Below are 57,671 nucleotides of genomic sequence, written 5' to 3'. Positions count from 1 at the left end.
GAGTGGTGCGCCGTTTCCTCGACGAGGCCACGGCGCGCGACCTCCTGCCGACGGCCCACGGCCTGCACGAGACGGACGGCTGGCCGCTGTTCGACGCGCTGGTGGAGGACCGCCCGGAGCGGGCGGGCGTCGCGGGCTAGCTCCAGCGGCCCGTACGGCCGAGGAGCAGCGCGGTGGCCGCCGTACCGGCCGTGGAGGTACGGAGGACGCTGCGGCCCAGTCGGTACGGCTTCGCGCCCGCCGCCTCGAAGGCCGCCAACTCCTCCGGGGAGACGCCCCCTTCGGGCCCGACGACGAGCACGATCTCGCCCTCGGCGGGGAGTTCGGCGTCGGCGAGGGCGCCGCTGGGGTGGTCCCGGTCCTCGTGCAGCACGGCGGCGAAGTCGGCGCCCGCAAGGAGCGCGGCGACCTGCTTGGTGGTCATCGCGTCGGCGACCTCGGGGAAGCGCGTACGCCGCGACTGCTTCCCGGCCTCGCGCGCGGTGGCCCGCCACTTGGCAAGGGCCTTCAGGCCGCGGTCGCCCTTCCACTGGGTGATGCAACGGGACGCGGCCCACGGCACGATCGCGTCGACGCCGGTCTCCGTCATGATCTCGACGGCCAGTTCGCCCCGGTCACCCTTGGGCAGCGCCTGGACGACGGTGATGCGGGGCGCGGGCTCGGCCTCCTCGTACGTACCCGAGACCTCGACGGTCAGCTGGTCCTTGCCCTCGGCGCCGAGCACGGTGCACTCCGCCCAGCTGCCCCGCCCGTCCGTGAGGACGAGCTCCTCCCCCGCGCGCAGCCGCTTCACGGCGACCGCGTGGCGGCCCTCGGGGCCGTCGAGGAGGAAGGTGCCGGGGCCGGGGACGGCCTCGACGACGAAGACGGGTGCGGTCATGAGGCGCTCCTGTGGGCCTGCGCGGTCAGTGCGGTGTCGAGTTCGGCGGCCAGCACCTCGACGAGCTGGCCGGCCGGGAGGTCGCGGGCGAGCCGGTGCCCCTGGCCGGCCCACAGGGCCATGCCCTGCGCGTCGCCGGCGGTGGCGGCGGCCTTGCGGAGGGGCGCGGTGAGGTGGTGGATCTCGGGGTAGGCGGCGGGGGCGTACGGCCCGTGCTCGCGCATGAAGCGATTGACGAGCCCGCGCGCGGGGCGCCCGGAGAAGGCCCGGGTGAGCTCGGTCCGGACGAAGAGGGGGTTGGTCAGGGCCTGCTTGTGCAGCGCGTGCGCGCCCGACTCGGGGCAGACCAGAAACGCGGTGCCGAGCTGGGCGGCGTCGGCCCCGGCGGCCAGGACGGCGGCGATCTGCGCGCCGCGCATGATCCCGCCGGTCGCGACGATCGGCAGCTGCACGGCCTCCCGGACCTGGGTGACGAGCGTGAGGAGCCCGGTCCCGGCGAGGGCGGCGTCGGGGTCGTCGCGGTGCGTGCCCTGGTGCCCGCCGGCCTCGACGCCCTGGACGCAGACGGCGTCGGCGCCGGCCCACTGGGCGGCCTGGGCCTCCTCGGCGGAGGTGACGGTGACGATCGTGAACGTACCGGCGCGGGCGAACGCGTCGAAGGTGTCCCGGTCCGGGCAGCCGAAGGTGAACGAGACGACGGGGACCGGGTCTTCGAGCAGGATCGCGAGCTTGGCGTCGTACGCGTCGTCGCGCCCGCTGTCGGTGTCCCCGAGCTCCGTCTCGTACCAGGTGGCCTCCCCGGCGAGCTGGTGCCGGTACACCTCGACGGCGGCGGGGTCGGCGTGCTGCCCGCCCGGCGGCATGAAGAGGTTGACGCCGAAGGGCTGCCCGGTCAGCCCGCGCACCTGCTTGATCTCCTGGTACAGCCCGCCCGCGGTCTTGTACCCCCCGGCGAGAAACCCGAGCCCGCCGGCCTCGCACACGGCCCCGACGAGCTGCGGGCAGGAGGCGCCACCGGCCATGGGGGCCTGCACGATCGGGTATCGGGAGAGATCGTTCAGCGCGGTGGACATGCGGGCATCGTTTCATACGGAAGGGCGGCATCCGCGACTGCGGATGCCGCCCCTTCCTAGGGTCCGAACCGTGCCCGATCTCGGCCTACCGCCCGATGAACGCGTCCTTCAACCGCGAGAACAGCCCCTGCTGCCCCGGCTGACTGTGTTGACCCGGGGGGCAACCCCCGGACCCCCGGCAGTCATGCGCCTACCGCCCGTTGAACGCGTCCTTGAGGCGCGAGAACAACCCCTGCTGCCCCGGCTGGAACTGACCCGTGGGCCGCTCCTCGCCGCGCAACTGCGCGAGTTCGCGCAGCAGTCGCTCCTGCTCGGGGTCGAGCTTCGACGGGGTCATCACCTCGACGTGCACGATCAGGTCGCCGCGTCCGCCGCCGCGCAGGTGCGTGATGCCGCGACCGTGCAGCGGGATCGACTGGCCGGACTGGGTGCCCGGGCGGATGTCGACCTCCTCCAGACCGTCCAGCGTCTGCAACGGCACCTTCGTGCCGAGCGCGCCCGCCGTCATCGGGATGGTGACCGTGCAGTGCAGGTCGTCGCCCCGTCGCTGGAAGGTCTCGTGCGGGGTCTCGTGGATCTCGACGTACAGGTCGCCCGCCGGGCCACCGCCCGGGCCGACCTCGCCCTCACCGGCGAGCTGGATGCGGGTGCCGTTGTCGACACCGGCCGGGATCTTGACCGTGAGCGTACGACGGGACCGGACCCGGCCGTCGCCCGCGCACTCGGGGCACGGGGTCGGGACGACGGTGCCGAAGCCCTGGCACTGCGGGCAGGGGCGGGAGGTCATGACCTGGCCCAGGAAGGACCGGGTGACCTGCGAGACCTCACCGCGACCGCGACACATGTCACAGGTCTGCGCGGAGGTACCGGGCGCGGCGCCCTCACCCGAACACGTCGTACAGACGACGGCCGTGTCGACCTGGATGTCCTTCGTCGTGCCGAAGGCGGCCTCGTTGAGGTCGATCTCCAGCCGGATCATCGCGTCCTGGCCGCGCCGGGTGCGCGAGCGCGGCCCGCGCTGCGACGCCGTACCGAAGAACGCGTCCATGATGTCCGAGAAGTTCCCGAAGCCACCCTGGCCGAAGCCGCCGGCTCCGCCCGCACCGCCGGACGCGGACAGCGGGTCGCCACCGAGGTCGTAGACCTGCTTCTTCTGCGGGTCCGACAACACCTCGTAGGCGGCGTTGATCTCCTTGAACCGCTCCTGCGTCTTCGGATCGGGATTCACATCCGGGTGCAGCTCGCGCGCGAGCCGCCGGAATGCCTTCTTGATCTCGTCCTGGGACGCGTCGCGGCGCACGCCGAGTACGGCGTAGTAGTCCGTGGCCACTTACGACTCCGCCAGGATCTGTCCGACGTAACGTGCCACTGCGCGTACCGCTCCCATCGTTCCGGGGTAGTCCATGCGGGTCGGTCCGACCACGCCGAGTTTGGCGACTGCCTCGTCGCCCGAACCGTAGCCGACCGCGACGACGGACGTGGAGGTGAGGCCCTCATGGGCGTTCTCGTGCCCGATCCGTACGGTCATGCCCGAGTCCTTGGCCTCGCCGAGCAGCTTGAGGAGCACGACCTGCTCCTCAAGGGCTTCGAGCACAGGCCTGATCGTGAGGGGGAAGTCGCCGAAGCGGGTGAGATTGGCGGTTCCGCCGATCATCAGCCGCTCCTCGTGCTCTTCCACCAGCGTTTCGAGCAGGGTCGCGAGCACCGTCGAGACCGTGCCGCGGTCCTCCGTCTCCTCGAAGGACTCCGGAAGATCCTGCACCAGCTGGGGCACGTCCGCGAAACGGCGGCCGACGACCCGGCTGTTGAGCCGGGCGCGCAGGTCGGCCAGCGAGGTCTCGCCGAACGGCGCCGGGCAGTCGATGACGCGCTGCTCGACCCGGCCGGTGTCCGTGATGAGCACGAGCATCAGCCGGGCCGGGGCCAGCGAGAGCAGTTCCACGTGCCGGACCGTCGAGCGGGTCAGCGACGGGTACTGCACGACGGCGACCTGGCGGGTCAGCTGCGCGAGCAGCCGGACCGTGCGCCCGACGACGTCGTCGAGGTCGACGGCCCCGTCGAGGAAGTTGTGGATCGCGCGCCGCTCGGGCGTCGACAGCGGCTTGACGCCGGCGAGCCGGTCGACGAAGAGCCGGTAGCCCTTGTCGGTCGGGATGCGGCCGGCGCTGGTGTGCGGCTGGGCGATGTAGCCCTCGTCCTCCAGGACGGCCATGTCGTTGCGCACGGTGGCGGGCGAGACACCGAGCTTGTGGCGCTCCGTGAGCGCCTTGGAGCCGACCGGCTCCTCCGTCCCGACATAGTCCTGGACGATGGCGCGCAGCACCTCGAGTCTGCGTTCGCTGAGCATCGCGCACACCTCCAGCTGTCGTATCGGTTGCTTCGGTTGCTCCGCTTTTGGCACTCGCCCTGCCCGAGTGCCAGGAATCCCCCGGCCAGTGTACGGCGGCGGGCATCGCTCCTGGCAAGGAGGCGGGCTGGTAGGCGCTAGCGTCGCGGTATGAATGTCGGTTGGGAAGAGCTCGGCTGGGAGCGGCTGGGGGACGGGGTGGGCAGGCGCCGCCTGCCGGTCTGGGACGCCACGGTGGGCCTGGTGGTGGGGGAAGAGGCGGTACTGCTGTACGACACGGGCTCCACGCTCCGGGAGGGGGCGGAGCTGCGGGCCCAGATCGAGGGTCTTACGGGCGGCCGAAGAGTGACACACATCGCACTGAGCCACCCGCACTTCGATCATGTCCTGGGCACGGCGGCGTTCGCGGGGGCGGAGGTGTTCGGCGCGGTGGGCGTCGACGCGTTGCTGCGCCGGGAGGGCGGCGAGCTGATGACGGACGCGGTACGGCAGGGGGTGGACGCGTTCGCGGCGGCGGAGGCGGTGGACGTGCTGGTGGCGCCGCAGCACGTGGTCTCCGGCGAGTGGACGCTCGACCTGGGCGGCCGGCAGGTCCTCCTCGCGAACGTGGGCCCGGGCCATACGGCGCACGACCTGGCGCTCCTGGTGCCGGGGCCGAGGGAGGTCGTCTTCTGCGGGGACCTGGTGGAGGAGTCGGGCGAGCCGCAGGCGGGCCCGGACGCGCTGCCTGGGCGGTGGCCGGCGGCGCTGGACCGACTGCTGGCGCTGGGAGGGGACGAGGCGACGTACGTACCGGGGCACGGGGCGGTGGTGGACGCGGCGTTCGTACGGCACCAACGCGAGGAACTGGCACGCCGCTTCGCCGTCGCATAACGTCACGCAGATGCGCAGCTACAACCCGGACCTGACGCCCCCATGGAAGCGATCCGCCCCGGTGCCGGATGTGCCGGCGGAGCTGGACCTCGTGGTGGAGGAGGTCTCGACGGGCTTCTGCGGGGCGGTGATCCGCTGCGAGGCCGGCACGGTGACGCTGGAGGACCGCTTCGGCAAGCACCGGGTGTTCCCACTGGAACCGAGGGCCTTCCTCCTGGAGGGCAAGGTGGTGACGCTTACGCGCCCTTCTGCTGGGCCGACGCGTCCGACCCGCACGGCCTCGGGCTCGATCGCGGTGCCGGGGGCGCGGGCGCGGGTGGCGCGGGCGGGCCGGATCTATGTGGAGGGCCGGCACGACGCGGAGCTGGTGGAGCGGGTCTGGGGGGACGACCTGCGGATCGAGGGCGTGGTGGTGGAGTGCCTGGAGGGCATCGACGACCTCCCGTCGATCGTCGCGGACTTCGCCCCGGCGGCGGACGCGCGCCTGGGAATCCTGGTCGACCACCTGGTCCCGGGCTCGAAGGAGTCCCGCATCGCGGCACAGGTCACGTCCCCGGACGTGCTGATCGTGGGGCACCCGTACATCGACGTCTGGGAAGCGGTGAAGCCGTCGTCGGTCGGCATCGCGGGGTGGCCGAGGATCCCCCACGGCGAGGACTGGAAGCCGGGCGTCTGCCGCGCCCTGGGCTGGCCGAAGAACACGGGAGCGGCCTGGCAGCACATCCTGTCGCGGGTCCACACGTACAAGGACCTGGAACCGGAGCTCCTGGGCCGCGTGGAAGAACTGATCGACTTCGTAACGGCACCGTAGGAACGGACCCCGTTGCGGGCAATCGTCCCCGAGTCCGGCGCCCCGGCCGGTAGGCTGGTCGGGCCCTTCGGGGTGGGCGTAGAAGAGCGCCCGCGGGAGTCAACCGCATCGTGTTCGTCGCCGGCTTGCCGGTACGGATCACGCGGCAGCGCAGCTCAGGCTGTGCCTCTGCTCCCCGAATTCCGGATCGGCCCCGAGCAACCCCGGATGGGACGCCGCGAGGCGACCACGCCGGAGCGCCCGGACCAGCCGACCGGATGCAGTCCGTACCTCCTTCGGGACGTACGGATCAAGTCTTAGTCCACCAGGTCCCTGACGACCGCGTCGGCGAGCAGCCGACCCCGCAGGGTCAGGACGGCCCGCCCCTGGGCGTACGACTCGGGGGCAAGGAGCCCGTCCGCCAGCGCCCTCCGGGACGCGGCAAGCCCCGCGGACTTGAGCAGCCCCAGCTCGACGCCCTCCCGCAGCCGAAGCTCCAAGAGCACACGCTCCACGCGGCGGTCCTCCGCCGACAGCACCTCGCGCCCCGCACCCGGCGACCTGCCGGAGGACAGCGCCGCCGCATACGCCCCCGGATGCTTCACGTTCCACCACCGCACACCCCCCACGTGCGAATGTGCCCCCGGCCCCGCCCCCCACCAGTCCGCGCCACGCCAGTACAGCTCGTTGTGCAGGCACCGCCCCGCCTCCGACGTGGCCCAGTTCGACACCTCGTACCAGTCGAAGCCGGCCTCCGCGAAGACGGAGTCGGCGATCAGGTACCGGTCCGCGTGCACGTCGTCGTCCGTCATCGGCACCTCGCCCCGGCGGATCCGCCGCGCCAGCTGCGTCCCCTCCTCCACGATCAGCGCGTACGCGCTGACGTGGTCCGGGCCCGCCCCGATCGCCGCTTCCAGGGACGCCCGCCAGTCGTCGTCGGACTCCCCCGGCGTCCCGTAGATCAGGTCCAGGTTGACGTGCTCGAACCCCGCCGCCCGCGCCTCCGCGACGCACGCCTCGGGCCGCCCCGGCGTGTGCGTACGGTCGAGGACCTTCAGGACGTGCTGCCGGGCGCTCTGCATCCCGAAGGAGATGCGGTTGAAGCCACCCGCCCGGAGCTCCTCCAGATACGCCGGGTCCACCGACTCCGGATTCGCCTCCGTCGTCACCTCGGCGTCGTCCGCGAGCCCGAACTCGTCCCGGATCGCCCCCAGCATCCGTACGAGATCCCCGGCGGCGAGCAGCGTGGGCGTACCGCCGCCGACGAAGACCGTCCGCACCGGTCGCGGGTCGTCACCGAGGACCTTCCGGGCGAGGCGTATCTCCTCGACGACCTGCCCCGCGTAGTTGTCCCGGGAGGCGAGCACGCCCCCGGCACCGCGCAGCTCGCTCGCGGTGTACGTGTTGAAGTCGCAGTAGCCGCACCGCGTGGCGCAGTACGGCACGTGCAGATAGAACCCGAGCGGCCGCTCCCCGGCCCCTTCCAGGGCGTGTGCGGGCAGCGCCCCGTCCTCGGGCATGGGCTCACCATCGGGCAGTACGGAAGGCATGAGCCCATTGTCCCGTACCGCCCGAGGTAAGCCGCCCGACCTGTGGACAACTCAGTCGGGGGACCCCGTCGGGGAACCCGAGGAACCCGGTCGAACCCCGTCGAATCCCACCGAATCCGTCGAACCCCGTCGAATCCCGAGGATCAGGCCTCCCGCGCCCCGGCGTACATCTCCTCGATCAGGTTCTTGTACGTCCGCTCCACCACCGGCCGCTTCATCTTCAGCGACGGCGTCAGCTCACCGTGCTCGACGTCCAGGTCCCGCGGCAGCAGCCGGAACTTCTTGATCGTCTGCCAGCGCTGCACGCCCTCGTTGAGCCGGTCGACGTACCCCTGGACCATCTCCTGGGTCCGCGGGGCGGCGACGACCTCCGCGTACGACTTGCCCGACAGTCCCTGCTCGGCGGCCCAGCCGAGGATGGCGGGCTCGTCGAGCGCGATGAGCGCGGAGCAGTAGTTCCGGTCGGCGCCCAGGACGACGATGTTCGAGACGAACGGGCAGACGGCCTTGAACTGGCCCTCGATCTCGGTCGGCGCGATGTACTTGCCGCCCGAGGTCTTGAACAGGTCCTTCTTGCGGTCGGTGATCCGCAGGTAGCCGTCGGCGGACAGCTCGCCGATGTCGCCGGTGTGGAACCAGCCGTCCGCCTCCAGGACCTCGGCCGTCTTCTCGGGCAGGCCGTGGTAGCCCTCCATGATGCCGGGGCCGCGCAGCAGGATCTCGCCGTCGTCGGCGATCCGGACCTCGGTGCCGGGCAGCGGCTTGCCGACCGTGCCGGTGCGGTAGGCCTCGCCCGGGTTGACGAAGGAGGCGGCGCTGGACTCCGTCAGGCCGTAGCCCTCCAGGATGTGGATGCCCGCACCGGAGAAGAAGTAGCCGATCTCGGGCGCCAGCGCGACGGAACCGGAGACGGCGGCGCGCAGCCGGCCACCGAAGGCCTCGCGGAGCTTCTTGTAGACCAGCGCGTCGGCGACCTTGTGCTTCGCCGAGAGGCCGAAGGGCGCGGAGGCGGTGCCGGTGCGGCGGAAGTTGTCCTGGGTGACCTTGGCGTACTCGCGGGCCACGCCCGCCGCCCACTGGAAGATCTTGTACTTGGCCGGCCCGCCCTCGCGCGCCTTGGCGGCGACGCCGTTGTAGACCTTCTCGAAGATCCGGGGCACGGCGGCCATGTAGGTCGGCTGGACCACCGGCAGGTTCACGATGATCTTGTCGATGCGGCCGTCGACGGCGGTGACGTGGCCGACCTCGATCTGGCCGGAGGTGAGCACCTTGCCGAAGACGTGCGCGAGCGGCAGCCAGAGGTACTGGACGTCGTCCCTGGTGACCAGGCCGGTCGCGGCGATGGCCTTGGCCATGTACGACCAGTTGTCGTGCGGGAGGCGGACGCCCTTGGGGCGGCCGGTGGTGCCGGAGGTGTAGATGAGGGTGGCGAGCTGGTCGGCGGTGATGGCCGAGACCCGCTCCTTGACGGCGTCGGCGTGCTTCTCCAGGTACGCCTTGCCGCGCGCCTCCAGCTCGGCGAGGGAGAGGACCCAGTCGTCGCTCTCGACGCCCGTGGGGTCGATGACGACGACGTGGTGGAGGCCGGGCAGGTCGGCGCGGGTCTCGCGGGCCTTGGCGACCTGCGCCGCGTCCTCCGCGATCAGCACCTTGGATGCGGAGTCGGAGAGGATGAACGCCGACTCCTCGGCGTTGGTCTGGGGGTAGATGGTGGTGACGGCGGCGCCCGCGCACATCACGCCGAGGTCGGCGAGGATCCACTCCACCCGGGTGGCGGAGGCCAGGGCGACCCGCTCCTCCGGCTGGACGCCCAGGTCGATCAGACCCGCCGCGATCCCGTAGACCCGCTCGGCGGCCTGTCCCCAGCTGAGCGACTTCCATTCGTCCGGGCCCTGACCGGCGCCGGCCGGGACCGGATAGCGGTAGGCCTCCGCGTCGGGAGTCCGCGCCACGCGCTCAAGGAAGAGGTTGGCCACCGAGGGCGGCCGGTTCACGATCTGGGTCTGTGTGTCGCTCACGACGTCCTCCGGGCGGCGGCGGTGCGTTCTGGCGGTCCTGCGATCGCGACTCGATGCTTACTAACTCACGAGTAACCTTCGAGTCGCGATCAGAGTAAGGCGCTGCGGTCCGGCGCGTAAGAGGCTGCGGGCCGCCTCTTCATACCCGGTTGATAACAGAACGAACGCCGAACGGGTCCCCGCACCGACAGTGCGGGGACCCGTTCGATGTATCTATCAGCTAAACGGCGGACAGCCGCGGGGTGACGGTCGGGGCTACTTCTTCGCCTTGCCGCCGGACTCGTCGCTCGACAGGACGGCGATGAAGGCCTCCTGCGGAACCTCCACCGAGCCGACCATCTTCATCCGCTTCTTGCCTTCCTTCTGCTTCTCCAGCAGCTTCCGCTTACGGGAGATGTCACCGCCGTAACACTTGGCGAGGACGTCCTTGCGGATGGCGCGGATGGTCTCGCGGGCGATGACCCGGGAGCCGATGGCGGCCTGGATCGGCACCTCGAAGGCCTGGCGCGGGATGAGCTCGCGCAGCTTGGCGACGAGCCGCACGCCGTACGCGTACGCGGCGTCCTTGTGGGTGACGGCCGAGAAGGCGTCGACCTTGTCGCCGTGCAGCAGGATGTCGACCTTGACCAGGCTGGAGGCCTGCTCGCCGGTGGGCTCGTAGTCGAGGGAGGCGTAACCACGCGTCTTGGACTTCAGCTGGTCGAAGAAGTCGAAGACGATCTCGGCGAGGGGGAGCGTGTAGCGGATCTCCACGCGGTCCTCGGAGAGGTAGTCCATGCCGAGGAGGGTGCCGCGACGGGTCTGGCAGAGCTCCATGATCGCGCCGATGAACTCGCTGGGGGCGAGGATCGTGGCGCGCACGACGGGCTCGAAGACGTCGTCGATCTTGCCTTCGGGGAACTCGCTCGGGTTGGTGACGGTGTGCTCGCTGCCGTCCTCCATGACCACGCGGTAGACCACGTTGGGCGCGGTGGCGATGAGATCGAGACCGAACTCGCGCTCGAGCCGCTCCCGGATCACGTCCAGGTGCAGCAGACCGAGGAAGCCGACGCGGAAGCCGAAGCCGAGGGCGGCGGAGGTCTCCGGCTCGTAGACGAGCGCGGCGTCGTTGAGCTGCAGTTTGTCCAGGGCCTCGCGGAGGTCCGGGTACTCCGAGCCGTCCAGCGGGTAGAGGCCGGAGAACACCATCGGCTTGGGGTCCTTGTAACCGCCGAGCGCCTCCGTGGCGCCCTTGGCCAGGGAGGTGATCGTGTCACCGACCTTGGACTGGCGGACGTCCTTCACACCGGTGATGAGGTAGCCGACCTCGCCGACGCCGAGACCGTCGGACGACGTCATCTCCGGGGACGAGACGCCGATCTCCAGGAGCTCGTGGGTGGCGCCGGTCGACATCATCTTGATGCGCTCGCGCTTGTTGAGCTTGCCGTCGACGACACGGACGTACGTCACGACACCGCGGTAGGAGTCGTAGACGGAGTCGAAGATCATCGCGCGGGCGGGGGCGTCGGCGACACCCACGGGGGCCGGCACGTTCGCGACGACCCGGTCGAGCAGCGCCTCGACGCCGAGACCGGTCTTGGCGGAGACCTTGAGCACGTCCTCGGGCTGGCAGCCGATGAGGTTGGCGAGCTCCTCGGAGAACTTCTCCGGCTGCGCGGCGGGCAGGTCGATCTTGTTCAGTACGGGAACGATGGTGAGGTCGTTCTCCATCGCCAGGTACAGGTTCGCGAGGGTCTGCGCCTCGATGCCCTGGGCCGCGTCGACGAGCAGGACCGTACCCTCGCAGGCCGCCAGGGACCGCGAGACCTCGTAGGTGAAGTCGACGTGCCCGGGGGTGTCGATCATGTTGAGGATGTGGGTCTTCCCCTGACCCTCGCCCTCGGTGGGCGCCCAGGGGAGACGGACGGCCTGGGACTTGATCGTGATGCCGCGCTCGCGCTCGATGTCCATCCGGTCGAGGTACTGGGCGCGCATCTGCCGCTGGTCGACCACACCGGTCAGCTGGAGCATCCGGTCGGCGAGTGTGGACTTGCCGTGGTCGATGTGCGCGATGATGCAGAAATTGCGGATCAACGCCGGGTCGGTACGGCTCGGCTCAGGCACGTGGGTAGGAGTCGCGGGCACGCAAGGTCTCGTCTCGGGGCGATGGTCGGTTGGATACGTAGGCTCCATGGTCCCACGAGTGAGCGCCTCCGCTCGGTTTGGGCGGAGGTTAGCCGCCCTGATACCGTGGACAGCTGTGTCACGTTCGCCCTCTCAGCGATGGGACACACCTCAGAAACAACACCGAACCTGAAAAGGCTCTTTTCGTGGCGAACATCAAGTCCCAGATCAAGCGGAACAAGACGAACGAGAAGGCGCGCCTGCGCAACAAGGCCGTCAAGTCCTCGCTCAAGACCGCGATCCGCAAGGCCCGCGAGGCCGTCGTCGCGGGTGACGTCGAGAAGGCCGTCGTGGCCACTCGCGCCGCCTCCCGCGCGCTCGACAAGGCTGTCTCGAAGGGCGTCATCCACAAGAACGCCGCCGCCAACAAGAAGTCGGCGCTGGCCACCAAGGTTGCCGCTCTGCAGGGCTGAGCCCCTCTGATGTAACGCCGGACGGGACCCAGCGGGCCCTCTCTCCCGCTCCCACCCGGCACCCCGGACCCGTGCGCGACACGCGTTCGCCACGCGTGCACGAGCCCACCATCCAACGCCGAAGGCCCCGGAGCCTCCTTCCCCAGGAGCCCGGGGCCTTCGCCGTACCCCCAGGCCGCTGCCGCGGGGAGACCGGAGGCCGCGGTGCGAAGCCGGCGGCACGCTGATCGACACCCTGACCACCACGGCGGGGTTCTCGGCAGGGCTCTCTGCGGCGAAGGCGCCCGCGGTGGGGCGGGCCAGGGTGGCGATGGTGCCGGGGAAGCACCCGCCTTCCGACAGGCTGGGGCGCAACCCCGGACGGGTCACCCGTCGCCCGCAGAGCAGCCCCCCGACGCACATGCGGACCCCACCCATCGCGGCCCGGGGCGAAACCCCGACACACCACGGCACGAAGCCGCCGGCACGCGGCTTAGCCACACGGCAGCGCGCAGGGCCCGCCACCCGGCGAGCCGGTGCACGGCCCCACCAGGTCACCCCACCCGGCTCCGCCCCGTCAGCACCGGCGCCTCGCCACAGTGCGGCGCGAAGCTGCCGCTCCGCGGCCGGGCCCGGGCGCGGCTTTGCGACACGGCGGCGCGAAGCTGCCGCCACCCGGCGCCCGGGGCGCAGCCCCAAACAACCTCAACCCCACCAACCCCCGGCGGGGCCACCCCACCCAACTCCGCCCCCTGACCACCGGCGCCTCGCCACAGTGCGGCGCGAAGCTGCCGCCACCCGGCAGGACCAGGGCGCAGCCCCGAGTGACCTCACCCCCCACCAGCCCCCGGCAGGGTTTCGGGAAGGGGCGGGGTGGGGGAATCAACCGGCCCCCGGCGCAACGCACCCGCACCCCGCAACCGGCCCCATGCCACCGCACCCGCACCCGCCAGGCCCAGGCGCCCCAAGGCCCAGCCCCCCGCGGCCCCCTACCGCCGCAACCTCGCCGCCCTCGCCACCGCCACAACCGCCTTCTCCAGCGCGTACTCCGGGTCGTCCCCCCCGCCCTTCACGCCCGCGTCCGCCTCCGCCACCGCGCGCAGCGCCAGGGAGACGCCGTCCGGGGTCCAGCCCCGCATCTGCTGCCGCACCCGGTCGATCTTCCACGGCGGCATCCCCAGCTCCCGCGCCAGATCCGCCGGCCGCCCGCCCCTCGCCGACGACAGCTTGCCGATCGCCCGGACGCCCTGCGCCAGCGCGCTGGTGATCAGGACCGGCGGGACGCCGGTCGAGAGCGACCAGCGCAGAGCCTCAAGCGCCTCCGCCGCCCGCCCCTCCACCGCACGGTCCGCGACGTTGAACGACGACGCCTCCGCCCGCCCCGTGTAGTACCGCCCGACGACCGCCTCGTCGATCGTCCCCTCGACGTCCGCCGTCAGCTGCGACACCGCCGCCGCCAGCTCCCGCAGGTCGCTGCCGATCGAGTCCACCAGCGCCTGGCACGCCTCGGGCGTCGCCGACCTCCCCAGCGCCCGGAACTCCTGCCGTACGAACGTCAGCCGCTCCGCCGGCTTCGTCGTCTTCGGGCAGGCCACCTCCCGCGCGCCCGCCTTCCGCGCCGCGTCGAGCAGGCCCTTGCCCTTGGCACCGCCCGCGTGGAGCAGCACGAGCGTGATCTCCTCGATGGGCGCGTCGAGGTACGCCTTGATGTCCTTGATCGTGTCCGCGGACAGGTCCTGCGCGTTCCGCACGACCAGCACCTTGCGCTCGGCGAAGAGCGACGGGCTCGTCAGCTCCGCGAGCGTCCCGGGCTGAAGCTGCTCGGAGGCGAGGTCCCGTACGTCCGTGTCGGCGTCGGCGGCCCGGGCGGCCGCCACCACCTCCTGGACGGCGCGGTCGAGGAGCAGGTCCTCCTGGCCCACGGCGAGCGTGACGGGGGCGAGGAGATCGTCGTTCGAATTCTTCCTGGTGGCCATCGTGAACCAGCATCCCACGCCCCACTGACACCCCTCCCCATGCCCGAGAATGGCGGGGTGAGCGAACGACACGTACTGGTACTGCCCGACCGCGACGCCGCCGAAGAGGTGGCCGAGGAGCTGCCCGCCCGCTTCGGGGTGGCCGAGGAGCCTCAGCTCGTACGGGACGCGCTTGCCGGCGAGGACGACGCCGAGGACGCGCAGTGGCTGGTCGTAGTGGAGGACCCGGAGGGCCGGCTCGACTCGTCGGCGTTGGACGAGCTCGCGGCGGAGTACGAGGGCTGGCTGGAAGCCCCGTAGGGAAGCGCCTCCGAACCGACAGGAACCCCTCAGACCCGCTTCGGAACGATCTGCACGTCCAGCTCGATCGTGATGCTGGACCCGACCGCCGCGATCCCCTTCGCCAGCAGCGTCTGCCACGTCAGCGTGAAGTCCTCGCGGTGCAGCTCCGTACTCGCCCGGCACGCGCAGCGCGGCTCGCCCTCAAGGGCGCTGCCGAGGCCCAGGTACTGGGTGTCGAGGGCCACCGTGCGGCTCACGCCGTGCAGGGTGAGCGCGCCGGTCACGGACCACCTGCTGCCGCCCTTGTGGACGAAGCGTTCGCTGTAGAACTCGATCGTCGGGTTCCGGCCGACGTCCAGGAAGTCGCTGGAGCGCAGGTGGTCGTCGCGCATCTGCACACCGGTGTCGATGGACGCGGCGTCGATGACCACGTGCATCGCCGACCGCTCCATGCGCTCGGCGATCCGTACCGCGCCCGCGAAACCGTTGAACCGGCCGTGGATCCGGGCCAGTCCGATGTGCGCCACGGTGAATCCGACCTGGGAGTGCGTGGGGTCGATCTCCCAGTCACCGGGCTCGGGGAGGTTCGCCTGCGGCGCGACCTGGAGCGTCACATCGCCGAGGCCCTGGTGCGCGCTCTCGGTGACGGTCGCGCCGCCGTGGTACGGCGTGTAGCCCTCGGCCGTCACCGCCAGCCGGTACGCGCCGGCCGGAACGGTCGCCAGCACCCGGCCGTACGGATCGGTCTCACCGCCCACGACCTTCCGGCCCGCGTGGTCGCTCACCACGAACTCGGCCTGCCGGACCGGCTCGTTGACCGGGTCGAGCACGCGGCAGCTCAGCACCCCGGCCGACGGCGGGACGGCGAGCCCGGCGAACGGGCCGCCTCTGGTGGCTCCGCCCGCGCGCCCGCCGAAGAGACGACTACGACTGAACATTCCTTGCACCCCCGTGCAACTGGTTTCATTAGGCAACGAAGACGCATTCGATCACTGATGTGTCGTTCGAGGCAAATAGCGCAAGTGTTACCGGGGGTCCAAATTATTCGTGCGCTAGGACTGCCGGGACGGCGAGGCCGGTGGAACGGGCGGCAGCTGGGTGAGCTCGATGCCGAACAGGTCCCGGTACGCCGTCCTCACCTCCTCGTCCCCGCCGAGCAGCCGCTCTGTGCGCTCGCCGTGCACGTGCGTGACGAGCTTGTGGCCGCTGAGGGTGACCCGGCCGTCGTCGGTGAGCCGGGTGCAGACGAGGGAGCGGGGGAAGTGCGAGTCCGGGGAGGTGCGGTGGTACCAGGCGCCCGCCGTGAAGTCGGCGAGCACGCGCGGCCGCGGCTCCAGCCGGTACTGGGGCTTGCCGTTCCGCAGGACGTCCAGGTCACCGTCCCCGGTCTCCACCACCCGGAACGTGCCGGCGGGATCGTCCTGGTCACCGCGTTCGTCCAGGGCCAGCGGGAAGTGGCTGTGCTCGCCGAACCCGATGTCCGCGAGCCACCGCCCCTCCGTCTCCGTCTCCACCACCATCGCCATGTGGTCGTACGGGATCCCCAGCCGACCGCCCTCGCCGAACACCCGTGCCTGCAGGAGCGTGACCCCGAAGCCGAGCGCGCGCAGCAGGGCGGCGAAGGTGCCGTTGATCTCAAAGCAGAACCCGCCCCGCCGCGCCCCGAGTACCTTGTCGAGCAGCGCCTTCTCCTCCAGGACGATCTCCTCGCCGAGGTGGATCGACAGGTTCTCGAAGGGGACCGCCTTCAGGTGACGCAGTTGAAGGTCACGCAGTGCGGCGGCGTCGAGGCGTTCCGGTCGCGTCGCGCCGATGCGCCGCAGATACGCCTCGACGGGCACGTCCGGGTCCTGATGGGTGTGAGTGGTCATGGAACCGAGTCTGCCGCTATGTCCTGCCGGTCGCCCATGAGTCCCTGGACCTGGGGCCATGGGTCCCTGGACCTAGGGCCGTTGGCCGAGGCGCCGGCCGCGCCTCCCGTCTACCGTGCGGGCCATGACCGATCATGAAACGCCCCGCCCCCGCACCCAGCGCAAGCAGGACGTCCTCACCCGGCTCACCCAGGAGGAGGACATCTGGGTCGCCACCGCCTCCGCCGACGGTGAACCGTGCCTAGTGCCGCTGTGGTTCCTCTGGGACGTGTCGGAGGACGTGGACCGGCCCGACGCGGGCACGTTTCTGCTGTGCACGAAGCGGACCAACCCCACGGCCCGCAACGTCACCCCGAAGGGGAACGTCAGGCTCAGTCTCGGCGACACCCGTGACGTGGTGCTGATCGACGGTACGGCCGAGGTGGTGGAGGGCGCCGACCTGCCGACCGCCTCGGCCGACGCCTTCGCGGCCAAGCTGCCCTGGGATCCGCGCGACCGGCCCGTCTGGGTCTACCTCCGCATCACCCCCACGACGGTGAGGGCCTGGCGTACGGAGAACGAGCTCGCCGCGCGCGTGCTGATGCGCGACGGCGCGTGGCGGGTCTGACGGGCGGACGGACTCAGGCCGCGGGTACGGGATCCTCGGCCGACGCGGGCAGTTCGCGCATCCGGACCGCCGGCGACGGACGCACCCACAGCACGGCGAACACGGCTCCGGACGCAGTCCGGCGACCGTGCCGAGGACTCCCGCGGCGAGCGCGTTGAGGGTGCGGAAGGCGCCCATGACCCGGGACCGGATGGCGTCGGGTACCGCTCGGTCGGAACCAGCACCACGAACAGCGTGGCGTTGCACTCCTCGAAGAGCACGGTCATCGCGCCGACCCCGAAAGCCACGGCATAGAGCTGCCCGAGCGTGAGGGCGTCGAGCAGGTACACGGCGGGGAGGGTGAGCAGCAGCGCCGCCCGCCCGAAGTCGGCGGCGATCGTGGAGCGCCGCCGACTTCGGGCCTGCCGGTCGGCCCAGACTCCGAAGGGGAGGTTGAGCAGGAGCGCGGGCAGCAGTTCGACGGCCAGCTCGTCCGGCGTGAGGTAGAGCAGGGAGTCGCCGCGAACATCTCGGCCTCCCGCCACACCTTCGGCAGCCCGTGCCGGTCCTCCACGGTGCGGAGGACCCGGTCGAAGTACCGCTCGGCGACAGCTGCGCTCAGGGCGTCCGCCGCCTCCGCGACCGAGGTGTCCTCACTCCCCGGGCCACTCCGTATACCTGGCCGTCGCCCGCCAGGGCTTCTCCCTCCGCCGCCCGCCGTGCGCCTCCTCCACGAGTCCGTACTTGGCGAGTATCCGCAGGTGGGAAGAGCAGCTGGCTTTACTAGGGCTTCTCTCCCGGGGCGCCTCTCCGGGGGCTTCTGTACGGGGTTTCTCTACGAGCTCGGCACGGCCGTCAGCCGGGGCCCTGCTCCCGTCACGGCGATCGCACCGTGCCGGTCCGTGCTCAGCACCTCCGCTCCGCCGGCCCGCAGCGCCTCGGCCGTCGTCGGCGAAGGGTGGCCGTACGGGTTGTCCCGGCCGGCCGACACCAGCGCCAGCCGTGGCCGGACCGCCCGTATCAGCCCGGGATCCTGATAGGCGGAACCGTGGTGGGCGACCTTGAGCACATCGACCGGGGCGAGCCCCGGGTGGGCTCGCAACAAGCCCTGCTGGGCAGGCGGTTCGAGGTCCCCCAGGAGCAGCAGGCTCAGCCCCTCGGCCGCCCGGACGAGCAAGGCGACACTGGCGTCGTTCGGCCCCGACTCCTCTCGCCCCGCCGCCCCGGGCAGCCCCGCGGGCCACAGCACCTGCCACTCCAAGGGCCCCAGCCGTCTCCGCTCCCCCGGCCCGGCGCGGACGACGGGCACTCCCGCCGCCTCGGCCGTGCGTCTCACGAACGCCGCCTGGGCCCGGGATTCTTCGAGCTCCGTCGTCTGGATCGCCCCGACCGCCCGCCCCCGTAGGACCCCCGGCAGCCCGGCGACATGGTCCGCGTGGAAGTGCGTAAGCAAGAGCAGGGGAATCCGGCGGACCCCGAGATCGTGCAGGCAGCGGTCCACCAGGGCCGGATCGGGACCCGCGTCCACGACGACGGCCGAGTCCCCGCCTGCCGCCAGGACCACCGCGTCGCCCTGCCCCACCTGGCACATCGCGAACGTCCAGCCCGGCGGCGGCCAGCCGCTGACCAGCCGGGTCACGGGCGTAGGCCGCACCACCGCGAGGAACAGCAGGACCACACACCCCACCGCGATCCTCCGCCGGAACGGCAGTCGCCATGCCCCGAGCACCGCCAGACCGGAGAGACCGGCGAGGAGCAGCCCGCCCCACCAGCCACCGGGCCAGCTGACCTCCGCTCCGGGCAGCGCGGCACCGGCCCGCGCCACGCCGGCGATCCACCCGGCGGGCCAGGCCGCGACCTCCGCCACCAGCTCCGCCGCCCGGAGCGAGAGCGGGGCCAGCGCGAGCGCGGCGAACCCGAGGACCGTGGCCGGGGCCACCGCCACCTCCGCGAGCAGGTTGCAGGGGATCGCGACGAGGCTCACCCGGGCGGCGAAGACCGCCACCACGGGCGCGCACACCGCCTGGGCCGCGAGGGCCGCCCCCAACGCCTCGGCGAGCCGGCCCGGCACCCCCCGTCGGCGCAGCGCGTCGCTCCAGCGCGGCGCGATCGTGAGCAGCGCCGCGGTGGCGAGGACCGACAGCAGGAAGCCGTAACTCCGCGCCAGCCACGGGTCGTAGAGCACCAGCATCAGCACCGCCCCGGCCAGTGCGGGCAGCAGCGACCTGCGACGGCCCGTACCGATGGCGAGCAGGGCGACCGAGCCGCAGGCCGCCGCCCGCAGCACACTCGGATCCGGGCGGCAGACGAGGACGAAGGCGAGCGTCAGCCCTCCCCCGACCAGCGCGGTCGACCGCAACGAGAGCCCGATCCGGGGCGCGAGCCCACCCCGTTCCGCCCGCAGCGCCGCCCCCGGTCGCCCGATGAGCAGCAGCAGGACGATGGTGAGGTTCGAACCCGATACGGCGAGAAGGTGCGTCAGGTCCGTGGCCTCGAAGGCGTCGCTGAGCTCCGGATCGATCCGCGAGGTGTCGCCGACGACAAGGCCGGGAAGCAGCGCCCGCGCGTCCGCGTCGAGGCCCTCGGTCGCCCGGCGCAGCCCCGCCCGCAACTCCCCGGCCGTGCGCTGCGCCGCACTCGGCGGCCCGGTGATCCGAGGCGGCCCGGCCCCTTCGACACGCAGTACCGCCGCGAACCTGTCTCCCGGTCGCATCGGGGGTACGAGCCGTGCGGCGAGCCGCAGCCGGGTCGAGGGCAGCAGCCGCAGCCACTCCCGCTGGGCCTCCCCGGCCGGAACGATCACCAGGACCGGTGTCCTGACCCGGTGCACGGCGCCGCCGGCCATCTCGATCCGGGTCGCCTCACCGTCGAGGACGACGGAGACCGGGGCCGTCCTGTCGCCCCGGATCCGGGGCCGGGTGAGCCGGGGATCGGACCTGACCGTGACCTCCGCACGCGCCCGGGCGTACTCCTCCGCCAGCACGGGCACCGGCCCCCGCCTCAGGTCAGCCGCGTGCAGCCCGCCCGACGCCGCACCGGCTGCGGCGCACAGCAGCACGGCCGCCCCGGCCGTCACCCGAAGCCCCCACCCGAACCACCCCGCCGCGAACCGCCCCACCTCGTTCCGTCCCACCTCGTTCCGTCCCGGCCCGGACCGCCCCGCCTCGTTCCGCCCTGACCCGGGCCGCCCTGACCCAGACCGCACCTGCCGCGACCGCACGCGGACCGCCGTCATCAGCGCCGCCGCGCCCACCAGGCAGGCGAGCACCCCCGCCACCACCCACCACCCGGGGACGCCGACCGCCAGCGCGGCCGCGCCCCAGGCCGCCAACGCGGGCGGCACGAGCCGGAGATCGACCGGACCCTCCTCGGGCAGCCACGGGCGACCGGTCGGGTCGGAGACATCGGTCCCCTCGGTCGCCTGGCGCGCGCTCATGGCCGGACCAGCGGAGCGAGATCCGCGAACCGGCGATCTCCGATGCCGTTGACCTCGCGCAGCTCGGCGACCGACCGGAATCCGCCGTGCTCCGTGCGGTGGTCGACGATGTGCTGGGCCAGGACGGGCCCGACCCCCGGCAGGGTGTCGAGCTGCTCCACCGTCGCCACGTTGAGGCTCAGCGGAGCAGCCCGCGTCCCCTGGGCGCCGCCCCCGCCCACTCCCGTACCGCCGCCCGTGACGGCCGGCGTCGTCACCCCGACCGCTACCTGTTCGCCGTCCATGAGGATCCGGGCACGGTTGAGTCCTGTGAGGTCCGTACCCGGCCGCGCCCCGCCCGCCGCGCGCAGCGCGTCCGCGACCCGCGACCCGGCCGGCAGAGTCAGCACCCCGGGCCGTCGCACCTTGCCGCTGACGTCGACCACCACGCCCGGCGGCGCCGCTCCGGGCGTCGGCCCCGCCGAGCCCCCGGCCGGCAACCCTGGAGACGCCCCGGGAGGCACCCCGCTCTCCGGAGGCGGCGCCGCGCGCACGATCTCCGGAGCCCGGACCTCCTCCGGCCTGCCGGTCCAGAAGTACCGCCCGGCGAGTCCGGCGGCCACGACGAGGACCACGGCCAGCGCGACGAGCGTGCGCGGCTCGAGACCGCACCTGGACTGCACCCACACCGGCAGCCGTTCACCGAGGGCGAGCCGCAGCCGCGCCCACCGCCCGGGCGCCGCCTGCTCCTCCTGGACGCCCGGCGGCGCGACCACCTCCGACGCGCCCCAGTCCGACTGAGGTCGGGGCTCCACGGGCCGCGCGGCAGAGCCGTGAGCGGAGGCCGGAAAGAGCGCCTCACCCCGCCGTCGTACGGCGGCACCGCTCACCGCGACCGCGTGCCTCCCCCGCACCCGCCCCCGAGCCCGCGGTCGCGCCCGCCCTGGAGGCGAACCCCGCCCATGCGAACGGGTGCGGCCGTCCGATCCGGGCGCGCGCCCGGGGCCGCTGGACGCGCCCGATGCCGCGTGCCGCGCGGACGGGCGTGCGGAGGGACGGGCCGACGGACGTTCGGCCGGATGCTCGGAGGGACGGGTCGCGGAATGTGTGTGAAGAGCCATGGAAGGGACGGTAGGCACATCCGTCCGAATCCGCTGAGACGCATCGATTTCCGTGGACAGACGCCCAGTTGTGGAAAAACCCGTCACTCACACGAGTGCGGAGCGCGTGCTCAGCGCGGCGACACGACGACGGCGAGAAGGCCCGGTCCCGTATGCGCCCCGATCACCGCGCCCACCTCGCTGACCTGCAACTCCTCCATCCCCGGCACTCGTTCCCGCAGCCGGTCGGCGAGCACGGCGGCCCGCTCGGGCGCGGAGAGGTGGTGCACGGCGATGTCGACCGGTCCGGTTCCCGCGCGTTCCACGGCGATCTCCTCAAGGCGGGCGATCGCCTTCGACGCCGTCCGTACCTTCTCGCGCATCTCGATCCGTCCTCCATCGAGCTGGAGCAGCGGTTTCACGGCAAGCGCCGAGCCGAGCAGGGCCTGCGCGGCACCGATCCGGCCGCCGCGACGGAGATAGTCCAGCGTGTCGACGTAGAAGAAGGCGGAGGTCCCCGCGGCCCGCTTCTCGGCGGCGGCCACGGCCTCGTCGATCGAGCCGCCGATGTCCACGGCCTCGGCCGCCGCCAGCGCGCAGAAGCCGAGCGCCATCCCCACCATGCGGGTGTCGACCACCCGGACCGGTACGGGAGCGTCCTTGGCCGCGAGGACGGCGGCGTCGTACGTACCGGAGAACTCGGCGGAGAGGTGGAGCGAGACGATGCCCGTCGCCCCGGCCTCGGCCGCCGCGCGGTAGGTCGCCGCGAAGACGTCGGGGCCCGGCCGCGAGGTGGTCACCGGCCATCGCTTCTGGAGCGCCTGGGCCAGCGAGCGAGCCGAGACCTCGGTGCCCTCCTCAAGCGCTCTGTCACCGATGACGACGGTGAGGGGGACCGCGGTGATGCCGTGCCGCTCCATCGTCTGGGGTGGCAGGTAGGCCGTGGAATCGGTGACGATCGCGACATGCCGGGACATGAGCGGGAGGTTACCCGCCAGGGCCGCCCCACGGCAGCCCGGCCCCGCGTTCCCCGACGTCAGTTCGTGGTCTCGGGGCGCGCGGACTTCTCCCACGGGTAGGAGGTCAGCCGAGGGTCACGGGCCGTGATCGCCTGCGGCGCCTGCCGGCCCTCGGCGTCCGCGTCCGGACGGGGCCCGGCCTTCGCGTCACCGACCGCGTCACCGACCGCGTCACCAGCCGCGTCGTCGCCTCCGTCGGCCCGCGCGGCCGCTTCCGCTTCCGCGGGCCACACCTGTCCCCGCTCCGCTCCCGGCGCCGCCGCTCCGGCGTCGGGCCAGGAGAAGTCGCCCGAGGCGGGGTCCTGGGCAGTCGCACCCGACCAGTGGCGCAGCGCGCCCGCCTCCAGGTCGATCTGCGCGCTCAGCGAGCCCAGGTCGTCCTCCGCGAACTTCCGCGCCCGGTCCCTGGCCGCCCAGCGCAGCGAGTCGGCCGAGTGCGTGATCCGCTCCGTACGCTCCCGCAGGTCCTTGAGCTGTGCTGCCACCCTCGCCCGGTCCGGCTCCCGCTCCAGTCGCTTGAGGTCCTCGTCCAGTTCGCGGCCGTGGGCGGTCAGCCGCTGGAAGAGGTCGAGGGACTCCTTCAGCGAGGCGTCCTCGGCGACGCCCGCCTGCAGGGCGTCCTGCGTCGCGCGCATCGAGGTGCGCAGGGAGAGCCGCAGCTGGGCCAGCTCACCGGCGACCCCGCCCTGCCCGTAGCTCTTGGCCCGCAGGGTGGTGTCCTCGACGGTGCGCCGGGCCTGGTGGATCGTGCGGTCGACGCCACGCTTCGCGGCCTTGACCGCCTTCACGGTCGCGTAGACCCCCAACGCCACGAAGGCGAAAAAGAGCAGCGCCATGATCACAATCGCGGCTTCCATGTTCGCCCCTTCGGCGTGGGTCGAGTTCCCTCGGCTGTCGTTCTTCCACGGTAAACGGAACGGGCAGGCCAGAGGTTCCATCGGAACCCCCAACCTGCCCGTAGGGGAAACCCCTCACGTCCGGTTGTCCGAACCGTCAGGCGACGATGTTGACCAGCTTCGGCGCACGCACGATCACCTTGCGGATCTGGGCGCCGCCCAGCGCCGCGACGACGTTCGCGTCGCCCAGGGCCAGCGCCTCCAGCTCCGCGTCCGTGATCGCCGGCGAGACCTCCAGGCGGGCCTTGACCTTGCCCTTGATCTGCACGACGCAGGTCACGGTCTCGTCCACGACGTACGCCGGGTCGGCGACCGGGAAGTCCTGGTGGACGACCGACTCGGTGTGGCCCAGCTTGCGCCACAGCTCCTCGGCGATGTGCGGGGCCAGCGGGGCGACCAGCAGCACCAGCCGCTCGGCGACCGGGCGGGAGACCGGGCCGCCCACCTTCGTCAGGTGGTTGTTCAGCTCGGTGACCTTGGCGATGGCGGTGTTGAAGCGCATGGCCGCCATGTCCTGCGAGACACCGTCGATCGCCTTGTGCAGGGCGCGCAGCGAGTCCTCGTCGGGCTCGGTGTCGACGACCGTGGCCTCGCCGGTCGACTCGTCGACAATGTTGCGCCACAGCCGCTGCAGCAGCCGGTACTGGCCGACCACCGCGCGCGTGTCCCACGGCCGGGAGACGTCCAGCGGTCCCATCGCCATCTCGTACAGGCGCAGGGTGTCGGCGCCGAACTCGCCGCAGATCTCGTCCGGAGTGACGGCGTTCTTCAGGGACTTGCCCATCTTGCCCAGGACGCGGGTGACCTTCTCGCCCTCGTACCAGTAGCCGCCGTCACGCTCCTCGACCTCGGCCGCCGGCACGGCGATGCCGCGCGCGTCGCGGTAGACGAAGGCCTGGATCATGCCCTGGTTGTACAGCTTGTGGAACGGCTCGGCCGAGGAGATGTGGCCCAGGTCGAACAGCACCTTGGACCAGAACCGCGCGTACAGCAGGTGCAGTACGGCGTGCTCGGCCCCGCCGACGTACAGGTCGACGCCGCCGGTGGGCATGCCTTCACGCGGGCCCATCCAGTACTGCTCGATCGCCGGGTCGACCAGCTTCTCGGAGTTGTTCGGGTCCAGGTAGCGCAGCTCGTACCAGCAGGAACCGGCCCAGTTGGGCATGGTGTTGGTCTCGCGGCGGTACTTCTTCGGTCCGTCGCCCAGGTCCAGGGTGACGTTGACCCAGTCCTCGTTGCGGGACAGCGGCGTCTCGGGCTGGGTGTCGGCGTCGTCCGGGTCGAAGGTGCGCGGCGAGTAGTCGTCGACCTCGGGCAGTTCCAGCGGCAGCATCGACTCGGGCAGCGAGTGCGCGATGCCGTCCTCGTCGTAGACGATCGGGAAGGGCTCGCCCCAGTAGCGCTGGCGGCTGAACAGCCAGTCGCGCAGGCGGAAGTTGACGGTGCCCTCGCCGATGCCGCGGTCGGCCAGCCAGGCGGTGATCCTCGCCTTGGCCTCGACGACGCCCAGACCGTTCAGGGAGACCTCGTCGTTGGCCGAGTTGACCAGCTTCGCCTCGTACGAGGCGAAGGCGTCGTCCCAGGTGGAGGGGTCGGTGCCGCGCTCGTCGCTCGGCTCCACGACGCAGCGCATGGGCAGCTCGAAGGCGCGCGCGAAGGCGAAGTCGCGGGTGTCGTGGGCGGGGACGGCCATGATCGCGCCGGTGCCGTAGCCCATCAGGACGTAGTCGGCGATGAAGACCGGGACCTGCTCGCCGCTGACCGGGTTGGTGGCGTACGCGCCGGTGAAGACACCGGTCTTGTCCTTGGCCTCGGCCTGCCGCTCGACGTCGGACTTCGAGGCGGCCTGCTTGCGGTAGGCGGCGACGGCGTCCGCCGGGGTGGCGTGCCCGCCCGTCCAGACAGCGTGGGTGCCGGCCGGCCACGCGTCCGGGACGATCTTCTCGACCAGGTCGTGCTCGGGGGCCAGCACCATGTAGGTGGCGCCGAACAGGGTGTCCTGGCGGGTGGTGAAGACGGTGATCGCGCCGGCGTCGCCGACCTGGAAGTCGACGCGCGCCCCCTCGGAGCGGCCGATCCAGTTGCGCTGCTGCAGCTTGATGGCCTCGGGCCAGTCCAGCGCGTCCAGGTCGTCCAGCAGCCGGTCCGCGTAGGCGGTGATGCGCATGTTCCACTGGCGCAGCTTGGCCTTGAAGACCGGGAAGTTGCCGCGCTCGGAACGGCCGTCGGCGGTGACCTCCTCGTTGGCCAGGACGGTGCCCAGGCCGGGGCACCAGTTGACCGGGGCGTCGGAGGCGTAGGCCAGGCGGTACTCGCCCAGCACGTCGGCCCGCTCCGCGGCGGTCAGCTCGCTCCACGCGCGCGTGGAGCCGGCGGCCGCACGGGTGGCCGGGACCTCACGGGTGCCGTTCTCGAACTGCTCGACCAGCTCCGCGATCGGACGGGCCTTCTGCGCCTCGTCGTCGTACCAGGAGTTGAAGATCTGCAGGAAGATCCACTGGGTCCACTTGTAGTAGTCCGAGTCGATCGTGGCGAAGGACCGGCGCTTGTCGTGGCCCAGGCCCAGCCGGCGCAGCTGGACCTTCATGTTCTCCATGTTGGCCTCGGTGGACACGCGCGGGTGCGTGCCCGTCTGCACGGCGTACTGCTCGGCCGGCAGGCCGAAGGCGTCGAAGCCCAGGGTGTGCAGCACGTTGTGGCCGGTCATGCGCTGGTGGCGGGCGAAGACATCGGTGGCGATGTAGCCCAGCGGGTGACCGACGTGCAGGCCCGCACCCGAGGGGTACGGGAACATGTCCATGATGAACTTCTTGGGGCGGGCGGCGATCGCCGCGTCGCCCGCCAGGTCACCGGTCGGGTTCGGGGCCTCGTAGGTTCCCTCGGCGTCCCAGAAGTCCTGCCAGCGTGCCTCGATGTCGGCGGCCATGGCCGCCGTATAACGATGCGGGGCCGCCGTCTCGGCAGCCGAATTCATCTCGCTCATGATCCTTGAAGCTCCATCGATCGTCTCTGCCCACTGCCCGCGAACTGCACTGCCACGAAATGAAAAATCCCCTCGCACAGGAGGGGACGCCGCGCCGATTCCGACCGGATCTTTCATCCGTCGGGACTGATCAGCGCGGCTCGCTAAGCAGAAGGCGTACGGCACGCATGGCGTCAGGGTACCGCAGGGCCCGCACGGGCCGCACCGACGTTCCACCCGGTGGCCCACCGCGCCCGAGGCGCCCGGGTTACTCCGCGTATCGCCCCTATCCGGGGCAACCCAAAAGTCAGTTCTCCGTCCCGCGCCCCGTAATCGAGCAAACCACCTACCGGTCGGTATGCAGCGACTTAGCATGCCGCAACGGGACCGCTTATCCGCACCATTCGGAGTCGCACCCATGAACCCTCATCGCAAGAACCGCTCGTCCCCCGTCCTGCGAACCGGTATGAGCCGACCGGTTCAGGGCGGGATTTCGATCGCGGCGTTGGTGATCATTCCGCTGCTCGTCCTCGGCGGCGGCGACGGATTCCGGGCCGCGCTCGACTTCACCAGCGGAGTGCTGTCGCTGGTCTCCCTCACCGCGTCGGTCGCGTGGGGCCTGCTGGCAACCGACCGGCTGCTGCTCTCCACCCGGCACCGGCTGCTCGCCCAGGGGATCCATCGCGGCACCGCGGTCGCCTCGCTCGGCTTCCTGCTGCTGCACGGCACCGTCAAGGTCTCCCTCGGCCATGTCGAGCCGATCGGCGCCCTGCTCCCCTTCAGCCTCGGCGTCACGGGGTCGTCGGCGCTCATCGGCTTCGGCTCGCTCGCCGGGCTCCTCATGGTCGTGACCGCCGCCACCGGCGCCCTGCGCAGCACCCTGGCGGGCCGGGGCACCTTCGCCGCCCGCTGGCGGCCGCTGCACATGCTGGCGTATCCGGCCTGGAGCTTCGCCCTGATCCACGGCCTGTACGCGGGACGGCCCGCGGCCACCTGGGTCATCGTCCTGTACTGCCTGGCGCTGACCGCGGTCGCTGCGGCCGTTTCGCTACGGATGCTGCCCGCCCCCACCCAGCGGGCGCTCGTCGACCGCGTCGCCAAGCTCCTGGCGTCCCTGGAAGGCCGTACCCCACCCGAACCCGAAGGGAGCGACAGGACGAGAAGGGCCGGGAGGGCCAGGAGGAGAGGGAGGGCCGGCAGAAGCGGGAGGGACGGCAGCGGCAAGGGGACCGACCACGCGCGCGTGCCCGACGAACCCGCCACCCTCTCCGCCGAGTGGCTCGACCGCCCCGCCCCCGGCGTCCCCGCCGGCTGCTCGGCGGCCTACCGCGCGGTGTCCCGCGCCGCCCCGGCGCCCGAGCCCGCCCCGTACGCGTCCGAAGGCGCCGTCCCGCTCGGCGAGCGCCTGCCCCTGACCGAGGAGATACCCGTCGTCCCCGACCAGCCCCTCCGCCCCGCCCCCTGGCCCACTCCCTCGCCCCCGATGCCCACGTACGCGACCCCGCCTCCCATGCCGACGTACGCCGCCCCGCCCTCCATGCCGACGTACGCCACCCCGCCGCCCGCCGGTGAGCCCTGGACCGCGCCCTCAGGAGACCGCCCGTGAACGTACCGCTCCCCGACGTCCCCGAGGTCCGTGTGGTCGGTCTGCCGCAGCTCACCCAGGGCTTCGACCTAGTCGAGCGGCTCGGCCTCGACATGCACCTGAAGGTGCACGGGCCGCTGGACCCCCTGGGCGGCGAGCAGCTCGCCCGGCTAGCGGACGAGATACTCCTCCACGGGCGCGGTGGCGCCGGATTTCCCTTCGGCCGCAAGCTCAGGGCGGTCGGCCAGGCGGCGATCCGGCGTGGGGTGCGCCCGGTGGTCGTGATCAACGGCAGCGAGGGCGAGCCCGCCTGCCGCAAGGACACGGTGCTGCTCAACAGGGCCCCGCACCTGATCCTGGACGGCGCGCTGCTGGCGGCGGAGGCGCTCGGCGCCCGGACGCTGATCGTGGCCGTGACCCGTAACTCCACGGAGGTCTCCGTCCGGGCCGCGCTCGCCGAACGCGGCCTCTCCGACCGGCGCGGACAGGCTCTACGCGCGCGTGTCGTCCGGACTCCCGAGCGCATGGTCTCCGGGGAGGCGTCGGCGGTGATCCGCGCGGCGGGCGGCGGCCCCGCCCTGCCCCCCGGCCGCCGGGAGCGCGCGGCCGAGTCGGGAGTGGGCGGAGCTCCGACGCTGCTGTCCAACGCCGAGACCTTCGCCCAGCTCGCGGTGGCGGCCCGGATCGGTCCACGCCGCTACGGCCACACCGGTCTGGACTCGGAGCCCGGCACGGTCCTGCTGACGCTGTCCGGTGCGGTCGCCCGCCCGATGGTCGTCGAGGTGCCCACGGGTGTGCCGCTGCGGTACGTGCTCCAGCTGGCGGGCGCCCCGCCGCTGCCCCAGGGCGTCCTCACCGGTGGCTACCACGGCAACTGGATCGACGCGGTCGCCGTCGACGTCGCGGTCGTCTCGCGCGCGTCCCTCGCGACTGTCGGCGGCGCACTCGGGGCCGGGGCGATCCTGCCCATCGGGCCGGAGACCTGCCCCCTCGGGGAGTCGCTGAGGATCGCCAACTGGCTGGCGGCGGAGACGGCCGGCCAGTGCGGGCCGTGCCGGCTCGGGCTCCCCGCGGCGGCCGGCGGTCTCTCCGACGTGCTGAACGGGGGCGGTCCGGCCGCCCTGGAGGCGCTGCGGGAGGTCACCCAGGCGGTGAAGGGCCGGGGCGCGTGCAAACACCCGGACGGTTCGGCCCGCTTCCTCGCCTCCACGCTCTCGGCCTTCACGGACGATCTGGCCGCCCATGTACTCGGCGGCGGCTGCGGCCGCCCGACCGTCGGCCTGCTGCCACTGCCCGCCCCCGGCCGGCAGGACGCGGAGGAGTCGATTCCGAGCGGCGAGAAGCTGGCCGTGGACTGGACGCTCTGCCAGGGCCACGGACTCTGCGCGGACATCGTGCCGGAGTTGATCAGGCTGGGGCCGGACGGCTATCCGGCGCTCGCCGACGCCTCCGTACCGACGCATCTGCGCGGCCGGGCGCAGCGGGCCGTACGCCGCTGTCCCGCCCTTGCGCTCCGGGTCGAGCAGCAGGCGCCCCGGGAGTTGCCTGCGCTGCCGCCCGGCGGCAGCCGCAAGGCACTGGGCAGCGGCAGGGGTTGACACCCCCAAGCCACGACAGGAAGCCACAAGAAGCCCGCAAACGAAGAAGCGGACCATCCGATTCGGATGGTCCGCTTCTCTTCACTGTGGAGCTAAGGAGAATTGAACTCCTGACCTCCTGCATGCCATGCAGGCGCTCTACCAACTGAGCTATAGCCCCTTGCTGTCCGCCCCCGCTCCGGGTTTCCCCCGCGGCGACAGACAGAACATTAACCGGCCTCCCGGGGGAACTCCAAATCGTTTCCCCGACGCTCCGAGGCCGCCAGGTAAGGTCCCCCTCTGTGACCGCGCCCGCCCTCGCCCGAACCCGCGCCCGCCAGTGGCCCCTCGCCACCGCCGCGACCGTCTGTCTCCTGTCGTTCGTCGCCTTCTGGGTGGCCCAGCGGCTCGCCCACGTGAACATGCTCGACGTGATGGTCTACCGGGCCGAGGGGGAGACGGTCCGGGCCGGCGGCGACCTCTACGCGATGCGCGCCACCTCGGCGAACCTCGCCATGACCTATCCGCCCTTCGCGGGGCTGCTGTTCGTCCCGCTGACCTTCGTCGACGTTCCGCTGATGCGGACGCTGACCACGGCGGGGAACCTGCTCCTCGTGGTCGCGCTGGTCCAGCTCTCGCTGCGACTGGTCCGTCCGTCCCTCTCGGGCGAGCGGCTGTGGCGCACCACCTTCTGGGCTGCGGCGGCCCTGGTCTGGTGCGAGCCGGTGTGGACGACGCTGCGGTACGGGCAGATCAATCTGCTCATCGCGGTCGCCGTGCTGTGGGACTTCACACGCCGCGAGGGCAACCGCTGGGCGGGCATAGGCATCGGTCTGGCGACTGCGGTGAAGCTCACACCCGGTCTCTTCGTCGTCCTTCTGCTGGCCGTCGGCGTGCTCCAGTGGCGCCGGGAGAAGTGGTGGAACCAGTGGCTCCGCACGGCCGGCACGGCGACCGCGGCGTTCCTCGGGGCGACGCTGGCCAGTGCTCTGATCCTGCCGGACGACTCCCGGCACTTCTGGACCCGGACGCTCTTCGAGACCGGCCGGGTCGGCTTCGCCGAGGAGACCGCCAACCAGTCGCTGCGCGGGGTACTGGCGCGGCTGATGCACACCGACGACCCCGGCCTGCTGTGGGCCGTGGTCGCGGCCGTGCTCGGCGGTGCGGCGATGACCCTCGCGGTACGGGTCGCTCTGCGCGGGGACAAGGCCCTGGCCGTGATCGTCTGCGCGGTCACGGCGCTGATGATCAGCCCGATCTCCTGGTCCCATCACTGGGTCTGGTGCGTGCCGCTGCTCGTCCTGCTGGTGGACCGCCACGCGCGCGTGCGGCCGCGCTGGACGCTGGGAGCCGTGGCGCTCGTCTTCGCCTCGTTCGCGCTCTGGTGGGTGCCGCACGACCCGGGCCGCCCCGAACTCGACCAGAACGCCGGTCAGATGCTGCTCTCGGCGGTCTATCCGCTGACCGCGACAGCACTGTTCGTGGGGTACCTGGGCTACGCGCGCCGGCGTCAGGCCGTTGCGAAGGAATAGAAGCGCTTGAGGGTGCAGTGTTCGTCGAGGAGCCGGCCGTAGATCGGCTCCCCTTCGAGCTCGCGGTAGGTCTCGATGGGGTCGCCTTTTATGATCAGCGCCCGCGCGCACTCCTCGCACCAGTACTGGTACTCGGCGTTGACCGGATCCATGTCCCGGACGATGGGCGTACCGCTGCCGCACCAGTCGCATTTCCGCCTGTGTGCACCCATCACTCAGCTCCAGCTGTGGCCGCAGGACGTGCGCACATAGGACACTCCGCCGTTGTCACCGAGCATTTGGGCCACCTGGGCGGAACCGCACGAGGGGCAGTCGAACAGGACCCCGGCATCGGCACCGGCATGGGCCTCGGCATCCTCGGCACCACTCACGGCCAACGCGCACTCCCCTCGGCCCGGACCCTCGTTCCCCTCCGGCGGTCCGATTCTGCCATGGCCTCGCAAGGGGGTCAGCGAGCTCCGCGTACGAGGGCGGTCGACGCACCCAAGATCGCGGCGGCGGCCAGCGCGAGAGCGCACGCCCACAGCGCGTCGGCGGATCCGTGCGCCCCTGGCGCGTACAGCCCGCCGAGGAAGAGGCTGCCGAAGGCCGCGACTCCGATCAGCTGGCCGAGCTGCGTGACGGTGGCGAGCAGACCGCTGGCGTCGGCGGCGTCCTCGGGCCGTACGCCGGCCAGTGCGCCGGTCAGGGCGGGGCTGAAGGCGAGCGCGAGCCCCGCGCCCATGGTGGCGAGCGCCGGATAGAGCGCCCAGCCGCCCGTGTCGCCGCCCTTGAGGAGGCCTCCCACGACCAGCGCGGAGGCCGCGGCGGCTAGGAACCCTCCCGGGACCAGGAAGCGCTGGGCGCGGGCCGGCCAACGCCGCCAGGTGAGGCCGACCACGCCGAAGAGGACGGCCGCGGGCGCGAAGGTCAGTCCCGCGCGCAGGGCGCTGTAGCCGAGCCCTCCCTGCAGGTGCAGGGTGATCGTGAACAGGAATCCGGCGTTGACGGCCATCGCCACACCGATCCGGCACGCGGCCCGTCCGATGCCGGGGATGCGCAGGACGCGCGGGGCGATGAGCGGGGTGCCACCGCGGCGGGCGAGCCGCGACTCGTACGCCCCGAAGGCCGCGAAGACCACCGCCGAGGCCGCGAGCGAGAGCCAGGACCACAGCGGCCAGTCCTCCTCCTGTCCGAGGACCAGGGGGACGGTCAGGAGCGAGACGGCCGCGGCGAGCAGGACCAGACCGGGCAGGTCGAGGGAGCGCACGCGTCCGGGTGCGGGTGCGGTGCGCGCGTCGCGCGGCAGTACGCGGGCGCCCATGGCCAGCAGGACGAGCCCGATCGGCACGTTGACGAGGAAGACCGGCCGCCAGCCGCTGCCGAACAGATCCGCGCTGACGAGGACGCCGCCGACGACCTGGCCGGCGGCCGCGCCGGTGGCGAGCACCGCGGAGTACGCGCCGAGCGCGCGGAGTCGGCCCTCTCCGGTGAAGTTCCGCTGGATGAGGCTGAGCACCTGCGGGATCATCAGGGCCGCGCCCGCGCCCTGGACGAGCCGGAAGGCGACCAGCTGGCCTGTTCCCGCGGCCAGTCCGCAGGCGAGCGAGGCGGCCGTGAAGACAGCGAGGCCGCCGAGGTACGTCCGGCGGTGGCCCAGCCGGTCACCGAGCCGTGCTCCGGTGATCAGCAGGACCGCGTAGGCGATGGTGTACCCCGCGACCACCAGCTGAAGTCCCGCCCCGGAGGCGGAGAGTTCGGTACGGATCGTGGGCGCGGCGACGTTGACGATGAAGACGTCGAGCAGGGCCATGAACTGGGCGGCGAGCACGACCGCGAGCAGCAGCCGCTGCCGGTTGTCGGTGCCACCGTCTTTACTGAGTACGGGACGTGTGGTGGTCGTCGTCATGACAGGCAGCGTGACGGCGATCCGATACGGGTAACGAGAGCCCGCTGATCCTGGTACCGACAGCACCTGGCAACGGCGGTACGGGGACTCGACCATGGGGGGTGTGACGATCGTGGCAGCACCGGCACAGCGAGCAGCGACACAACCAGCACCGGCACAACAGCGCCGCAGACACGAACTGGCCGCGTTCCTGCGCGGCCGCAGGGCTCGGGTGACTCCGGAGGACGTGGGCATGCCACCGGGCCTGCGCCGCCGTACGCCCGGGCTGCGCCGCGAGGAGGTCGCGCAGCTCTCCGGAGTCGGCGTCACCTGGTACACCTGGCTCGAACAGGGCCGTCCGATCAACGCCTCCGCCCAGGTGCTCGACGCGGTGGCCCGCGTCTTAAGGCTCGACCGGCCCGAGCGCGAGCATCTGTACCACTTGGCGGAGGTGCCGTTCGCGCCGGACCACGGTACGGAGGACGTGGACGTGGTCAGTCCGGAGATCCAGGGCATTCTGGACGCCCTGGTGCCTCATCCGGCGGTCGTCTACAACAGCCGCTACGACGTGCTCGCGACCAACTCGACGTACCGGCTGCTGTTCGACGCTCCGGAGACCACACCCGCCGAGGTCCGCAACGTGCTGTGGACGCTCTTCACGATCGACGACCACCGCTGTCCCGTCGTCGACAAGGGGCGCGAGCTGCCGCTGATGGTGGCCCAGATGCGCGGCGCGTACGGTCGGCACGTGGGCGAGCCCGCCTGGGAGTCGTTCGTCCGGCGGCTCTCGGAGGCGAGCCCCGAGTTCGCACGGATGTGGCGGAGCGGCGATGTGGTCCCGCCCGGCAGCCACGTCAAGACCTTCCGTCACGACGCCGTCGGAGAGCTGCGGATGACCTCGGTGTCGCTCTCCATCAACGGGATGCCCGAGTGCCGGATCGTGGCGTACACGCCCAACGACGAGGCGAGCAGACGGGCTGTCGAGACTCTGCGCGCCGAGGGGGTGGACACCTGGACGTGAGGGAGACGACCGGCCGGGACCCTGTGCCGGAAACGACGAATCCCGCCCCCTGGTGGGGACGGGATCCGGTGACTGTGGAGCTAAGGAGAATTGAACTCCTGACCTCCTGCATGCCATGCAGGCGCTCTACCAACTGAGCTATAGCCCCTCGTGTTCTTCGCGCTCCGCGCTGCGAACAAGAAGAACTTTAGCCTGTGACCTGCCGGAAAGTGAAATCCGAGTCCCTGGACCGGTCAGTCGTCGTCGCCGAGGACGGGTTCGGGCAGCGTGCCGGCGTTGTGCTCCATGAGCCGCCAGCCCCGGGCGCCCTCACCGAGGACGGACCAGCAGCAGTTGGAGAGCCCGCCGAGGCTCTCCCAGTGATGCGCCTCCAGGCCGAGGAGCCGGCCGATGGTGGTGCGGATGGTGCCGCCGTGGCTCACGACGACGAGCGTGCCGTCCTCGGGCAGCTTGTCGGCGTACTCCAGGACCACCGGGGCGGCCCGGTCGGCGACCTCGGTCTCCAGCTCGCCGCCGCCCCGGCGCACGGGCTCGCCGCGCTTCCAGGCGGCGTACTGCTCGCCGTACCGCGCCACGATCTCGTCGTGGGTCAGGCCCTGCCACTCCCCCGCGTACGTCTCACGCAGGGCGGAGTCGTGCTCGATGGGGTGGCCGGTGAGCGCGGCCAGCTCGGCCGCGGTGGCCGCCGCCCGCTTCAGGTCGGAGGCGATGATCGCGTCCGGCTTGAGCGAGGCGAGCAGCCGGGCGGACCGGCGCGCCTGGGCGACGCCGGTCTCGGTCAGCTCGATGTCCGTGGAGCCCTGGAAGCGGCGCTCCAGGTTCCATGCGGTCTGGCCGTGCCGCCACAGGACGATGCGGCGGCCGCTGCCGCCCTTGGTGGCGCTCAGCTCAGCTCACCGTCCGTCTCGTCGCCGACACCGGTGAGCGCGGCGTGCTCGGCGGCCTTGCCGCGGGTCTTCAGGGCGTCCTCGGGGAGGGGCAGCTCGGGGCAGTCCTTCCAGAGCCGCTCCAGGGCGTAGAAGACCCGCTCCTCGCTGTGCTGGACGTGGACGACGATGTCGACGTAGTCCAGCAGGATCCAGCGGGCGTCGCGGTCGCCCTCGCGGCGGACCGGCTTGGCGCCGAGCTCCTTGTTGAGCCGCTCCTCGATCTCGTCGACGATCGACTTGACCTGGCGGTCGTTGGGCGCGGAGGCGAGCAGGAAGGCGTCGGTGATCGACAGCACATCGCTGACGTCGTACGCGATGATGTCGTGCGCGAGCCGGTCGGCCGCCGCCTGGGCGGCGGCGTTGACGAGCTCGATGGAACGATCCGTGGCGGTCACAAGCAGGCTTTCGTCGGCGGTCAGAGACACATCAAGGGTCTCACGTGCCGCCGACCGCCCCGCAAACGATTACGAACGGGTCACTTCTTGCTCCCGGGGATCTTGTAGTCCTGGCCCAGAACCACCGTGACATCGGCGTTTCCGGCGGGCTTGCCCTTCTTCGCCGCGCTGTCCGGCAGGCCGAGCGTCTTGGCCACCTCGACGGCGGTCGCCTTCTTCGCGTCGTCGCCGTACAGGACCTGTGACGTCTCCTGGGTGTCCGCCTCGGCGCCGCCGACGAAGGCGAAGCCTCCGTTGACCAGCACGACCCTGGCGGGCTCGGTGGCGTCCTTGCCGGTGGCGTCGCGTACGGAGACGCGGACCGCGGAACCCTGCTCGGGGGCGCTGACCTTGCCGCCGAGAATGTCCTTGACCACACTGGCGGCCGCCGCCTCGGTGAGCGAGCCGTCCTGCTCCACCGGGAGCACCGCCGTTTTGTAGTCGCCGCCCTTGGCACGCTCGGCCAGCCCGGCGAGCGAGGCGCCGAGGTCCTTCTCCGGAAGGGAGGGGTCGAGGATCATGACGAGCGTCGCGATGGTGTCCGCGTTGGCCTTGGGGTCGTCGGACATCTTCCGCAGTACCGCGTAGAGGACCTGGCCGAAGCGCTGGAGCTGCTTGGCCTCGGCCTCGCCGGGCGCGCGGTAGGTCGCGTAGGCGACGGCGGCGCGGCCGTTGAGCGTCTGGTTCTCGCCCTTGGTGACGAGCGGGTCCTCGCCCTTCTTGTCGCTGGGCACGGTGACGTCGGTGGTCAGGTCGACGTTGCTGACCACCTCGACCAGGTTCTCCAGGAACGGGGAGTCCAGGCGCCAGGTGCCGGTGATCTTCGTGCCGAGGAGGTTGCCGATCGCCTCGCGGGTGCCGCTGGAACCGTCGTCCTCGACGGACTTCGCGAGGGTGGTCGGGATGCCGTCGTCGTTGGCCACCGAGAGGGAGCCGGGGAGCAGGACGGTCGTGCCCTGCCCGGTGGTCGTGTTGTCGACCAGGAGGGCGGTCGAGGTGGCGCCGCTCTTGATGTCGTGGAGGTGGACGACGATCGTGTCGCGCTTCTGCGGGCCGGTGGCGGTGTTCCCCTGCTGCTCTTCGGCGGACATGCCGGGGAGCTTGCCCTCGGACCACAGGTAGCCGACCCCGCCGACCAGGACGAGGGCGACGACCACGATCAGGGCGACGACACGGCTGCGGGCGCGGCGCCTGGCCTCCTCGCGCCGCTCGGAGCGGCTCTCGGTGAACTTCAGCCAGTCGATGACGTCTTCGGAGTCCTCGTCGGGCTCCTCGATGAACGAGAACTGCTCGGTGCGGCAGTCGCGGTCGCCGCCGCCCTCGGGCGCCGGGCGCGGGCCCGGCACGCCGGGCGGCGCGGCCACGGGAGCCGCGGGGGGCGCCGGAGCGGGGGCCGTCTCGGGCTGGACCGCCCACTGCTGGCCGGTGTGCTGACCGGTGTCGTACGAGGAGTAGCGGTAGTCCTGCTGCTGCCGCTGGTGCTGCTGCTGCTGGCCGTACGGGTCGTACTGCGGCTGCTGAGGCGCCTGGGGCTGCTGGGGCTGGACGGGCTGCCCGTAGGCGTCGTATCCGTACCCCTGCTGCCGGCCCTGCTGCCGGCCCTGCTGCTGAGCGCCGTACGGGTCGTACGCGTCGTACGACTGTGGCTGCTGCCCCTGCGGTGGGACCTGCTGGTACACCGGCTGCCCGTACTCGTCGTAGCCGATGAGCTGCGGCTGCGGGTAGTACGGGTCGTACGGGTTCTGATCGTTCACCGGTGCCCCTCTCCGAGGCTCACTCGCCGCGGTACAACTGGCGCTTGTCGATGTAGCGCACCACACCGTCCGGCACCAAATACCAGACCGGGTCGCCCTGCGCGACCCTCGCCCGGCAGTCGGTGGAGGAGATGGCGAGCGCGGGAACCTCGACCAGCGAGACGCCGCCCTTGGGCAGGCCGTCGTCCGTGAGGTCGTGGCCCGGCCGGGTGACGCCGATGAAGTGGGCGAGCGAGAACAGCTCCTCGGCGTCGCGCCACGTGAGGATCTGCGACAGCGCGTCGGCCCCCGTGATGAAGAAGAGGTCGGAGTCGCTGTTGAGGGAGCGCAGGTCCCGAAGTGTGTCGATGGTGTACGTCGGCCCGCCCCGGTCGATCTCGATACGGCTGACCGAGAACTGCGGGTTGGACGCCGTGGCGATGACCGTCATCAGGTAGCGGTCCTCGGCCGGCGAGACCGCCTTGTGGCTCTTCTGCCACGGCTGCCCGGTCGGCACGAACACCACCTCGTCGAGGTGGAACAGGGCGGCCACCTCGCTGGCGGCCACCAGGTGTCCGTGGTGGATCGGGTCGAACGTTCCGCCCATCACACCGAGTCGGCGCTTGCCGCGGCCGCCAGTAGGCACTTCCTGCTCTCCCATGCGTGCAGAGCCTACTGGCACGGCTGCGGGCGCCCGCCGTCCGGTCGCCGGCTCAGCGGTCGCGGTTGAAGCGGGTGGTGATCCACAGCAGCAGGAGCAGCGCGCCGAGCGCGCCGAGACCGGTGAGGTACGGGTTGAGGCTGTCGTGGTTGCCGCCGCGCTCGGCGCCCTCGGCGAGCATGACCAGGTTCGCGGCGGTGCTGTGGAGGCTCATCTTCAGCAGGACCTATCGATCGGGGATGGGAGCGGAGACTTCGCGCACATCGTATGCGGGCCGTCCGGGCACGCTCACGCCGACTCAGTCGTTGACCGGGCTGTCGTACCCCGCAGTTGTCCCCCGTCCCGAGTTATCCACAGGCTCACACGGCTGGGGAGCCCAGCGCCTAGGCTGGGATGCGTCAGGGGGACGAGCAAGGTCTCGTACGAACAGGGGGCATCCATGACAGAGAAGACCGACAACGACCAGGGGAACGTGCCGAGCAGGCAGCGCAAGCGCTTCGCCGGTATCTCCTCGCGGGCGTACGAGCATCCGGCGGACCGGTCGGCGCTCGTGGCCCTGCGCAAGCTCACCGGCTTCGACACGGTCTTCAAGGCGCTCAGCGGGCTGCTGCCCGAGCGCAGCCTGCGACTGCTCTTCCTCTCCGACTCCGTGCGGGTGAGTGACGCCCAGTTCTCCCACCTCAACGACATGTTGAGGGACGCGTGTTACATCCTGGACCTGGAGAAGGTCCCGCCGATGTACGTCACGCAGGACCCGAAGCCGAACGCGATGTGCATCGGCCTGGACGAGCCGATCATCGTGGTCACCACCGGCCTCGTGGAGCTGCTCGACGAGGAGGAGATGCGGGCGGTCGTCGGCCACGAGGTGGGCCACGCCCTCTCCGGCCACTCCGTGTACCGCACGATCCTGCTCTTCCTCACGACGCTCGCGGTCAAGGTCGCCTGGATCCCGCTCGGGAACATGGCGATCATGGCGATCGTGACGGCTCTGCGGGAGTGGTTCCGCAAGTCCGAGCTGTCCGCGGACCGGGCGGGTCTCCTGGCCGGCCAGGACATCCAGGCGTCGATGCGCGGCCTGATGAAGATCGCCGGCGGTAACCACCTGCACGAGATGAACGTGGACGCGTTCCTCGCCCAGGCCGACGAGTACGAGAAGGGCGGCGACCTGCGGGACTCCGTCCTGAAGATCCTGAACGTGCTGCCGCGCACGCACCCCTTCACCACCGTCCGGGCGGCCGAGCTGAAGAAGTGGTCCGAGACGCGGGACTACCAGCGGATCATGGACGGGCACTACCCGCGGCGCTCGGAGGACAAGGACACCTCGGTGACCGACTCCTTCCGCCAGTCGGCCGGGCACTACGCCGAGTCGGTGCGCACGAGCAAGGATCCGCTGATGAAGCTGGTCGGCGACATAGCCGGTGGCGCGGGGGACCTGGCGGGCGACCTGGGCGGGAAGCTGCGCAGCCGGTTCGGCGGCGGGGCCTCGCACAGCGACGGCGACGACGGCGCTGCGGGCAGCGGCGGGACGGGTGACAGCGGCGACACCGACGGCGGCAGCGGGAGCGACGGCGGCGGCAAGGGTCAGAGCGAGGGCTGAGCGCTCGGGGCGAGGGTCCCGCAGAGCGAGGAGACGGCGGGCCGGCCCGTGGCGTAGGGGTCGGTGACGGCCGCCCCGCCCGAGTCGGCGGCGCGTTCGCCGGCGAGCAGCGGGCGGAGGGCCCCGCTGGCGTCCGGTCCGCAGGCCTGCGGACCGGCCTGGACGGTGCTGGCCAGCAGCTCCGTGCGGTGCATCCGCAGGTCCTCGCGGTCGAAGCGGAAGTGCATCGCGCGGTGGACGGTGAAGAGGGAGGCCTGGGCCACCGGGCCGGCGCCGGCGTCGGCCGGGCGCAGCGCGTAGGTGAAGGTGTAGTCCGCGGTGACCTCCAGCATGTCCGTGGCCGTCTCCGCGAAGCGGAGGGTGCCCTGGACCCGGATCGTCGGGTCGGCGAGGGCGACCTCGGCCGGGTCGAACCGGACCAGCCAGCCGGCCTCCGCGTGACGGCCGTCGTCGAGCGAGGACTCGACGCTCCGGTCGAACTGCGCCAGCTGGTCGGGGTCGAGCAGCAGCCGCGCCGGGCGGACCGTGACGCCCGCCAGCACGTCGGGCTCCAGCGAGGAGGCCACGAGGTAGTCCTTGGCAATGGAGAGGGCGGTCACGACCTGGCCCTCCGAGAAGTGGGTGGTGCGTCCGGCGACCGGGAGGTTGATGCCGGCGGCACCGGTGCGGAACTCGGCGGCGGGGCCGGCGGCGAACAGCTGGGCGGGAGTGCCGCCCGGGACGGGGCCCTGCGGGGCGAGCGGGACCATGGTGATCCGCAGCGGTTCGGCCCGCTCGTCGACCGGCGGCTGGTAGGGGTTGCGGACGCCGAGGTAGATGGCCGTACCGAAGGCGAGGAGGATCAGCAGCACCAGCAGGATCGCCTGGTGGGAGCCGCTTCTGGCCTCCCGGCCGGGGCGGGAGCGGACGGCCTGGGAGTGCTCTCCCATCCGCTCTTCCGCGGAGAACTCCTGGAGCCGGGCAGCGCGGACGAACGACTCGTCGAAGACGACGGATCGGTACTCGTCCTCACCACCGCCGGGGTCGGGAACCGGCCCCTCAGGCGGGTCGCCACGCCCTGCCATACCTTCAGAGTAGGTCGGACACGGCTCCGGTAAACGCCCAGGTACACGACAAGTTTCGAAGAATTCGGACGGAGCGGACCGAAGGCCCGGCCGCGTGTCCGACGCGTGCCCGAAAGGGGTCAGGGCGTGCGGGGAACGGCGGGGACGGGGGGCGCGGAGTACTCGGCGGAGGCCGAGGGGGCGGTGACCGCCGGTGGGCTCCCGCTCGGCTTGTCGATGCCGGTGGTGGCGGGGGCCGGGACCTGGTCCTGGCGGTTGGCGGAGGCGCCCCGGTAGACCGCGGTGAAGGCGAGGGCGACCATGCCGACGCCCATCACCAGGGCGAGCACCCAGGCGACGGGCCGGCGCCAGCGGGCGCTGCCCCGGTAGGGGCGCAGGGCGCCGCCGTGGGGGCCGTAGGGGCCGGAGTCGCCGTCGGAGTCGTCCGGGTCGTACTCGTCGCCGTAGCGGCCGTGGAACGGGTCCGAGGGGTCGTAGCCGTCCTCGTAGGGGTCGTCCTCGCCTGGTCGGCCGCCGGCTCGGGCCCGGGCGGCCTCCGCCTCGGCGCGCGCCTGCGCGGCGGCCAGGAGGCGCTCCACGGCGGTCGGCTCATGGACCTCGGCGGCCCGTACGAAGTCCTCGTCGAACACCACGGTGGCGAAGTCGTCCTTCGCGCCCCCGCGGTCGTCGTCGGGCTCCCAGGGCTCCCGGCCGTCCTGGAACGGCCCGCCCCCCACGTCGTCCGGCACGTTTTTCAGAGTAGACCTGGGAGGTGGTTTTGGGCAGGGAGAGTGCGAACTATCCCCGGCCGTCCGGTCCCCCGACGGCCCCGCGGGAGCGGGGCCGAACGGGGGAAACCGTGGCTACCGGATGTGACCGTCGCCGGTGACGATGTACTTCGTCGAGGTCAGCTCGGGCAGGCCCATGGGCCCGCGGGCATGGAGTTTCTGGGTCGAGATGCCGATCTCGGCGCCGAAGCCGAACTGGCCTCCGTCGGTGAACCGGGTGGACGCGTTGACCGCGACCGTCGTGGAGTCGACCAGCTGGGTGAAGCGGCGGGCGGCGGCCTGCGAGGTGGTGACGATCGCCTCGGTGTGGCCGGAGGACCAGAGCCGGATGTGCTCGACGGCCTTGTCGAGGGAGTCCACGACGGCGGCGGCGATGTCGTAGGAGAGGTACTCGGTCTCCCAGTCCTCGGGGGTCGCGGGGACGACGGTGGCCTTGGAGCCCTCGGCGTGGGCGAGGATCCGCTCGTCGGCGTGGACGGTGACGCCGGCGTCGGCCAGGGCGGCCAGGGCGCGGGGCAGGAAGGCCTCCGCGATGTCCTGGTGGACCAGGAGGGTCTCGGCGGAGTTGCAGACGCTGGGCCGCTGGGCCTTGGAGTTGATCAGGATGTCGACGGCCATGTCGAGGTCGGCCTGGGCGTCCACGTAGACGTGGCAGTTGCCGGTGCCGGTCTCGATGACGGGGACGGTGGACTCCTCGACCACCGTACGGATCAGGGAGGCGCCGCCGCGCGGGATGAGGACGTCGACCAGACCGCGGGCGCGCATCAGCTCCCGTACCGAGTCGCGGGACTCGCCGGGGACGAGCTGGATGGCGTCGGCGGGCAGGCCGGCGCCTCCGACGGCGTCGCGCAGGACCTTCACCAGGGCGGTGTTGGAGGAGTACGCGGAGGACGAGCCGCGCAGCAGGACGGCGTTGCCGGACTTGAGGCAGAGGGCGGCCGCGTCGACGGTCACGTTGGGGCGGGCCTCGTAGATGATGCCGACGACGCCGAGGGGGACGCGGACCTGGCGCAGGTCGATCCCGTTGGGGAGGGTCGAGCCGCGGACGACCTCGCCGACCGGGTCGGGCAGGGCGGCCACGTCACGGACGTCGGCGGCGATGGCGCGGACGCGCTCGGGGGTGAGGGTGAGCCGGTCGATGACGGTCTCGCTGGTCCCGGCCTCGCGGGCGCGGGCGATGTCCTCCGCGTTGGCCTCGACGATCTCGGCGGTGCGGACCTCGAGAGCGTCCGCGATCGCCAGCAGGGCGTCGTCCTTGGCCGCGCGCGGAAGTGGCGCGATTTCGGCGGCGGCGGCGCGGGCGCGGTAGGCGGCCCGGGCGACCGGGGACAGGTTGTCGAGGGGCGTGAGCGAGGTCATGCCCGCAGGGTACTGGCACCTCTGCGGACATCCCTCACGAATGCCGTCCGCATCCCGTACTCCGAGACGCCCCGTGACGGAGCACTACGGCTCAGTACGGGTGGACCCCCACCGGGGCGGCCGGTGGGGGGCCGTAGCCCTCGGCGATGCGCTGGTGGTACGTCTCCCGGTCGATGACCTCCAGGCCGACGATCTCCCAGGGCGGCAGCTTGGCGCTCTGCCGGTGCTCGCCCCACAGCCGCAGCGCGACCGCCGCGGCATCGTGCAGGTCACGGGCCTCTTCCCAGTAGCGGATCTCCGCGTGATCATTGGCGTAGCGGCTGGTCAGCAAGAAGGGATGGTCGTGGGCCAGCTGTTCGAGCCCGCGCCTGACCTCCTTCAGCGGGGCCTCGGCCCCCGAGACGCTGAGCGTGATGTGCCAGAGCTTGGAGGCGACCACCACCCGCTCCTCACCGCGTGCCTCAGCTGTCTCGGTGCTCTGTCCCTCGTCGAAGTCGGCTCCGGCCTCGACACTGGTCAGGGCGCGTTCGGCTGTCCCGCGGGGCGGTGCCCCTGGGCGCGCTCGTCTCACCGGCGGCCTCCTGTTTGATGCGTGTGGTGCTGTACCCCGCCCTTGTCCTGTCCCCGAGACAAAGTTGACCAGCCCGAGGCGGCACGTGGGGCCGTTTTGGTAAAGGTCCCTACCGGATGGCCGGTCTTTCAGCCGTTTCTGCGCACGCCGATCCGCACGTCGATCCGCCTGCCGATCCGCACGTCGATCCGCCTGCCGATCCGCCTGCCGATCCGCACTCCCAGCAAAGGCGCGGATCAGGCGCGGACGACCACCAGATCGTCGCGGTGGACGACCTCCCGCTCGTACTCGGGGCCGAGCTCGCGGGCGAGCTCGGGCGTGGAGCGGCCGAGCATCCGGGGGATCTCCTTGGCGTCGAAGTTGACGAGCCCGCGGGCGACTGCCCGGCCGCCGGTGTCACGCAGTTCGACCGGGTCGCCCGCCACGAACTCCCCCTCGACGGCGGCGATCCCAGCCGCGAGCAGCGACTTCTTGCCCTCGACCACGGCCCGTACCGCGCCGTCGTCCAGGGTCAGGTGGCCCTGGGGGGTGGAGGCGTGGGCGAGCCAGAGCAGCCGGTCGGCGGAGCGGCGGCCGGTGCGGTGGAAGTACGTACCGGTGTCGCGGCCGGACAGGGCGTCGGCGGCGCGGCTGGCGGAGGTGAGGACGACGGGGATGCCGGCGGCGGCCGCGATCCGGGCGGCCTCGACCTTGGTGACCATGCCGCCGGTGCCGACCCCGGCCTTGCCGGCGGAGCCGATCTCGACGTGGGCGATGTCCTCGGGGCCCGCCACCTCGGCGATCCGCGAGGTGCCCGGCTTGGCGGGGTCGCCGTCGTAGAGCCCGTCGACGTCGGAGAGGAGGACGAGCAGGTCGGCGCGGACGAGATGGGCGACGAGGGCGGCGAGCCGGTCGTTGTCGCCGAACCGGATCTCGTCCGTGGCGACGGTGTCGTTCTCGTTGACGACCGGCAGGGCACCCATGGCGAGCAGCTGGTCGAGGGTCCGGTAGGCGTTGCGGTAGTGGGCGCGCCGGCTGGTGTCGTCGGTGGTGAGCAGGACCTGGCCGACGCGCACGCCGTAGCGGGCGCAGGAGGCGGTGTACCGGGCGACGAGCAGGCCCTGGCCGACGCTGGCGGCGGCCTGCTGGCGGGCGAGGTCCTTGGGGCGGCGGGTGAGGCCGAGCGGGGCGAGTCCGGCGGCGATGGCACCGGAGGAGACGAGGACGATCTCCTTCTCGCCGCCGCTGCGGACCTTGGCGAGGACGTCGACGAGGGCGTCGACCCGGTCGGCGTCGAGGCCGCCGGACGCGGTGGTGAGTGAGGACGAGCCGACCTTGACGACGATCCTGCGGGCTTCCGTCACGAACTGCCTTGCCACTGTCACCTGTACCGCCGCCACCTGTACCGCCGTCACCGGCGTCGTCCCACTCGGATGTCACGGGCAATCTACGCGAGCCGGGACGGCCGCCGCCCGCACGTTTCGGTGGATGAAACGGGCGGGCGGCGCCGGGAGGCGTGTTCCGTCACCGGGTGCCGACGGTGTCCGACGCGACCTCGGCGTCACCGGCGGGTCCGGCCTCCGCCTTCCTGCCGCCGGGCACGAGGATCTTCTTCGACAGCAGGTAGGTGAAGGGGATGGCCACGACGGCCGCGACCAGCGGCGCGATCCTGTCGTCCATCCCGGCCCAGGTCACCAGGGCGTACAGGCCGACGCTCTGCACCAGGTAGTTGGTGACGTTGGTGAGCGGGAAGAGCGCGAACTTCTTCCAGGTGGGCTTGGTGCGGTACGTGAAGTACGTGTTGAGGAAGAAAGAGCCGATCATGCTGAGCACGAAGGCGATCGAGTACGCGGCGAAGTACGGCATCCAGGGGTGCAGCAGCAGGTAGCACCCGTAGAAGGTCGCCGTGTTGACCCCGCCCACCAGGCCGAAGCGGACGATCTGTCCGAGCTGACCGCGCATCACATCTCCCGTTCGGTGGCGACGACGTGGGCGCGGCCGTCGCTGAGGCCGGCGACGTAGGCGCTGCCGGTGACCGGGCGGCGCACCCTGGTGCGGTGGGTCTCCTTGACGAGGAAGTGCGGCCGGCGCTTGGTCTCGTAGTAGATCCGGCCAATGTACTCGCCGATCAGCCCGAGCATGATCATCTGGACGCCGCCGAGACCCACGATGATCGCGACGAGGGTCACGTAACCGGGGGCGCTGACGCCCTGGGTGAGGGCGGCCACCACGATCCAGATCGCGTACAGCGCGGCGAGGCCGGTGAGGGTGAGACCGAGCCAGATCGCGATGCGCAGCGGCCGGTTGTTGAAGGAGATCAGCCCGTCCATGCCGTAGTTGAGCAGGGAGCTGAACTTCCACTTCGTCTCGCCGTCCGCACGCGCTGCGTTGCGGTAGTCGAAGGTGACGGTGTCGAAGCCGATCCAGGAGAACAGCCCCTTGGAGAAGCGGTTGTACTCGGGCAGGGAGAGCAGGGCGTCCACGGCCGCGCGCGAGAGCAGGCGGAAGTCGCCGACGCCGTCGGTCAGTTCGACGTCGATCCACTTGTTGACACCGCGGTAGTACAGCCGGCTCAGCACGCTGCGGAGCCTCTTGTCGCCCTCGCGGGTGCGCCGGGCGATGATCTGCTCGTGGCCCTGCTCGTGGAGTTCGAGCATCCGCGCGATGAGCTCCGGCGGGTGCTGGAGGTCCGCGTCCATGATCACGACGGCGTCGCCGGTGGCCTCGCGCAGCCCGGCGAGCATGGCGGCCTCCTTGCCGAAGTTCCGGCTGAAGGAGACGTACCGGGTCTCCTTCTCGAACTCGGCGGCGATGGCGCGCAGCCGGAGGAAGGTGCCGTCCTTGCTGCCGTCGTCGACGTAGCAGATCTCGTACTCGACGGGCAGGCTGCCCAGCACCTCGCGGATGCGGGTGTCGAACTGGTCGATCACCGCTTCCTCGTTGTAGCAGGGGACGACGACGGACAACTTGATCATGGACGCTGACTCCGGGACGAAGAGCTGGACGACGTGCGGGACATACCGGCTGTACGGGAGGTGCGGGATGTACGCGTACGGATCAGGTGGGCGGCGGCGACCGCGAACAGCAGGGCCGCCGCGGCGCCGCTCGCCGCGAGGCCGAGCCGCAGCCCGGGGGTGCGGTAGGAGCAGGAGAGCCGGGCGGCGCCGTCGCCGAGCTCGACGGCGACGAGCCCGCCGAGCGTGCGCGGCACGCGCGCGTGGCCGCCGTCGACCGCGCACCGCCAGCCGGGCGTGGCGGGCACGGAGAGGACCGCGGTGCCCTGGGTGCCGGGCGCGAAGGCGGCGGTGATGCCGTGGCCGGTGGCATCGACGCGATCGGGGCCGGTGGCGCGCAGCTGCCGTACGGTCCGGTCGAGCGCGGCCCGGTCGAGACAGCCGACGGGGCTCTCCGGGATGTACTGGCGCTGGGCCGAGTGGACCCGGACCGCGACCGCGCCGTCGGCGGGCACGGTCCCGAGGGAGCGCAGCGAGTTGCTGGTCATGGGGTACTTGCCGACGGCGTCGACGGTCGTGCCGGCCAGGCCCCCGAGCGTGTCGACCCGTCCGCGCAGCCAGGGCGCGTACCAGTAGGCCTCCGTGCCCGGGGTGCAGACGGCGGTGAACGTCGTACCGGCGCCGGGCTCGGCACCGTCGGCCTTGAGCGGCCAGCCACGGCCGGGGACGAGCGCCCCCTCGCGACCACCCCCCTCGCGACCACCCGCCTCGCCCTCCGCGCCTCGCGTCACCGCGGGCACCTCGTAGACGCGCGCGCCGAGCACCCGCTCCTGGCGGGAGAAGAGCGAGACGTCACGGGTGGTGCCGTCGAGCGCGGTGGCGGCCGGGCGCAGGGTGACGACGGGCGGGGCGGTGGCGGTGCGGCGGACGAATCCGTCGGGGCCGCCGTCCGGTTCCAGGTAGCTGCTCACGCCCATGACCGCGCGCCCGACCGGGTCCTCGAAGCTGCGCGTGTGGCGCCCCTCGATGTACCAGGCGGCGCCGAGCCGGTGCAGGGCGTCGGCCGTGGCGGCCGGCAGGTAGCTGCTGTAGTACCCGCCGCCCTGCCCGGCGAGCAGCATCGGGTCGTTGGCGGCGAACGAGTGCGGGCCCGGGTCCGTACGGCTCGTGGGCCACGCGTCCGCCGACTTCAGCTGGTCGTACGCGGCGAGTGCCTGGCGGTCGAAGGTGCGCTTGGGCTTCCACCACTCGATGGCGTCCCGGATCCGGGTGGTGGACAGGACCGTGTACGTGGCGGAGAGGAGCACGGCCCCGGCGAGGGCCACGGTGAGCCCGCGCCGCACCCGGCGGTCCGCCCGGAACCGGTCCAGGGCCAGGAGCAGGCCGAGGAGGACGACTCCGCCGGCGGTGAGGATCCAGGGGCCGGTCGTCATGTACGCGGTGGTGCTTACGCACAGGACCAGGACGAGGACCACGGCGGCGCCGGCGAGCAGCTCCGGGACACGGGGCCGGCGGGCGAGCGCCAGCCAGGCGACGCACACGAGCACGGCGGTGAGGGCGATCGAGGCGCGGTAGGGGCTGCCGTTGGGCAGGGTCAGTCCGTGCCAGAGCAGGATCGTGGGCTCCCAGACCAGGGACAGGGCGATGAGCGCGATCAGGACCGGCCAGGCGATCCGCTCCTTGACCGGCACCCGGCGGATGAAGGGGAACGTGGCGACGAGGAGCAGGCAGAGCATGCCGACGGAGATGTGCGGCACGCGTCCGACGAGCCCGCCGGGGATGAGGTGCGCGAGGTAGTCGAGGGGGGCGGGCGGCCCGGTGTAGACGGCCTCGGGGGCGGGCTGGGCGAGCTTGCTGGCCCTGAGGCTGACCGTGAGCACGGGCGCGGCCAGCAGGATCCCGGCGCCGGTCATGGTGGCCGCCCGGGCGAGCACGCGCAGCCGCGTCCGTACGTCCCGGGCGTCGCGGCCGTCCCGTACGTCGCGGCCGTCCGGTACGTCGCGGCCGTCCCGGGCGTCCCGGGCATCCCGCACATCCCGTACATCCCGTATGTCCCGGGCATCCCGTACGTCCCGGCCGTCCCGGGCGTCCCCGTCTTCCTGCACGTCCCGCACGCCCCGGCCGTCCCCGTCGTCAACGACCACCCGGACCAGCAGCACCAGGCCCATCCCGAGGGTGGCCATCGCGGCGGTGTAGAAGTTGCCGCCCCAGCAGACGGCCACGAGGAGGGCGCCGGTCACCCAGCGGCGGCGGCGCAGGCAGTCGTCGTAGGCGATGCCGAGCAGCGGGAGGGCGACCAGGCCCCACATCCACATGGGGTCGGAGAACCCGTCCGAGATCATCCAGGCGCTCAGCGCGAATCCGACCGAGAGCAGGGCGCGCAGCCAGGGACTTCCCTCGTGGAGACGGCCGAGAAAGACGGTCATCAGCGCCGCGGCGAGTCCGGCACTGAACAGCGTCACGAGAAAGACGGGGAACTCGACGGTGTCCCGCGGGAAGACCCCGACCAGCCACGAGAACGGGTTCATGAGATACGTGAAGAAGTCGGCGAGAAAGGGGGTGCCGTATCCGCTCGCCCAATTGAAGAAGAGATCGCCGTGGGCCTCGCCGTGCATCAGGTCCCAAAGGCGGGCGTGGAACGGCACGAACTGATTTCCGAGGTCGTTCACCGCGCGGGACCGGCCGCCGAAGGGATACGTACCCTGAGCGGCCATGGCCAGGCAGTACGCCGTCATGGTCGCCACCGCGGCGAAGACGGGCGCGGCCCACCGCGCCCGAAGGAGTCTTCGGCCCCCCGGAGCCGCCCGCGTCAGCCGCGCTGCGGAATCGTCTCCTCGCCGTCCGGCGCCCTTCTCAAGCGAGGGGTTCAGCACGGCGGACATCCCTGAATTCCGAACTCCTGAACGACACTCGAACGGCCCGTCACTTTCCCTCGTCCATTTATGCACGAACAGGTTATGACCCGATGTGCACGGTTCTGCCGGAAGAGGACGGAGCCGATAGGGTTGCCCCTTAAAAATCGACGAAACCGATAGCGGATCCGGTCACGGATCCGATCGCGGAGAACCCCCGTCAAGCGAGCGCGGAGCCCCGCCCGGACGCCTCCCGCCCCATCGGACCGTCGAAAGGTGAACGCGGGGTGCCTTCGAGGCAGCCTGCGCACGAAAATGGATCGAGGTGCCAGTGCCTGACGTCTCAGTGATCGTCATCGCCTACAACGACGCGGAGCGTCTCCCGACGGCCGTGCGATCGGTGTTGGACCAGACACTGCGGAGCGTCGAGGTCGTGATCGTCGACGACTGCAGTGGGGACGGCACCTTCGAGGTCGCCCAGGAACTGGCAGCCGCCCAGCCGGAGCGGGTCCGCGCCTACCAGCTGCCCGAGAACAGCGGCGCGGGCGGAGAGCCGCGCAACGTCGGCATCGGCCACGCGCGCGGCCGGTACGTGATGTTCCTGGACAGCGACGACGTCCTGGAGCGCAACGCCTGCCGCAACATGGTCGCGGCCGCCGAGGAGACCGGCGCCGACCTGGTCTCCGGGCTCTGCGTACGGCTCACCAAGGACAGCCGCCGCGAGAAGCGCAACGAGTGGTACGCGTGGCTGTACGCGACGACCCGCACCCTGGATTCGGTCACCGAGCTCCCCGACCTGTTCGTCTGGGACACCCTCTCCACGAACAAGTGCTACCGCCGCGCGTTCCTCCTCGACAACGAACTCCGCTTCCCCAAGGGGATGTTCTACGAGGACCTGATGTTCGTAGCCGACGCCTACCTCGCCGCGAAGAAGATCACCCTCATCCCCAACCAGGTCTACTTCTGGCACGTCTACGAGCGGGCCGAGATCAAGTCGGTCACCAACAGCCGGCACGAGATGGTGAACTACCGGAACCGGCTGGAGATCCACCGCCGGATCGACGCGCTCCTGGACCGGCACGGTCTGGACGAGCTACGAGCGGCCAAGGACGTCAAGTTCCTCAAGCACGACCTCGTCCTCCATCTGCGTGATCTTCCCTTCCGGGACGAGGCCTACCGCCGCGAGTTCGCCGAACTCTCCCAGCCGTACCTCCAGGGCCTGGACCGCGAGGCCTACGGCAAGGCCGCCAAGATCCAGGCGATCTGCGCGTACCTCCTGGAGCGGGGCGACTGGGAGAACCTGCTGCCCGCCGTGGACACCCTGATCCACCGCGACAAGCTCTCCGCCCCGCTCGCCCGGCGCGACGGCCGGGTCTACTGGTGCGCCGACCACCTCGACGACCCGTTCGGCCGCGAGGTGCTCGACGTCACCGACCTGGGTTACCACCAGAAGCCGCTGGGCAAGCTCTTCCTGCGCAACCAGCTCACCGCGTACGCCGAGAGCGACGGCACCGCACGGCTCGCCGGGCGGATCACCAACCCGCTCGCGATCGTCGGGCCCGAGGACACCCTCACGGCCGAGCTGGAGTTCCGCGCCCGCCGCCGCAGCCTGCGTACGTTCGTCTTCCCCGTCACCTCGCTGCGCCACGAAGGCGAGACGCTCCACTGGGAGACCGAGGCCGACATCGGCGGCACGCTGCGCCCCCTCGGCGTCATCGACCCGGTGTGGGACGTCCGCGTCGTCCTCCGTGCGAACGGGGTGCGCACGCAGACCCGGATCACCGTCGAACAGCACGACCTGGGTGACGGCACACTCCCCGTCAGGCCGCGGCTGACGCGCCTGGTGGGCGACCGCATAGAGCCGCACGCCACCGCCAAGGGCCATCTCGCCTTCCGGCTCGTCTCCTCCAAGGGCGACAGCGACCGGATCGAGGAGCTGGTCCAGCGCGGGCTGCGGGGGAAGCCCGGCCGGCTCGCCAAGTCCGGCTACCGCCGGGCCAAGGCGCTGCGCAAGACCCTCACCTCCGGTGAGACCAAGCTGCGGCTGTACCACGAGGTCTACAGCCGGCTCCCGGTGAAGAAGCGGACCGTCGTCTTCGAGAGCCAGCTCGGCAAGCAGTACAGCGACAGCCCGCGCGCCATCTACGAGGAGATGCGCCGGCAGGGCCTGGACTTCCACGCGGTCTGGTCGTACGCCGGGAACCCGCAGGACTTCCCCAAGGACGCCCAGCTGGTCCGCCGCTGGTCGCTGCCCTATCTGAAGGCGCTGGCCCGCGCCGAGTTCTGGGTGGACAACCAGAGCTATCCGCTGAAGCTGACCAAGCGGCCCGAGACGACGTACATCCAGACCTGGCACGGCTCCGCGCTCAAGAAGATGGGCTTCGACCAGCCCAGCCTCAAGGCGCAGACCCGCCGGCAGCAGGAGGCCCAGCAGCGCCACCTCGAACGCTTCGACCACTTCCTGGTGCGCTCGGAGCACGACGTACGGACGCTGGCCAAGGCCTTCCGGCTGCAGGACCGGACGCTGCTGCGCTCGGGCTATCCGCGCAACGACGTCCTCGTGCGGGCGCGGCAGCGCGAGGACGAGGACGGGCGCCGGGAGCGCGGGCCGCTCGCCGAGCAGCTCGGCATCCCGGAAGACAAGAAGGTGCTGCTCTACGCGCCGACGTTCCGCAACTCCGGCAAGGCCAGCCGGTTCGCGCTCCCCTTCGACGTGGAGCGCTTCGCCGAGGAGTTCGGCGACCGTTACGTCCTGCTGGTGCGGGCGCACTACTTCAACCACGTGGTGCTGCCGCCGAACGTCGAGGGCACCGTCGTCGACGTCTCCTCGGTCCACGACGTGATGCCGCTCCTCGAACTCGCCGACGCGCTGATCACGGACTACTCCTCCGTGATGTTCGACTACGCACTGCTCGACCGGCCGATGCTGTTCTTCACGTACGACTACGAGAGTTACGTCCACGAGGACCGGGGAACCTACTTCGACCTGCTGGAGCACGCGCCCGGCCCGGTCCTCCGGACAGAGGACGAACTGCACGCCTCGCTGCGGAACCTCGCCTCCGAAGGCCGGGAGTTCTGCGACGCGCGCAAGCGCTTCGTGGCCGAGTTCGGCGAGTACGACCAGGGCGACGCCGCCCGGTCGATCGTCGCGAAGTTCTTCTCCGGGTGGAGGCGTTGATGACCCAGACAACCGAGACGACCGATCCGACCCGGACGACGCCCCGTGACATCGTCCTCGTCTCCAACAGCGTCGACGAGCTCGGCGGCATCACCAGCTGGTCGCACCAGATGGCCCGGCTCTTCACCGAGCGCGGCCACAAGGTCCAGCTGGTCGGCATCGTCCCCACCCCGGCGGACCGCCGCGCCGACCTCGGCGACGACCTGCCGTACCGGACGACGACGCTGTACGACACCCATCCGCCGGTCCTGAAGCCACGGCGCGGGGTGAAGGGCAGGCTCGACCTGGTCGAGCGCCGGCGCAGGGCCGTGCGCGAGGCGGGCATGCGCCGGGAGGCGGCGAAGCTCACGACGATCCTCCGCTCCGTGCGGCCGGGTTCCGTCGTCATCGTGACGCAGGTCTGGGCGATGGAGTGGGTCGCCCTCGCGGACACGACGGGGCTGCGGGTGATCGGCATGAGCCACGAGTCGTTCCAGACGTGCCGCGCCTCGTCCCGCTTCCGGCGGGTCAAGCGGTACTACCAGGACGTCGACCGGATGCTCGTGCTGACCCGGGAGGACGCCGACCTGTGGATCAGGCAGCGGCTCGACCATGTCGGGGCCATGCCGAACCCGCTGCCGTTCTTCCCGGACGAGCCCTCCCCGCGTACGGCGAAGGCGGTCGTCGGCATCGCCCGGCTGCACGAGGAGAAGGGCGTCGACCTGCTCCTGGACGCCTGGTCCGAGGTCGCGCCCCGGCACCCCGACTGGGTCCTGCGCCTCTACGGATCGGGCGAGGAGGAGGACGCGCTGAGGGCGCAGTCCGACCGGCTGGGGCTGACCGGCTCGGTCGAGTGGATGGGGCGTACCGACGACGTGCCGGGCGCGCTGCGGGGCGGCTCGCTCTTCGCGCTGTCCTCACGGGGTGAGGGTTTCCCCCTCGCCCTGATGGAGGCGATGGCGACGGGAGTGCCCTGTGTGGCCTTCGATGTCGCGCCGGGCGTCCGCGAGATCATCGAGGACGGTACGAACGGCCTCATCGTGCCCCCTGGGAACACCGGGGAGTTCGCCCGCAGGCTCGACGAGCTGATCTCGGACCGGGAGCTGCGCGACCGGATGGGCGAGCGGGCCCGCGTCGACATCCAGCGGTACGCGACGGACGAGATCGTGGCGCGCTGGGAGTACCTCTTCGCGCTCCTCGACCGCTAGGCCACAAAGGGAGGGAGGCCCGCCGGTCACCGGCGGGCCTCCCTTCTTTCCTACGCGGCTGCCGTCAGGCCGACACGCCCCGGCGGGTGACCCAGCCCGCCCACGCCGAGCTGATCATGTCGCGGACGTCGTGCCGGGCCTTCCAGCCCAGCTCGGCGGCGATGCGGTCCGCGGAGGCGACGACCCGGGCCGGGTCGCCGGGGCGACGCGGGGTGACGACCGGGGCGGTGGAGTGCCCGGTGATCTCGTTGATCAGGTCGATCATCTCCGTCACGGAGACGCCCTCGCCGCGGCCGATGTTGACCGTCAGGTCGCGCGGCTCACCGGCGGCGGCCCACTCGGCGAGCTTCCGCGCGGCGACGAGGTGGGCGTCGGCCAGGTCCTCGACGTGGATGTAGTCGCGGACGCAGGTGCCGTCGGGGGTGGCGTAGTCGTCGCCGAAGATCCGCGGGGCCTCACCGGCGTCGAGCCGCTCGAAGACCATCGGGACCAGGTTGAAGACCCCGGTGTCGGCGAGCTCGGGAGTCGCGGCGCCCGCCACGTTGAAGTAGCGCAGGCAGGCGGTGGAGATGCCGTGGGCCTTGCCGGCGGCTCGGACGATCCACTCGCCGGCCAGCTTGGTCTCGCCGTACGGGCTCATCGGCAGGCAGGGCGTCTCCTCGGTGACGAGGTCGACGTCCGGCATGCCGTAGACGGCGGCCGAGGAGGAGAAGAGGAAGTTACGGACGCCGGCGGCGGCCACCGCCTCCAGAAGGACCGTGAGGCCCTGCACGTTCTCGCGGTAGTAGTGCAGCGGCTGCTCGACGGACTCGCCGACCTGCTTCTTCGCCGCGAGGTGGACGACGCCGGTGACCCCGTGCTCGGCGATGGTCCGGTCCAGGACCTCGCGGTCCAGGGTCGTCCCGACCACCAGGGGCACGCCCTCCGGGACCCGCTCCGCGTAGCCCGTGGACAGGTCGTCGAGGACGACGACCCGCTCCCCCGCCCGCGTCATGGCGCGGACCACGTGCGAGCCGATGTATCCGGCGCCACCGGTGATCAGATAAGTCATACGCCCAAATCCCTTTCGCTAGAACCGCGGGAGAGTGGCCAGAAACCGCGGGAGAGCCTGCGGAGTCTGGCTCCGACCGCCCGGAACCCGTCCCGGGCGCCCGGTGCGATCCGCACCGCGAGCGAGCCGTTCGCCGTGGTGTACTGCTGCACCAGCTGTACACCGTACCGGCTGCTCGGCAGGACCCATCGGCGCTGTCGCTCGGCCGGCAACCGGGGGGCGGTCGTGACGACCTGCCCGTCGGCGCAGTCGACGGTGATCCGGAGGTCCCAGGCCTGGGTGCCGAACTGCCCCCGCTCGCGGCCGGCCCGGGCCAGCGCGGTGAGCCCGGCCGGGACGCGCCCGGTCCAGCCGCCCGCCACCTCGCGCAGCTCGGCCCGCTCGGTGCGGGCGGCCCCGTCCACGCCCCGGAGCAGGAACGAGACCTGCGCGGTGCGCGGGCCGGCCGCCGCCACGCGGCCGTACAGATCACGGACCGTGAACCGCAGCCCGCCGCCCCTGCCGCCGTACAGAGCGGCGTCGACGACGACCGGGAGCTCGGCCAGGGGCAGGGTGTCCACGCCGTCGAGCTCCGCGCCGGGGAGGTCCTCGGACCAGACGGCGGCGCCCGCGCTCCGGGCGTACGGCCCGAGGAGCCGGGCCGGGTCGCCGGCCAGCCGGGACAGCCGGGTCAGGTCGCGGGGCGCCTCGGCGGCCAGCAGGAGGCGGGCCAGCCAGCGGGCGGGCGGGCTCGCCGCGGCGAGGTCGGCCTCCTCGAAGCCCGCGAGGTGCTCCCGGGCCGCCGCCCACCACGCGCTCCGGTACGCGGCGTCGCGCAGCCACAGCTCACGGGCGTACAGGCGCAGGTCGTGTTCGAGGAACTTGGTGCGGCAGGCGGCGGCGAGCTCGGTGCGGCCGGCCGCCTCGAAGGTCTCGACGGCCGTCCGGTGGGCGGCGATCCTGGCCTGCCAGTTGGTGACGCCGTCCCGGTCGAGGGAGATCGACAGGTGGGCGGCGGCGCGGCGCACATGCCAGACGTAGACGGTGTCGGGGACCACGGCGACGCGGGGCGCGGCGGCGAGCACGCGGGCGGTGAAGAGGAAGTCCTCGTACACGCAGTGGCCGTCGGGGAACCGGATGCCGTGCTCGGCGAGGAAGGCCCGGTCGTAGACCTTGTTGACGCAGAGCGTGTCGTGGACCAGCGGGGTGAGGTCCGCAGCCGACTCCAGCAGGGCCGGTTCGAGGTAGAGCGCGGGCTGCCAGCGCACGTCGCGGCCCTCGGGCAGTTCGCGCCGGACGCAGGCGCCGACCGCGACCGGGGCGCGATGGAGCTCGGCCGCCGCCACCAGGGCTTCGGCCGCGCCCGCGGGCAGGATGTCGTCGCTGTCGAGGAATATCACCACGGGCGCGGTGACCGCCCGGACGCCGTCGTTGCGCGGGGTGCCGCAGCCGCCGCTGTTCTCGGTGCGGTGCACGACCCGCAGCCGGGGGTGGAGCGCGGCCAGTTCGTCGAGGACGCGCGCCGTGCCGTCGCTGGATCCGTCGTCGACGGCCACGACCTCGGCGACGACGGGGCCCTGGTCGAGGACGGACCGAATGGCCTCGCCGACCAGCGCCTCGTCATTGTGTGCGATTACCACGACACCGAGTTTCCCCGCTACCTGAGGCGGGGTGACGCTACTCACACCGGGGATCCTACGGGACGCCCGCCCGCCGGACGGCACGCCGGACCGCGTTCGCCCGCGCACACTCCGGGCCCCGCCGGACAGGGACCGGCCACCAGTCATACTGGATGCGTTCACCCGTCCGTCGTATGACCAGGTTCAGGAGTCGACCGCAGTGCGCAATCCCGAGGCACCCCGGCTGCTGGGGGTCTACCGCCGTGCCATACCGGAGCGCGTGAGGCGCGCGATCGTCTCCCAGGTCGACGCCGACGTCCGGCGCAAACTGAAGATCCGGATCGCGAACGGTACGGCCGCCGCCGAGCGGCTGCGCAGCGGCCGGGTGGCCAAGCGGTACGAGGCCCTCACCGCCGCCGCCGACCGCGCCGTGATCACTGTGGGCCGGGAGCCGAAGGTCGCCCTGGTCTCCGCCGGGATCACCCCCCTCGAAGCCCGCCGCGCCAACCTGGACACCGTCCTGGAGACCCTCGCCGGGGCGAGGATCGAGCACTTCTGCGTACGCGGCCAGTCGGACACCGGCGCCGTGGTGGCCGTCCGCGCGGAGGACCGCGCCGCCGCCCTCACCGCGCTCGCCGAGGCCTGCACCCGGCTGCCCGGGTACGTCGCACCGGTCGGCGGCAGCAGCGCGGTCTCGGGAAGCTCCCAGCCCGGCTTCGAGGCCGCCACCTGGCAGCGCCTGCGCACCGCCGACGTGCTGCGCCTCACCTGGTACCACACCGATCCCACCCGGCTGTTGCAGCTCGGCGACCGGTACGGCTGCGACGTCGAGTTCTGGCACGAGGAGGACGGCGAGCTGGTCGCGCCGCGGCCCGGCAAGATCGCCTCCGCGCTGCCCGTCCGGGGCGAGACCGTCGCCGTACCGGAGGCGTACTTCACCAGCCTCGCGCCCCGCGAGCGGGCCGACGCGCCGCGGGTCCCGGCCCGCGCGGAGACCGCCGTCGTCCACACCGACGAGGTCACCTTCCCCGTCGACGTCGTCTACACCTGGGTGGACGGCTCCGACCCCGCCTGGCTGCGGCGCCGCGCCGAGTTCTCCGGTGAGGCGTACCACGCGGAGGCGGCCAACGCCGCCCGCTACCTCAGCCGCGACGAGCTGCGCTACTCGCTGCGCTCCCTGCACATGTACGCGCCGTGGGTCCGCACCATCTATCTGCTGACGGACGACCAGCAGCCGGACTGGCTGGACACCGACCTCCCGGGTCTGAAGGTGGTCAGCCACAAGGACGTCTTCCGCTCCCCCGATCTGCTGCCGACGTTCAACTCGCACGCGATCGAGAGCCAGCTGCACCACATCGAGGGGCTCTCGGAGCACTTCCTCTACTTCAACGACGACGTGATGCTCGGCAACGAGGTCACCCCGCAGGACTTCTTCCACTCCAACGGGCTGACCAAGTTCTTCCCGTCCCCGGCCCTGGTGCCGCTGGGCGAGCGGACCGTCGACGACCCGCCGGTAGCGGCGGCCGGAAAGAACAACCGGCGCCTGATCGAGGAGCGGTACGGCGCGGTCCTCGTACAGAAGATGAAGCACATGCCGCACGCGCTGCGCCGCAGCGTGCTGACGGAGATCGAGACCGAGTTCGAGGCCGAGTACCGCCGTACGGAGGCGAGCCGGTTCCGGTCCATCGACGACATCTCCATCTCGTCGTCGCTGCACCACTACTACGCCTTCCACACCCAGCGCGCGGTGCCGTCCCAGCTGCCGTACGCCTATCTGGACCTGACGCACCCGTGGACGGAGACCCGGCTCGGCCGGCTGCTCGCCAGCCGCGACAAGGCCGTCTTCTGCGTCAACGACACGGTCTCCACGGAGCAGGACGTGACCGACCAGAAGGACCTGATCACACCCTTCCTGGAGGCGTACTTCCCGGTGCCGAGCCCGTACGAGAAGAAGGCGTAGCGCGCACCGCAGACAGAAGAGT

General features: G+C 71.8%; 47 protein-coding genes and 2 tRNA genes (1 of these 49 running past the window's edge). 14 read left to right on the top strand and 35 right to left on the bottom strand.

Annotated features, from left to right (window positions below):
- Positions 1 to 140 carry the end of a hypothetical protein gene (locus tag Q5762_RS20535; protein WP_315893633.1) on the top strand. 241 nt of this gene lie to the left of the window's left edge, so only the last 140 of its 381 coding nucleotides appear in the window; its start codon lies beyond the left edge, outside the window; it ends in the stop codon at positions 138 to 140.
- On the opposite strand, the gene Q5762_RS20530 is transcribed toward Q5762_RS20535, so the two are convergent.
- From Q5762_RS20530 to hrcA, 4 genes are all read right to left on the bottom strand, one after another.
- Positions 137 to 880 carry a 16S rRNA (uracil(1498)-N(3))-methyltransferase gene (locus tag Q5762_RS20530; RefSeq protein ID WP_315893632.1) on the bottom strand — a complete coding sequence of 248 codons (744 nt, stop codon included), beginning with the start codon at positions 878 to 880 and terminating at the stop codon, positions 137 to 139. The two genes, Q5762_RS20535 and Q5762_RS20530, sit on opposite strands and share 4 nt — an antisense overlap.
- On the bottom strand, positions 877 to 1,953 hold the full coding sequence (locus tag Q5762_RS20525) for a nitronate monooxygenase (protein WP_315893631.1): 1,077 nt from the start codon (positions 1,951 to 1,953) through the stop codon (positions 877 to 879). Before Q5762_RS20525 ends, Q5762_RS20530 begins: the two co-directional genes overlap by 4 nt.
- A gap of 190 nt (positions 1,954 to 2,143) precedes the next feature.
- A complete protein-coding gene (dnaJ, locus tag Q5762_RS20520; RefSeq protein ID WP_315893630.1) occupies positions 2,144 to 3,283 on the bottom strand; it encodes a molecular chaperone DnaJ in 1,140 nt (379 codons plus the stop codon).
- The gene (gene hrcA / locus Q5762_RS20515) at positions 3,284 to 4,300 is read right to left on the bottom strand and encodes a heat-inducible transcriptional repressor HrcA (RefSeq protein ID WP_315893629.1); all 1,017 of its coding nucleotides are present in this window, start codon (positions 4,298 to 4,300) and stop codon (positions 3,284 to 3,286) included.
- A gap of 150 nt (positions 4,301 to 4,450) precedes the next feature.
- On the opposite strand from hrcA, the gene Q5762_RS20510 reads away from it, so the two are divergent.
- Both Q5762_RS20510 and Q5762_RS20505 read left to right on the top strand, forming a co-directional pair.
- Complete coding sequence (locus Q5762_RS20510; RefSeq protein ID WP_315893628.1) at positions 4,451 to 5,173, top strand: MBL fold metallo-hydrolase; 723 nt, start codon at positions 4,451 to 4,453, stop codon at positions 5,171 to 5,173.
- A gap of 10 nt (positions 5,174 to 5,183) precedes the next feature.
- Positions 5,184 to 5,984 (top strand): DUF3097 domain-containing protein, encoded by an 801-nt coding sequence (locus tag Q5762_RS20505; RefSeq protein ID WP_315893627.1) that lies wholly within the window; start codon positions 5,184 to 5,186, stop codon positions 5,982 to 5,984.
- 296 nt (positions 5,985 to 6,280) lie between these two features.
- On the opposite strand, the gene hemW is transcribed toward Q5762_RS20505, so the two are convergent.
- The 3 genes from hemW to lepA form a co-directional block, all read right to left on the bottom strand.
- The gene (gene hemW, locus Q5762_RS20500; RefSeq protein ID WP_315893626.1) at positions 6,281 to 7,513 is read right to left on the bottom strand and encodes a radical SAM family heme chaperone HemW; all 1,233 of its coding nucleotides are present in this window, start codon (positions 7,511 to 7,513) and stop codon (positions 6,281 to 6,283) included.
- Between the two features lie 143 nt (positions 7,514 to 7,656).
- Entirely contained in the window at positions 7,657 to 9,531 is a 1,875-nt protein-coding gene (locus tag Q5762_RS20495) for an AMP-dependent synthetase/ligase (protein ID WP_315893625.1), read from the bottom strand.
- Between the two features lie 255 nt (positions 9,532 to 9,786).
- The gene (lepA, locus tag Q5762_RS20490) at positions 9,787 to 11,655 is read right to left on the bottom strand and encodes a translation elongation factor 4 (protein ID WP_315893624.1); all 1,869 of its coding nucleotides are present in this window, start codon (positions 11,653 to 11,655) and stop codon (positions 9,787 to 9,789) included.
- 185 nt (positions 11,656 to 11,840) lie between these two features.
- Here lepA and rpsT point away from each other — a divergent pair, with 185 nt between their 5' ends.
- Positions 11,841 to 12,107 carry a 30S ribosomal protein S20 gene (rpsT, locus tag Q5762_RS20485; protein WP_315893623.1) on the top strand — a complete coding sequence of 89 codons (267 nt, stop codon included), beginning with the start codon at positions 11,841 to 11,843 and terminating at the stop codon, positions 12,105 to 12,107.
- A 968-nt stretch (positions 12,108 to 13,075) separates the two neighbouring features.
- Here the strand turns inward: rpsT and holA are convergent.
- Positions 13,076 to 14,062, bottom strand: a complete 987-nt coding sequence (gene holA, locus Q5762_RS20480) for a DNA polymerase III subunit delta (protein ID WP_315893622.1) — start codon at positions 14,060 to 14,062, stop codon at positions 13,076 to 13,078.
- A 39-nt stretch (positions 14,063 to 14,101) separates the two neighbouring features.
- On the opposite strand from holA, the gene Q5762_RS20475 reads away from it, so the two are divergent.
- Complete coding sequence (locus Q5762_RS20475; protein ID WP_399495210.1) at positions 14,102 to 14,362, top strand: hypothetical protein; 261 nt, start codon at positions 14,102 to 14,104, stop codon at positions 14,360 to 14,362.
- 29 nt (positions 14,363 to 14,391) lie between these two features.
- Here Q5762_RS20475 and Q5762_RS20470 read toward each other — a convergent pair whose 3' ends face one another.
- On the bottom strand, positions 14,392 to 15,282 hold the full coding sequence (locus Q5762_RS20470; RefSeq protein WP_315893620.1) for a YceI family protein: 891 nt from the start codon (positions 15,280 to 15,282) through the stop codon (positions 14,392 to 14,394).
- A 114-nt stretch (positions 15,283 to 15,396) separates the two neighbouring features.
- On the bottom strand, positions 15,397 to 16,215 hold the full coding sequence (locus Q5762_RS20465; protein ID WP_315893619.1) for an arylamine N-acetyltransferase: 819 nt from the start codon (positions 16,213 to 16,215) through the stop codon (positions 15,397 to 15,399).
- 124 nt (positions 16,216 to 16,339) lie between these two features.
- On the opposite strand from Q5762_RS20465, the gene Q5762_RS20460 reads away from it, so the two are divergent.
- Complete coding sequence (locus Q5762_RS20460) at positions 16,340 to 16,822, top strand: pyridoxamine 5'-phosphate oxidase family protein (protein ID WP_315893618.1); 483 nt, start codon at positions 16,340 to 16,342, stop codon at positions 16,820 to 16,822.
- Here the strand turns inward: Q5762_RS20460 and Q5762_RS20455 are convergent.
- The 6 genes from Q5762_RS20455 to leuS all read right to left on the bottom strand — a co-directional run bounded on the left by Q5762_RS20455 (position 16,726) and on the right by leuS (position 26,214).
- Positions 16,726 to 17,346 (bottom strand): hypothetical protein, encoded by a 621-nt coding sequence (locus tag Q5762_RS20455; RefSeq protein WP_315893617.1) that lies wholly within the window; start codon positions 17,344 to 17,346, stop codon positions 16,726 to 16,728. The two genes, Q5762_RS20460 and Q5762_RS20455, sit on opposite strands and share 97 nt — an antisense overlap.
- Before the next feature lie 290 nt (positions 17,347 to 17,636).
- Positions 17,637 to 20,237, bottom strand: coding sequence for a ComEC/Rec2 family competence protein (locus Q5762_RS20450; RefSeq protein WP_315893616.1), 2,601 nt, complete (start codon positions 20,235 to 20,237; stop codon positions 17,637 to 17,639).
- A complete protein-coding gene (locus tag Q5762_RS20445) occupies positions 20,234 to 21,031 on the bottom strand; it encodes a helix-hairpin-helix domain-containing protein (RefSeq protein ID WP_399495209.1) in 798 nt (265 codons plus the stop codon). The genes Q5762_RS20450 and Q5762_RS20445 overlap by 4 nt, the downstream gene beginning before the upstream one ends.
- A 416-nt stretch (positions 21,032 to 21,447) precedes the next feature.
- The gene (locus Q5762_RS20440) at positions 21,448 to 22,293 is read right to left on the bottom strand and encodes a DegV family protein (protein ID WP_315893614.1); all 846 of its coding nucleotides are present in this window, start codon (positions 22,291 to 22,293) and stop codon (positions 21,448 to 21,450) included.
- A 59-nt stretch (positions 22,294 to 22,352) separates the two neighbouring features.
- Positions 22,353 to 23,192: a hypothetical protein gene (locus Q5762_RS20435; RefSeq protein ID WP_315893613.1), complete on the bottom strand. Its 840-nt coding sequence runs from the start codon at positions 23,190 to 23,192 to the stop codon at positions 22,353 to 22,355.
- A 136-nt stretch (positions 23,193 to 23,328) separates the two neighbouring features.
- Complete coding sequence (gene leuS / locus Q5762_RS20430; RefSeq protein ID WP_315893612.1) at positions 23,329 to 26,214, bottom strand: leucine--tRNA ligase; 2,886 nt, start codon at positions 26,212 to 26,214, stop codon at positions 23,329 to 23,331.
- A gap of 487 nt (positions 26,215 to 26,701) precedes the next feature.
- On the opposite strand from leuS, the gene Q5762_RS20425 reads away from it, so the two are divergent.
- Together Q5762_RS20425 and Q5762_RS20420 are read left to right on the top strand one after the other, a co-directional pair.
- On the top strand, positions 26,702 to 27,799 hold the full coding sequence (locus tag Q5762_RS20425) for a hypothetical protein (protein WP_315893715.1): 1,098 nt from the start codon (positions 26,702 to 26,704) through the stop codon (positions 27,797 to 27,799).
- Positions 27,796 to 29,376, top strand: a complete 1,581-nt coding sequence (locus tag Q5762_RS20420) for an NADH-ubiquinone oxidoreductase-F iron-sulfur binding region domain-containing protein (protein ID WP_315893611.1) — start codon at positions 27,796 to 27,798, stop codon at positions 29,374 to 29,376. Before Q5762_RS20425 ends, Q5762_RS20420 begins: the two co-directional genes overlap by 4 nt.
- Positions 29,377 to 29,463: 87 nt before the next feature.
- Here Q5762_RS20420 and Q5762_RS20415 read toward each other — a convergent pair.
- Positions 29,464 to 29,536, bottom strand: a tRNA-Ala gene (locus Q5762_RS20415).
- A gap of 121 nt (positions 29,537 to 29,657) precedes the next feature.
- Between Q5762_RS20415 and Q5762_RS20410 the strand changes: the two genes are divergently transcribed.
- The gene (locus Q5762_RS20410) at positions 29,658 to 30,887 is read left to right on the top strand and encodes a glycosyltransferase 87 family protein (protein WP_315893610.1); all 1,230 of its coding nucleotides are present in this window, start codon (positions 29,658 to 29,660) and stop codon (positions 30,885 to 30,887) included.
- Here Q5762_RS20410 and Q5762_RS20405 read toward each other — a convergent pair.
- Positions 30,866 to 31,099, bottom strand: coding sequence for a hypothetical protein (locus Q5762_RS20405; protein ID WP_260226316.1), 234 nt, complete (start codon positions 31,097 to 31,099; stop codon positions 30,866 to 30,868). The genes Q5762_RS20410 and Q5762_RS20405 overlap by 22 nt on opposite strands.
- 236 nt (positions 31,100 to 31,335) lie before the next feature.
- Positions 31,336 to 32,775, bottom strand: coding sequence for an MFS transporter (locus Q5762_RS20400; protein WP_315893609.1), 1,440 nt, complete (start codon positions 32,773 to 32,775; stop codon positions 31,336 to 31,338).
- 94 nt (positions 32,776 to 32,869) lie between these two features.
- On the opposite strand from Q5762_RS20400, the gene Q5762_RS20395 reads away from it, so the two are divergent.
- Entirely contained in the window at positions 32,870 to 33,775 is a 906-nt protein-coding gene (locus Q5762_RS20395) for a helix-turn-helix transcriptional regulator (protein WP_315893608.1), read from the top strand.
- Positions 33,776 to 33,850: 75 nt separating this feature from the next.
- On the opposite strand, the gene Q5762_RS20390 is transcribed toward Q5762_RS20395, so the two are convergent.
- The 6 genes from Q5762_RS20390 to Q5762_RS20365 all read right to left on the bottom strand — a co-directional run bounded on the left by Q5762_RS20390 (position 33,851) and on the right by Q5762_RS20365 (position 37,746).
- Positions 33,851 to 33,923: transfer RNA gene (locus Q5762_RS20390), tRNA-Ala, on the bottom strand.
- 85 nt (positions 33,924 to 34,008) lie between these two features.
- On the bottom strand, positions 34,009 to 34,662 hold the full coding sequence (locus tag Q5762_RS20385; RefSeq protein WP_315893714.1) for a histidine phosphatase family protein: 654 nt from the start codon (positions 34,660 to 34,662) through the stop codon (positions 34,009 to 34,011).
- Positions 34,659 to 35,099, bottom strand: a complete 441-nt coding sequence (rsfS, locus tag Q5762_RS20380) for a ribosome silencing factor (protein WP_399495214.1) — start codon at positions 35,097 to 35,099, stop codon at positions 34,659 to 34,661. The genes Q5762_RS20385 and rsfS overlap by 4 nt, the downstream gene beginning before the upstream one ends.
- Before the next feature lie 80 nt (positions 35,100 to 35,179).
- Positions 35,180 to 36,892 (bottom strand): LCP family protein, encoded by a 1,713-nt coding sequence (locus Q5762_RS20375; RefSeq protein WP_315893606.1) that lies wholly within the window; start codon positions 36,890 to 36,892, stop codon positions 35,180 to 35,182.
- Between the two features lie 19 nt (positions 36,893 to 36,911).
- Positions 36,912 to 37,532, bottom strand: a complete 621-nt coding sequence (gene nadD / locus Q5762_RS20370; RefSeq protein ID WP_315893605.1) for a nicotinate-nucleotide adenylyltransferase — start codon at positions 37,530 to 37,532, stop codon at positions 36,912 to 36,914.
- A gap of 52 nt (positions 37,533 to 37,584) precedes the next feature.
- Positions 37,585 to 37,746, bottom strand: a complete 162-nt coding sequence (locus Q5762_RS20365; protein ID WP_315893604.1) for a hypothetical protein — start codon at positions 37,744 to 37,746, stop codon at positions 37,585 to 37,587.
- 225 nt (positions 37,747 to 37,971) lie between these two features.
- Here Q5762_RS20365 and Q5762_RS20360 point away from each other — a divergent pair, with 225 nt between their 5' ends.
- Entirely contained in the window at positions 37,972 to 39,129 is a 1,158-nt protein-coding gene (locus tag Q5762_RS20360) for a M48 family metallopeptidase (RefSeq protein ID WP_315893603.1), read from the top strand.
- On the opposite strand, the gene Q5762_RS20355 is transcribed toward Q5762_RS20360, so the two are convergent.
- From Q5762_RS20355 to Q5762_RS20320, 8 genes are all read right to left on the bottom strand, one after another.
- Positions 39,114 to 40,193: a hypothetical protein gene (locus tag Q5762_RS20355; RefSeq protein ID WP_315893602.1), complete on the bottom strand. Its 1,080-nt coding sequence runs from the start codon at positions 40,191 to 40,193 to the stop codon at positions 39,114 to 39,116. The genes Q5762_RS20360 and Q5762_RS20355 overlap by 16 nt on opposite strands.
- Before the next feature lie 119 nt (positions 40,194 to 40,312).
- Complete coding sequence (locus Q5762_RS20350) at positions 40,313 to 40,921, bottom strand: hypothetical protein (protein ID WP_315893601.1); 609 nt, start codon at positions 40,919 to 40,921, stop codon at positions 40,313 to 40,315.
- A 114-nt stretch (positions 40,922 to 41,035) separates the two neighbouring features.
- Positions 41,036 to 42,319: a glutamate-5-semialdehyde dehydrogenase gene (locus Q5762_RS20345; protein ID WP_315893600.1), complete on the bottom strand. Its 1,284-nt coding sequence runs from the start codon at positions 42,317 to 42,319 to the stop codon at positions 41,036 to 41,038.
- Between the two features lie 91 nt (positions 42,320 to 42,410).
- On the bottom strand, positions 42,411 to 42,890 hold the full coding sequence (locus Q5762_RS20340) for a hypothetical protein (protein WP_315893599.1): 480 nt from the start codon (positions 42,888 to 42,890) through the stop codon (positions 42,411 to 42,413).
- A gap of 236 nt (positions 42,891 to 43,126) precedes the next feature.
- Entirely contained in the window at positions 43,127 to 44,254 is a 1,128-nt protein-coding gene (proB, locus tag Q5762_RS20335) for a glutamate 5-kinase (protein WP_315893713.1), read from the bottom strand.
- A gap of 139 nt (positions 44,255 to 44,393) precedes the next feature.
- Positions 44,394 to 44,831: a GtrA family protein gene (locus tag Q5762_RS20330; RefSeq protein WP_315893598.1), complete on the bottom strand. Its 438-nt coding sequence runs from the start codon at positions 44,829 to 44,831 to the stop codon at positions 44,394 to 44,396.
- Entirely contained in the window at positions 44,831 to 45,844 is a 1,014-nt protein-coding gene (locus Q5762_RS20325; RefSeq protein ID WP_315893597.1) for a glycosyltransferase family 2 protein, read from the bottom strand. Before Q5762_RS20325 ends, Q5762_RS20330 begins: the two co-directional genes overlap by 1 nt.
- Complete coding sequence (locus Q5762_RS20320) at positions 45,841 to 48,558, bottom strand: YfhO family protein (RefSeq protein WP_315893596.1); 2,718 nt, start codon at positions 48,556 to 48,558, stop codon at positions 45,841 to 45,843. Before Q5762_RS20320 ends, Q5762_RS20325 begins: the two co-directional genes overlap by 4 nt.
- Positions 48,559 to 49,006: 448 nt before the next feature.
- Here Q5762_RS20320 and Q5762_RS20315 point away from each other — a divergent pair, with 448 nt between their 5' ends.
- Positions 49,007 to 51,853: a CDP-glycerol glycerophosphotransferase family protein gene (locus tag Q5762_RS20315; protein WP_315893595.1), complete on the top strand. Its 2,847-nt coding sequence runs from the start codon at positions 49,007 to 49,009 to the stop codon at positions 51,851 to 51,853.
- Complete coding sequence (locus tag Q5762_RS20310; protein ID WP_315893594.1) at positions 51,853 to 53,040, top strand: glycosyltransferase; 1,188 nt, start codon at positions 51,853 to 51,855, stop codon at positions 53,038 to 53,040. The genes Q5762_RS20315 and Q5762_RS20310 overlap by 1 nt, the downstream gene beginning before the upstream one ends.
- A 64-nt stretch (positions 53,041 to 53,104) precedes the next feature.
- On the opposite strand, the gene galE is transcribed toward Q5762_RS20310, so the two are convergent.
- The gene (galE, locus tag Q5762_RS20305) at positions 53,105 to 54,091 is read right to left on the bottom strand and encodes a UDP-glucose 4-epimerase GalE (protein WP_315893593.1); all 987 of its coding nucleotides are present in this window, start codon (positions 54,089 to 54,091) and stop codon (positions 53,105 to 53,107) included.
- A complete protein-coding gene (locus tag Q5762_RS20300; RefSeq protein ID WP_315893592.1) occupies positions 54,088 to 55,710 on the bottom strand; it encodes a glycosyltransferase family 2 protein in 1,623 nt (540 codons plus the stop codon). Before Q5762_RS20300 ends, galE begins: the two co-directional genes overlap by 4 nt.
- Positions 55,711 to 55,909: 199 nt before the next feature.
- Between Q5762_RS20300 and Q5762_RS20295 the strand changes: the two genes are divergently transcribed.
- Entirely contained in the window at positions 55,910 to 57,649 is a 1,740-nt protein-coding gene (locus tag Q5762_RS20295; protein ID WP_315893591.1) for a stealth family protein, read from the top strand.
- Positions 57,650 to 57,671 lie beyond the last annotated feature (22 nt).

Origin of the sequence: Streptomyces sp. P9(2023) (assembly GCF_032436795.1) — a bacterium.
In the GTDB taxonomy this organism is placed as follows: domain Bacteria; phylum Actinomycetota; class Actinomycetes; order Streptomycetales; family Streptomycetaceae; genus Streptomyces.
The sequence above is the reverse complement of the archived record's forward strand: the minus strand, read 5'-3'. Positions and strand labels throughout refer to the sequence as shown.

Bases quoted from the DNA above. Each gene is read 5' to 3' on its own strand.
- Q5762_RS20530 (WP_315893632.1), bottom strand. From the start codon at position 880: ATGACCGCACCCGTCTTCGTCGTCGAGGCCGTCCCCGGCCCCGGCACC.
- Q5762_RS20525 (WP_315893631.1), bottom strand. From the start codon at position 1,953: ATGTCCACCGCGCTGAACGATCTCTCCCGATACCCGATCGTGCAGGCC.
- hrcA (WP_315893629.1), bottom strand. From the start codon at position 4,300: ATGCTCAGCGAACGCAGACTCGAGGTGCTGCGCGCCATCGTCCAGGAC.
- Q5762_RS20510 (WP_315893628.1), top strand. From the start codon at position 4,451: ATGAATGTCGGTTGGGAAGAGCTCGGCTGGGAGCGGCTGGGGGACGGG.
- Q5762_RS20505 (WP_315893627.1), top strand. From the start codon at position 5,184: ATGCGCAGCTACAACCCGGACCTGACGCCCCCATGGAAGCGATCCGCC.
- hemW (WP_315893626.1), bottom strand. From the start codon at position 7,513: ATGCCTTCCGTACTGCCCGATGGTGAGCCCATGCCCGAGGACGGGGCG.
- holA (WP_315893622.1), bottom strand. From the start codon at position 14,062: ATGGCCACCAGGAAGAATTCGAACGACGATCTCCTCGCCCCCGTCACG.
- Q5762_RS20475 (WP_399495210.1), top strand. From the start codon at position 14,102: ATGCCCGAGAATGGCGGGGTGAGCGAACGACACGTACTGGTACTGCCC.
- Q5762_RS20470 (WP_315893620.1), bottom strand. From the start codon at position 15,282: ATGTTCAGTCGTAGTCGTCTCTTCGGCGGGCGCGCGGGCGGAGCCACC.
- Q5762_RS20465 (WP_315893619.1), bottom strand. From the start codon at position 16,215: ATGACCACTCACACCCATCAGGACCCGGACGTGCCCGTCGAGGCGTAT.
- Q5762_RS20460 (WP_315893618.1), top strand. From the start codon at position 16,340: ATGACCGATCATGAAACGCCCCGCCCCCGCACCCAGCGCAAGCAGGAC.
- Q5762_RS20450 (WP_315893616.1), bottom strand. From the start codon at position 20,237: ATGAGCGCGCGCCAGGCGACCGAGGGGACCGATGTCTCCGACCCGACC.
- Q5762_RS20440 (WP_315893614.1), bottom strand. From the start codon at position 22,293: ATGTCCCGGCATGTCGCGATCGTCACCGATTCCACGGCCTACCTGCCA.
- Q5762_RS20435 (WP_315893613.1), bottom strand. From the start codon at position 23,192: ATGGAAGCCGCGATTGTGATCATGGCGCTGCTCTTTTTCGCCTTCGTG.
- leuS (WP_315893612.1), bottom strand. From the start codon at position 26,214: ATGAGCGAGATGAATTCGGCTGCCGAGACGGCGGCCCCGCATCGTTAT.
- Q5762_RS20405 (WP_260226316.1), bottom strand. From the start codon at position 31,099: ATGGGTGCACACAGGCGGAAATGCGACTGGTGCGGCAGCGGTACGCCC.
- Q5762_RS20400 (WP_315893609.1), bottom strand. From the start codon at position 32,775: ATGACGACGACCACCACACGTCCCGTACTCAGTAAAGACGGTGGCACC.
- Q5762_RS20395 (WP_315893608.1), top strand. From the start codon at position 32,870: ATGGGGGGTGTGACGATCGTGGCAGCACCGGCACAGCGAGCAGCGACA.
- nadD (WP_315893605.1), bottom strand. From the start codon at position 37,532: ATGGGAGAGCAGGAAGTGCCTACTGGCGGCCGCGGCAAGCGCCGACTC.
- Q5762_RS20365 (WP_315893604.1), bottom strand. From the start codon at position 37,746: ATGAGCCTCCACAGCACCGCCGCGAACCTGGTCATGCTCGCCGAGGGC.
- Q5762_RS20360 (WP_315893603.1), top strand. From the start codon at position 37,972: ATGACAGAGAAGACCGACAACGACCAGGGGAACGTGCCGAGCAGGCAG.
- Q5762_RS20355 (WP_315893602.1), bottom strand. From the start codon at position 40,193: ATGGCAGGGCGTGGCGACCCGCCTGAGGGGCCGGTTCCCGACCCCGGC.
- Q5762_RS20345 (WP_315893600.1), bottom strand. From the start codon at position 42,319: ATGACCTCGCTCACGCCCCTCGACAACCTGTCCCCGGTCGCCCGGGCC.
- Q5762_RS20330 (WP_315893598.1), bottom strand. From the start codon at position 44,831: ATGCGCGGTCAGCTCGGACAGATCGTCCGCTTCGGCCTGGTGGGCGGG.
- Q5762_RS20325 (WP_315893597.1), bottom strand. From the start codon at position 45,844: ATGATCAAGTTGTCCGTCGTCGTCCCCTGCTACAACGAGGAAGCGGTG.
- Q5762_RS20320 (WP_315893596.1), bottom strand. From the start codon at position 48,558: ATGACGGCGTACTGCCTGGCCATGGCCGCTCAGGGTACGTATCCCTTC.
- Q5762_RS20310 (WP_315893594.1), top strand. From the start codon at position 51,853: ATGACCCAGACAACCGAGACGACCGATCCGACCCGGACGACGCCCCGT.
- galE (WP_315893593.1), bottom strand. From the start codon at position 54,091: ATGACTTATCTGATCACCGGTGGCGCCGGATACATCGGCTCGCACGTG.